This is a genomic window from Pseudothioclava alba (assembly GCF_033100795.1).
Lineage (GTDB): Bacteria > Pseudomonadota > Alphaproteobacteria > Rhodobacterales > Rhodobacteraceae > Pseudothioclava.
On sequence record NZ_JAWLVI010000011.1, the window covers coordinates 1 to 52,044 of the forward strand.

58 protein-coding genes, 1 tRNA gene, 1 pseudogene and 1 riboswitch are annotated in these 52,044 nt (G+C 61.4%); of the genes and pseudogenes, 27 read left to right on the forward strand and 33 right to left on the reverse strand.

Annotation, left to right across the window (positions count from 1 at the left end):
• Nucleotides 1–231 precede the first annotated feature (231 nt).
• Nucleotides 232–453 (reverse strand): transposase, encoded by a 222-nt coding sequence (locus RYZ20_RS15175; protein WP_317674968.1) that lies wholly within the window; start codon nucleotides 451–453, stop codon nucleotides 232–234.
• Between the two features lie 231 nt (nucleotides 454–684).
• Between RYZ20_RS15175 and leuA the strand changes: the two genes are divergently transcribed.
• Nucleotides 685–2,370 (forward strand): 2-isopropylmalate synthase, encoded by a 1,686-nt coding sequence (gene leuA / locus RYZ20_RS15180; protein ID WP_317674970.1) that lies wholly within the window; start codon nucleotides 685–687, stop codon nucleotides 2,368–2,370.
• 831 nt (nucleotides 2,371–3,201) lie between these two features.
• Here leuA and RYZ20_RS15185 read toward each other — a convergent pair.
• From RYZ20_RS15185 to RYZ20_RS15195, 3 genes are read right to left on the reverse strand one after another with little or no spacing between them, the layout of a single operon-like run.
• The gene (locus tag RYZ20_RS15185; RefSeq protein ID WP_317674972.1) at nucleotides 3,202–4,098 is read right to left on the reverse strand and encodes a plasmid partitioning protein RepB C-terminal domain-containing protein; all 897 of its coding nucleotides are present in this window, start codon (nucleotides 4,096–4,098) and stop codon (nucleotides 3,202–3,204) included.
• Nucleotides 4,095–5,009: a plasmid partitioning protein RepB C-terminal domain-containing protein gene (locus tag RYZ20_RS15190; RefSeq protein ID WP_317674974.1), complete on the reverse strand. Its 915-nt coding sequence runs from the start codon at nucleotides 5,007–5,009 to the stop codon at nucleotides 4,095–4,097. Before RYZ20_RS15190 ends, RYZ20_RS15185 begins: the two co-directional genes overlap by 4 nt.
• Nucleotides 5,006–6,580, reverse strand: a complete 1,575-nt coding sequence (locus tag RYZ20_RS15195; protein WP_317674976.1) for a recombinase family protein — start codon at nucleotides 6,578–6,580, stop codon at nucleotides 5,006–5,008. Before RYZ20_RS15195 ends, RYZ20_RS15190 begins: the two co-directional genes overlap by 4 nt.
• A 94-nt stretch (nucleotides 6,581–6,674) precedes the next feature.
• On the opposite strand from RYZ20_RS15195, the gene RYZ20_RS15200 reads away from it, so the two are divergent.
• The gene (locus tag RYZ20_RS15200; RefSeq protein WP_317674978.1) at nucleotides 6,675–7,100 is read left to right on the forward strand and encodes a hypothetical protein; all 426 of its coding nucleotides are present in this window, start codon (nucleotides 6,675–6,677) and stop codon (nucleotides 7,098–7,100) included.
• Between the two features lie 208 nt (nucleotides 7,101–7,308).
• Here RYZ20_RS15200 and RYZ20_RS15205 read toward each other — a convergent pair whose 3' ends face one another.
• The 3 genes from RYZ20_RS15205 to RYZ20_RS15215 form a co-directional block, all read right to left on the reverse strand.
• Nucleotides 7,309–8,961 carry a DUF4153 domain-containing protein gene (locus RYZ20_RS15205; protein ID WP_317674980.1) on the reverse strand — a complete coding sequence of 551 codons (1,653 nt, stop codon included), beginning with the start codon at nucleotides 8,959–8,961 and terminating at the stop codon, nucleotides 7,309–7,311.
• A 194-nt stretch (nucleotides 8,962–9,155) separates the two neighbouring features.
• Nucleotides 9,156–9,857, reverse strand: a complete 702-nt coding sequence (locus tag RYZ20_RS15210) for an HAD family hydrolase (RefSeq protein ID WP_317674982.1) — start codon at nucleotides 9,855–9,857, stop codon at nucleotides 9,156–9,158.
• 3 nt (nucleotides 9,858–9,860) lie between these two features.
• A complete protein-coding gene (locus RYZ20_RS15215; RefSeq protein WP_317674984.1) occupies nucleotides 9,861–10,142 on the reverse strand; it encodes a DUF3572 domain-containing protein in 282 nt (93 codons plus the stop codon).
• A 114-nt stretch (nucleotides 10,143–10,256) separates the two neighbouring features.
• Here RYZ20_RS15215 and RYZ20_RS15220 point away from each other — a divergent pair, with 114 nt between their 5' ends.
• A complete protein-coding gene (locus tag RYZ20_RS15220; protein ID WP_317674986.1) occupies nucleotides 10,257–11,681 on the forward strand; it encodes a diguanylate cyclase in 1,425 nt (474 codons plus the stop codon).
• Here RYZ20_RS15220 and RYZ20_RS15225 read toward each other — a convergent pair.
• The 4 genes from RYZ20_RS15225 to RYZ20_RS15240 all read right to left on the reverse strand — a co-directional run bounded on the left by RYZ20_RS15225 (nucleotide 11,678) and on the right by RYZ20_RS15240 (nucleotide 13,977).
• Complete coding sequence (locus tag RYZ20_RS15225) at nucleotides 11,678–12,184, reverse strand: periplasmic heavy metal sensor (protein ID WP_317674988.1); 507 nt, start codon at nucleotides 12,182–12,184, stop codon at nucleotides 11,678–11,680. The genes RYZ20_RS15220 and RYZ20_RS15225 overlap by 4 nt on opposite strands.
• Before the next feature lies 1 nt (nucleotide 12,185).
• The gene (locus tag RYZ20_RS15230; protein ID WP_317674990.1) at nucleotides 12,186–12,560 is read right to left on the reverse strand and encodes a dihydroorotate dehydrogenase; all 375 of its coding nucleotides are present in this window, start codon (nucleotides 12,558–12,560) and stop codon (nucleotides 12,186–12,188) included.
• On the reverse strand, nucleotides 12,553–13,137 hold the full coding sequence (locus tag RYZ20_RS15235) for an RNA polymerase sigma factor (RefSeq protein WP_317674992.1): 585 nt from the start codon (nucleotides 13,135–13,137) through the stop codon (nucleotides 12,553–12,555). The genes RYZ20_RS15230 and RYZ20_RS15235 overlap by 8 nt, the downstream gene beginning before the upstream one ends.
• A 90-nt stretch (nucleotides 13,138–13,227) precedes the next feature.
• A complete protein-coding gene (locus RYZ20_RS15240; RefSeq protein WP_317674994.1) occupies nucleotides 13,228–13,977 on the reverse strand; it encodes an EF-hand domain-containing protein in 750 nt (249 codons plus the stop codon).
• Nucleotides 13,978–14,150: 173 nt separating this feature from the next.
• On the opposite strand from RYZ20_RS15240, the gene RYZ20_RS15245 reads away from it, so the two are divergent.
• The gene (locus RYZ20_RS15245; RefSeq protein WP_317674996.1) at nucleotides 14,151–14,555 is read left to right on the forward strand and encodes a DUF983 domain-containing protein; all 405 of its coding nucleotides are present in this window, start codon (nucleotides 14,151–14,153) and stop codon (nucleotides 14,553–14,555) included.
• Nucleotides 14,548–15,249: an NUDIX hydrolase gene (locus RYZ20_RS15250; RefSeq protein ID WP_317674998.1), complete on the forward strand. Its 702-nt coding sequence runs from the start codon at nucleotides 14,548–14,550 to the stop codon at nucleotides 15,247–15,249. The genes RYZ20_RS15245 and RYZ20_RS15250 overlap by 8 nt, the downstream gene beginning before the upstream one ends.
• Here RYZ20_RS15250 and RYZ20_RS15255 read toward each other — a convergent pair.
• From RYZ20_RS15255 to msrB, 5 genes are all read right to left on the reverse strand, one after another.
• On the reverse strand, nucleotides 15,246–16,145 hold the full coding sequence (locus RYZ20_RS15255; protein WP_317675000.1) for a DMT family transporter: 900 nt from the start codon (nucleotides 16,143–16,145) through the stop codon (nucleotides 15,246–15,248). The two genes, RYZ20_RS15250 and RYZ20_RS15255, sit on opposite strands and share 4 nt — an antisense overlap.
• On the reverse strand, nucleotides 16,142–16,642 hold the full coding sequence (locus RYZ20_RS15260) for a lipocalin (RefSeq protein ID WP_317675002.1): 501 nt from the start codon (nucleotides 16,640–16,642) through the stop codon (nucleotides 16,142–16,144). The genes RYZ20_RS15255 and RYZ20_RS15260 overlap by 4 nt, the downstream gene beginning before the upstream one ends.
• Nucleotides 16,630–16,959 carry a hypothetical protein gene (locus tag RYZ20_RS15265; RefSeq protein WP_317675004.1) on the reverse strand — a complete coding sequence of 110 codons (330 nt, stop codon included), beginning with the start codon at nucleotides 16,957–16,959 and terminating at the stop codon, nucleotides 16,630–16,632. The genes RYZ20_RS15260 and RYZ20_RS15265 overlap by 13 nt, the downstream gene beginning before the upstream one ends.
• 9 nt (nucleotides 16,960–16,968) lie before the next feature.
• Nucleotides 16,969–18,012 carry an aldo/keto reductase gene (locus RYZ20_RS15270; protein WP_317675006.1) on the reverse strand — a complete coding sequence of 348 codons (1,044 nt, stop codon included), beginning with the start codon at nucleotides 18,010–18,012 and terminating at the stop codon, nucleotides 16,969–16,971.
• A 61-nt stretch (nucleotides 18,013–18,073) separates the two neighbouring features.
• Nucleotides 18,074–18,514, reverse strand: coding sequence for a peptide-methionine (R)-S-oxide reductase MsrB (msrB, locus tag RYZ20_RS15275; protein ID WP_317675008.1), 441 nt, complete (start codon nucleotides 18,512–18,514; stop codon nucleotides 18,074–18,076).
• A 336-nt stretch (nucleotides 18,515–18,850) separates the two neighbouring features.
• Between msrB and RYZ20_RS15280 the strand changes: the two genes are divergently transcribed.
• The 4 genes from RYZ20_RS15280 (at nucleotide 18,851) to RYZ20_RS15295 (ending at nucleotide 20,532) form a co-directional block, all read left to right on the forward strand.
• Entirely contained in the window at nucleotides 18,851–19,192 is a 342-nt protein-coding gene (locus tag RYZ20_RS15280) for a hypothetical protein (RefSeq protein WP_317675010.1), read from the forward strand.
• A 7-nt stretch (nucleotides 19,193–19,199) separates the two neighbouring features.
• A complete protein-coding gene (locus RYZ20_RS15285; protein WP_317675012.1) occupies nucleotides 19,200–19,712 on the forward strand; it encodes a hypothetical protein in 513 nt (170 codons plus the stop codon).
• A gap of 135 nt (nucleotides 19,713–19,847) precedes the next feature.
• Nucleotides 19,848–19,982: a hypothetical protein gene (locus RYZ20_RS15290; RefSeq protein WP_317675014.1), complete on the forward strand. Its 135-nt coding sequence runs from the start codon at nucleotides 19,848–19,850 to the stop codon at nucleotides 19,980–19,982.
• A 232-nt stretch (nucleotides 19,983–20,214) separates the two neighbouring features.
• Nucleotides 20,215–20,532, forward strand: coding sequence for a hypothetical protein (locus tag RYZ20_RS15295; RefSeq protein ID WP_317675016.1), 318 nt, complete (start codon nucleotides 20,215–20,217; stop codon nucleotides 20,530–20,532).
• Nucleotides 20,533–20,643: 111 nt separating this feature from the next.
• Here the strand turns inward: RYZ20_RS15295 and dnaJ are convergent, their stop codons facing one another.
• Nucleotides 20,644–21,789 carry a molecular chaperone DnaJ gene (gene dnaJ, locus RYZ20_RS15300; protein WP_317675018.1) on the reverse strand — a complete coding sequence of 382 codons (1,146 nt, stop codon included), beginning with the start codon at nucleotides 21,787–21,789 and terminating at the stop codon, nucleotides 20,644–20,646.
• Between the two features lie 70 nt (nucleotides 21,790–21,859).
• Nucleotides 21,860–23,779 (reverse strand): molecular chaperone DnaK, encoded by a 1,920-nt coding sequence (dnaK, locus tag RYZ20_RS15305; RefSeq protein ID WP_317675020.1) that lies wholly within the window; start codon nucleotides 23,777–23,779, stop codon nucleotides 21,860–21,862.
• A 182-nt stretch (nucleotides 23,780–23,961) separates the two neighbouring features.
• On the opposite strand from dnaK, the gene RYZ20_RS15310 reads away from it, so the two are divergent.
• Nucleotides 23,962–24,597, forward strand: a complete 636-nt coding sequence (locus RYZ20_RS15310) for an alpha-ketoglutarate-dependent dioxygenase AlkB family protein (protein WP_317675022.1) — start codon at nucleotides 23,962–23,964, stop codon at nucleotides 24,595–24,597.
• On the opposite strand, the gene mog is transcribed toward RYZ20_RS15310, so the two are convergent.
• Both mog and RYZ20_RS15320 read right to left on the reverse strand, forming a co-directional pair.
• Entirely contained in the window at nucleotides 24,598–25,125 is a 528-nt protein-coding gene (gene mog, locus RYZ20_RS15315) for a molybdopterin adenylyltransferase (protein ID WP_317675024.1), read from the reverse strand.
• Nucleotides 25,125–26,351: an argininosuccinate synthase gene (locus RYZ20_RS15320; RefSeq protein WP_317675074.1), complete on the reverse strand. Its 1,227-nt coding sequence runs from the start codon at nucleotides 26,349–26,351 to the stop codon at nucleotides 25,125–25,127. Before RYZ20_RS15320 ends, mog begins: the two co-directional genes overlap by 1 nt.
• 180 nt (nucleotides 26,352–26,531) lie before the next feature.
• Between RYZ20_RS15320 and RYZ20_RS15325 the strand changes: the two genes are divergently transcribed.
• Together RYZ20_RS15325 and ilvA are read left to right on the forward strand one after the other, a co-directional pair.
• Complete coding sequence (locus RYZ20_RS15325) at nucleotides 26,532–26,891, forward strand: hypothetical protein (RefSeq protein ID WP_317675026.1); 360 nt, start codon at nucleotides 26,532–26,534, stop codon at nucleotides 26,889–26,891.
• A 36-nt stretch (nucleotides 26,892–26,927) separates the two neighbouring features.
• Nucleotides 26,928–28,175, forward strand: coding sequence for a threonine ammonia-lyase IlvA (gene ilvA, locus RYZ20_RS15330; RefSeq protein ID WP_317675028.1), 1,248 nt, complete (start codon nucleotides 26,928–26,930; stop codon nucleotides 28,173–28,175).
• A 3-nt stretch (nucleotides 28,176–28,178) separates the two neighbouring features.
• Here the strand turns inward: ilvA and RYZ20_RS15335 are convergent, their stop codons facing one another.
• Nucleotides 28,179–28,508 (reverse strand): Hpt domain-containing protein, encoded by a 330-nt coding sequence (locus tag RYZ20_RS15335; RefSeq protein WP_317675030.1) that lies wholly within the window; start codon nucleotides 28,506–28,508, stop codon nucleotides 28,179–28,181.
• A 187-nt stretch (nucleotides 28,509–28,695) separates the two neighbouring features.
• On the opposite strand from RYZ20_RS15335, the gene RYZ20_RS15340 reads away from it, so the two are divergent.
• Together RYZ20_RS15340 and RYZ20_RS15345 are read left to right on the forward strand one after the other, a co-directional pair.
• Nucleotides 28,696–29,940, forward strand: a complete 1,245-nt coding sequence (locus tag RYZ20_RS15340) for a PP2C family protein-serine/threonine phosphatase (RefSeq protein WP_317675032.1) — start codon at nucleotides 28,696–28,698, stop codon at nucleotides 29,938–29,940.
• 57 nt (nucleotides 29,941–29,997) lie between these two features.
• A pseudogene (locus tag RYZ20_RS15345) lies at nucleotides 29,998–30,279 on the forward strand (IS481 family transposase); the annotation flags it as partial.
• Nucleotides 30,280–30,411: 132 nt separating this feature from the next.
• Here RYZ20_RS15345 and RYZ20_RS15350 read toward each other — a convergent pair.
• On the reverse strand, nucleotides 30,412–31,602 hold the full coding sequence (locus RYZ20_RS15350; RefSeq protein ID WP_317675034.1) for a BaiN/RdsA family NAD(P)/FAD-dependent oxidoreductase: 1,191 nt from the start codon (nucleotides 31,600–31,602) through the stop codon (nucleotides 30,412–30,414).
• Nucleotides 31,603–31,701: 99 nt separating this feature from the next.
• Between RYZ20_RS15350 and RYZ20_RS15355 the strand changes: the two genes are divergently transcribed.
• Nucleotides 31,702–31,776, forward strand: a tRNA-Gln gene (locus tag RYZ20_RS15355).
• Between the two features lie 209 nt (nucleotides 31,777–31,985).
• Nucleotides 31,986–32,765: a RadC family protein gene (radC, locus tag RYZ20_RS15360; RefSeq protein WP_317675036.1), complete on the forward strand. Its 780-nt coding sequence runs from the start codon at nucleotides 31,986–31,988 to the stop codon at nucleotides 32,763–32,765.
• Nucleotides 32,766–32,826: 61 nt separating this feature from the next.
• Here the strand turns inward: radC and galE are convergent, their stop codons facing one another.
• The 5 genes from galE to RYZ20_RS15385 are packed head-to-tail and all read right to left on the reverse strand — an operon-like array spanning nucleotide 32,827 to nucleotide 37,230.
• Entirely contained in the window at nucleotides 32,827–33,846 is a 1,020-nt protein-coding gene (gene galE, locus RYZ20_RS15365; RefSeq protein WP_317675038.1) for a UDP-glucose 4-epimerase GalE, read from the reverse strand.
• Entirely contained in the window at nucleotides 33,831–34,061 is a 231-nt protein-coding gene (locus tag RYZ20_RS15370) for a hypothetical protein (protein ID WP_317675040.1), read from the reverse strand. Before RYZ20_RS15370 ends, galE begins: the two co-directional genes overlap by 16 nt.
• Before the next feature lie 4 nt (nucleotides 34,062–34,065).
• Nucleotides 34,066–35,724, reverse strand: a complete 1,659-nt coding sequence (locus tag RYZ20_RS15375; RefSeq protein ID WP_317675042.1) for a PhnE/PtxC family ABC transporter permease — start codon at nucleotides 35,722–35,724, stop codon at nucleotides 34,066–34,068.
• Nucleotides 35,714–36,379, reverse strand: a complete 666-nt coding sequence (locus RYZ20_RS15380) for an ATP-binding cassette domain-containing protein (protein ID WP_317675044.1) — start codon at nucleotides 36,377–36,379, stop codon at nucleotides 35,714–35,716. Before RYZ20_RS15380 ends, RYZ20_RS15375 begins: the two co-directional genes overlap by 11 nt.
• Nucleotides 36,376–37,230, reverse strand: coding sequence for a putative selenate ABC transporter substrate-binding protein (locus RYZ20_RS15385; RefSeq protein WP_317675046.1), 855 nt, complete (start codon nucleotides 37,228–37,230; stop codon nucleotides 36,376–36,378). The genes RYZ20_RS15380 and RYZ20_RS15385 overlap by 4 nt, the downstream gene beginning before the upstream one ends.
• 288 nt (nucleotides 37,231–37,518) lie before the next feature.
• On the opposite strand from RYZ20_RS15385, the gene rlmF reads away from it, so the two are divergent.
• The 8 genes from rlmF to metK all read left to right on the forward strand — a co-directional run bounded on the left by rlmF (nucleotide 37,519) and on the right by metK (nucleotide 45,097).
• A complete protein-coding gene (rlmF, locus tag RYZ20_RS15390; RefSeq protein ID WP_317675048.1) occupies nucleotides 37,519–38,424 on the forward strand; it encodes a 23S rRNA (adenine(1618)-N(6))-methyltransferase RlmF in 906 nt (301 codons plus the stop codon).
• A 338-nt stretch (nucleotides 38,425–38,762) separates the two neighbouring features.
• The gene (locus RYZ20_RS15395; protein WP_317675050.1) at nucleotides 38,763–39,323 is read left to right on the forward strand and encodes an OmpA family protein; all 561 of its coding nucleotides are present in this window, start codon (nucleotides 38,763–38,765) and stop codon (nucleotides 39,321–39,323) included.
• 12 nt (nucleotides 39,324–39,335) lie between these two features.
• Entirely contained in the window at nucleotides 39,336–39,635 is a 300-nt protein-coding gene (locus tag RYZ20_RS15400) for a hypothetical protein (RefSeq protein ID WP_411572361.1), read from the forward strand.
• Nucleotides 39,636–39,799: 164 nt separating this feature from the next.
• Nucleotides 39,800–40,810, forward strand: a complete 1,011-nt coding sequence (locus tag RYZ20_RS15405; RefSeq protein ID WP_317675052.1) for a PhoH family protein — start codon at nucleotides 39,800–39,802, stop codon at nucleotides 40,808–40,810.
• 63 nt (nucleotides 40,811–40,873) lie between these two features.
• Nucleotides 40,874–41,371, forward strand: a complete 498-nt coding sequence (ybeY, locus tag RYZ20_RS15410; protein WP_317675076.1) for an rRNA maturation RNase YbeY — start codon at nucleotides 40,874–40,876, stop codon at nucleotides 41,369–41,371.
• Nucleotides 41,372–41,410: 39 nt separating this feature from the next.
• Nucleotides 41,411–42,310 carry a hemolysin family protein gene (locus RYZ20_RS15415; protein WP_317675054.1) on the forward strand — a complete coding sequence of 300 codons (900 nt, stop codon included), beginning with the start codon at nucleotides 41,411–41,413 and terminating at the stop codon, nucleotides 42,308–42,310.
• A 6-nt stretch (nucleotides 42,311–42,316) separates the two neighbouring features.
• Nucleotides 42,317–43,864, forward strand: a complete 1,548-nt coding sequence (gene lnt, locus RYZ20_RS15420; protein ID WP_317675056.1) for an apolipoprotein N-acyltransferase — start codon at nucleotides 42,317–42,319, stop codon at nucleotides 43,862–43,864.
• An 11-nt stretch (nucleotides 43,865–43,875) separates the two neighbouring features.
• Nucleotides 43,876–43,923, forward strand: a riboswitch (SAM-SAH riboswitch).
• A 7-nt stretch (nucleotides 43,924–43,930) separates the two neighbouring features.
• Nucleotides 43,931–45,097, forward strand: a complete 1,167-nt coding sequence (gene metK / locus RYZ20_RS15425) for a methionine adenosyltransferase (protein WP_317675058.1) — start codon at nucleotides 43,931–43,933, stop codon at nucleotides 45,095–45,097.
• A gap of 62 nt (nucleotides 45,098–45,159) precedes the next feature.
• On the opposite strand, the gene RYZ20_RS15430 is transcribed toward metK, so the two are convergent.
• Entirely contained in the window at nucleotides 45,160–46,254 is a 1,095-nt protein-coding gene (locus tag RYZ20_RS15430; RefSeq protein ID WP_317675060.1) for a PQQ-like beta-propeller repeat protein, read from the reverse strand.
• Nucleotides 46,245–47,105, reverse strand: a complete 861-nt coding sequence (locus RYZ20_RS15435; RefSeq protein WP_317675062.1) for a hypothetical protein — start codon at nucleotides 47,103–47,105, stop codon at nucleotides 46,245–46,247. Before RYZ20_RS15435 ends, RYZ20_RS15430 begins: the two co-directional genes overlap by 10 nt.
• 346 nt (nucleotides 47,106–47,451) lie before the next feature.
• Here RYZ20_RS15435 and RYZ20_RS15440 point away from each other — a divergent pair, with 346 nt between their 5' ends.
• A complete protein-coding gene (locus tag RYZ20_RS15440; protein ID WP_317675064.1) occupies nucleotides 47,452–48,006 on the forward strand; it encodes a helix-turn-helix transcriptional regulator in 555 nt (184 codons plus the stop codon).
• A 66-nt stretch (nucleotides 48,007–48,072) separates the two neighbouring features.
• Here RYZ20_RS15440 and RYZ20_RS15445 read toward each other — a convergent pair whose 3' ends face one another.
• Together RYZ20_RS15445 and RYZ20_RS15450 are read right to left on the reverse strand one after the other, a co-directional pair.
• On the reverse strand, nucleotides 48,073–48,666 hold the full coding sequence (locus tag RYZ20_RS15445; protein WP_317675066.1) for a NapC/NirT family cytochrome c: 594 nt from the start codon (nucleotides 48,664–48,666) through the stop codon (nucleotides 48,073–48,075).
• 83 nt (nucleotides 48,667–48,749) lie between these two features.
• Entirely contained in the window at nucleotides 48,750–49,460 is a 711-nt protein-coding gene (locus RYZ20_RS15450; protein ID WP_317675068.1) for a c-type cytochrome, read from the reverse strand.
• Between the two features lie 186 nt (nucleotides 49,461–49,646).
• Here RYZ20_RS15450 and RYZ20_RS15455 point away from each other — a divergent pair, with 186 nt between their 5' ends.
• Nucleotides 49,647–50,201 (forward strand): helix-turn-helix transcriptional regulator, encoded by a 555-nt coding sequence (locus RYZ20_RS15455; protein WP_317675070.1) that lies wholly within the window; start codon nucleotides 49,647–49,649, stop codon nucleotides 50,199–50,201.
• Between the two features lie 60 nt (nucleotides 50,202–50,261).
• Nucleotides 50,262–50,516 (forward strand): hypothetical protein, encoded by a 255-nt coding sequence (locus RYZ20_RS15460; protein WP_317675071.1) that lies wholly within the window; start codon nucleotides 50,262–50,264, stop codon nucleotides 50,514–50,516.
• 247 nt (nucleotides 50,517–50,763) lie between these two features.
• Here the strand turns inward: RYZ20_RS15460 and RYZ20_RS15465 are convergent, their stop codons facing one another.
• Both RYZ20_RS15465 and RYZ20_RS15470 read right to left on the reverse strand, forming a co-directional pair.
• Complete coding sequence (locus RYZ20_RS15465; RefSeq protein ID WP_317675072.1) at nucleotides 50,764–51,705, reverse strand: PHP domain-containing protein; 942 nt, start codon at nucleotides 51,703–51,705, stop codon at nucleotides 50,764–50,766.
• Nucleotides 51,702–51,917, reverse strand: coding sequence for a TOBE domain-containing protein (locus tag RYZ20_RS15470; protein WP_317675073.1), 216 nt, complete (start codon nucleotides 51,915–51,917; stop codon nucleotides 51,702–51,704). Before RYZ20_RS15470 ends, RYZ20_RS15465 begins: the two co-directional genes overlap by 4 nt.
• Between the last annotated feature and the right edge of the window lie 127 nt (nucleotides 51,918–52,044).

A 52,044-nucleotide genomic window follows, 5' to 3' on the forward strand; every position in this document is an offset into this window, starting at 1 on the left:
CACGCAATCTGGCAATTTCAGAAGCAGTGTCTGACATGGAAACCATTCACCACAAACGCCAATAATTACCCATAAAAACAGGTGCTTCAATGCATATTACCCAGCCGTTTCAGGCCTTTGCATCCAGCGTGGATTGCGCCAGTCAATATCAATCGTCAATACTGGCGCGGTCGATGCAGGTGCGTCATCGGAGCCGCCAGACGCATCCTCGAGCGGGAGAACGCGCGAAAACTACGGGGCAGAACCAAGCAGCCCATGCTTATGCCGATAGCGCCAATCGTAAAGCTGGGACCGCGAAACACTATGGCGGCGCGCCACTTCGGCCAACGTTACGCCGTCGCCATAGCTTTCCTCAACAATCCGAAGCTTCTCGTCATCCGTCCAGCGGCGGCGACGGCCGGTATCAATGACCGACAATACCTGAATGCGGGGGGTGTCCTCGTGTGCGTCCATAAGGACACTCGATAAACCTTCGCCAACAGCAGCCAGACGGCCTTCCGCGCAGGCTTACGGCTTTACAAACCAACCCCGCTTTTATCCGACACCTCTGGCAGGGGACCGGAATTTCTTTAAATGGATGCCATCAGGGTATAATTTGGCCCTAGATGCTTGCAGGTTCAGCCCATAAAAGGGACATAGAATTGCTTTGGCAGTAAACTGCGCACCGGCCATCCGGAGAGAAAAATGACGTCTGAGTTCACGCAAAAACACATGTTGGCGGCTTCCAAATACGAGCCTTTCGCGATCCTTGATCTGGCGGACCGGAGCTGGCCGTCAAAGCGGATCACGACGCCGCCGATCTGGTGCTCGGTCGATTTGCGCGATGGCAATCAGGCGCTGGTCAATCCGATGGGTCAGGACCGCAAAGAGCGCATGTTCCGGCTGCTGCTGGACATGGGGTTCAGCGATATTGAGGTGGGTTTCCCCTCGGCCTCGCAGACGGATTTCGACTTTACCCGCTGGGTCATCGAACAGGGCGACGTGCCTGCCGATGTCAGCTTGCAGGTGCTGGTCCAGTGCCGCCCCGAGCTGATCACCCGCACCTTTGAATCGCTTGAGGGCGCGCATCAGCCGATCGTGCATTTCTATAACTCTACCAGTGAGTTGCAGCGCCGCGTCGTGTTCGAGAAAGACGTGGCGGGGATCAAGCAAATCGCCACCGATGCGGCCAAGATGATTGCCGATATGGCGGCGAAAGCGGGCGGCGGCTATCGCTTCCAGTATTCCCCCGAGAGCTTTACCGGCACCGAACTGGGCGTTGCGCTGGAAATCTGCAACGCTGTGACCGAGATCATCCAGCCGACCCCCGAGAACAAGCTGATCCTGAACCTGCCCGCGACGGTCGAGATGTCGACGCCGAACCTTTACGCGGACGCGATCGAATGGATGTCGCGCAATCTGGACCGGCGCGACTCGATCATCCTGTCGCTGCACCCGCATAACGACCGCGGCACCGCGATTGCCGCGACCGAGCTTGGCCTGATGGCGGGCGCGGACCGGGTTGAGGGCACGCTCTTTGGCAATGGCGAGCGCACGGGCAACGTCGATGTGGTCACACTGGCGCTGAACATGATGACGCAGGGCGTGGACCCGCTTCTGGATTGCAGCGATGTGAACCGGATGAAGGATGTCTTCGAATATTCGAACCAGATGACCATCCCCGAGCGTCACCCCTATGTGGGCGAGCTGGTCTATACCGCCTTCTCCGGCTCGCATCAGGACGCGATCAACAAGGGGATGAAGGCGCGCCAGAAGGCGAACAAGCCGCAATGGGAAGTGCCTTATCTGCCGATCGACCCCGAGGATGTGGGCCGCTCTTACGAGGCGATCATCCGCATCAACTCGCAATCGGGCAAGGGCGGGATCGCCTATGTTCTGCAGCAGGATTACGGGCTGAACCTGCCGCGCGAATTGCAGGTGGAATTCTCGCGCAAGATCCAGCAGATCACCGACGCCGAAGGGACCGAGCTGTCCGCGCAGGCGATCCACGAGCAGTTCCTCAAGCAATATGTCGATCAGCCGACGGGGCGGATTTCCTTCGTCTCGCATGTCACCCTGCCCGACACCAAGACGCAAGGACTGCGCGTGGTCGAGGCGAAGATCCTTGATAACGGCAAGGAAGTGACGATCACCGGCACCGGCTCTGGCCCGATTGACGGGTTTGTCGATGCGCTGTCGCGATATCTTGGGGTCGAGTTCTCGGTCGAGAATTACTCGGAGCACTCCGTCTCGCGCGGGTCGAACTCTGTCGCCGTGTGCTACATGCATATCTCGCACGCAGACGGCTCCCTCTGGGGCGTCGGGCTGAATGCAAATATCGTGATCGCATCGCTTCAGGCGATTGTCTCGGGCGTCAACCGGATCAGCTAGCTCCGACACTGCCAACTCTGGATGCCGTGACGCGGGTCAATCCCGGGAATGTCGGTCCACAGGGCGCCCTCGCGCGGCCTGCGGGGGGTGCTCTCGCCAATGGCTGAAAGCTCAGTGGCAGGTCACAGTCACTGTCGTCCGCAGCAGATGCTTGACTGTCGCGCGATCCGCGGATTTCTGGAATTCGAGAGAGCAGGAAGTCTTTGACGTTTTCATCCGTCAGGCAAAAGAGCGCCTGTGCCAGCGGAAGCCGTCGAAGGCTATGGCGTGGGGTGCGATCCATCGCCAGCGTGGTTCCGGTTTCGACAGGGAGTGATATTTCACCTCGATCTCTTGGGCGCGACGAATGGTGCCGACGACAGAGCGGAGCGTTTCCGGGTTCACACCACGCACTGGCGTCGGAGCTGAGGCAAAAGACGGAAGGTTGGCTATCCAGGCGTCTTCGCGATTGAGGATCGCCGTCAGCCACGGATCGCAAGTTGGGCGAGGTAGCGGCTTGCGCCCGGTTCAAGAAAGTGGGGTTTGGCGATGTGAGCAGAGCGCTTTTGCGCGGGCAATCGAAAATGCACGCAAGGCGGGAAAGACCGCTCTTCTATGGGTTTGAATAAATTCAAGAATGCAGGCGTGCTGAGTATCCCCTTGCTCAGAACGGCTGCGAAAATCGCAGCAGTTTGAACTACCACGCGGCCGGCGAAACCTCAGCCAAACTGGTGGACCCCGACGGGTTCGCCGCCATCCCCACTGCCGCGATTGATCCGACCCTCCGTCCGGCGCCTCCTGCGGTCCCCGCGCCTGACTCGGGTCCGGGCCCCCATTGGTTCGGCCCGCTGGTTATTCAGCGTCGACCGGTATGACCGCGTCCATCTCGGCAAGGGTCTGAAACTCGGACAGGAACTCAGGGCGCGTCTGCATCAGATACCGAACCACGCGCGCGTTCCCGAGGAGCTTGGCGACGTAGCCGCGCAGCACCGTAAGCTGAAGGTGGTCCTGGCCGTAGGTGTCTTGGATCCGGGTGATCCCCTCCTGAAGCCGGGCAAGCTCCTTCTCCATACGGGCGACCGCCTGCGGTGTGACGCCCTTGATGCGTTTTGGCTTGTTCGCCTCGACCAGTTGCGCCTGCGGCGTCCCTGCGAGGATCGCCGAGATGTAAGCCACGGAGTAGTTGTTGGCGTTCACCATGAGCTCGGCGGCTTCGATCTGGCGCAAGGGGATCATCTTGCGCAGCGTAGTGAACACGGCCGCGGCGCAGGCCTTGTCCTTCAGGGTCGCCACGGCTTCCGGGCAAATGCCGTCGAGCAGCTTGACCTTGCGCTGGATGCTGCGCGGGTTAAGGTCCAGCGCCGCCGCGATCTTTTCCTCGGAGACACCGCGCTCGATCGCTTTCAGGATCATCCGGTGCTCCTGAATAGGCGCGATGCGGCTGATACGCTTGTTGTAGGTGAAGGCCTCGTCGTCGGTGGACACGAGGCATTCGACCTGTTCCTGCCCCAGATCCTTTAGCACTTCGATCCGGACATGTCCGTCGAGCAGCAGCCAGCAGCCGCTGGCATCCCCGTTTCGCACAACAACCGGTGGCTCGACCAAACCGATCTCGCGGATCGACGCTGTGATCTGGGTGTATTTCCGGCTGGACTTGATTGACTTGCTCAGAACCCTGACCGGCAGGATGTCAGCGACCGGAATCGTCACACAGTCGTTTTCGAAGCCGAGCTGAATCTTCTTGGTCATGGCGCGGCTCCCTCGGGGAGGGAACCCTGCAAATAGCCGGGTATGGTCTCCAGACCTTCCGCGGGCAGCAGCGTCACGAAATGGTCGTCCTCAAGGAGGGTTCGGAATGCCTGGCAGATGAACAGCAACCGCCCCTGCGTCAGTTCCGCTTTCTTGATCAGAAGCTTCTGGCGGTCCGCTTCCTTCTGGTAGGCCCGCACCAGTGCCTCGCTCGTCAGCGGCCTCCGATTACGGCCATCGCGCCCGTATGCTTTCGGGGGCATCTTTTTCCCGCGTGCCTCACGCTGTTCGATCAGGCGCCGGGCGGCCGCGAGTTTCTTCCCGCGCAGTTTCTTCTGCGTGTAGGCGTCCATCAGCGCACGCTGCGCGCCTTCGGCATTGGTCTTCGATATGTCGATGGCGAGGTTCAGGGGGAGCAGCCCGGTCTCGACGGCCGTGACCAGCCGCTCTTCGCCGCGCTCCAAGAGGCCAGCAATCATGCCGACATAGTCATGAGAGACGCCGATCTTGTCGCCAATCTGGCGGTCAGAGTAGCCACGTTCGCGGAGCGTGCCGATCTCTCGCATCAGATCAATCGGCCGATGCTGGCGACGCGCGCAATTCTCGACGAGGCTCATGACAAGGCAGTCGGCCTCATCGGCCTCGATGACAATGGCCGGGATGGCTTTCTGCTGCAGCTCGATGAAGGCCTCGAGCCGACCTTGGCCGCAGACGAGATCATACTCCTGCGGATCTGTGCCGACGCGACGGGTCACGGTGATTGGGCGCTTCAGACCGATCTTGGCGATGTTTTCCACCATGTCCGCAAACGCCCTGGGGTTTCGGACCCGCGGGTTGAGAACCCGAATACGGTCTGTCGGGATCAAGGTGACTTCTGTCGGGTGATCGTCTTCTTGTTCCTTTGCCATCATGCAGCTTCCGTCACCTTTTCCCGCCCGGCCAGCGCGTAGAAATCGTCAAGCGTTTCCGCTCGATAGGCATCGAGCCAAAGGCCGTTCTGTTCGGCCATCTTCAACCGCGCGTCGGTCATGTCGATGCTGGGAAGCAGGTAGAAATCGCGCGGCGTGTCATTGTTTTCGTTCATCCGCAGGGCAATCGTGATGTCCGGCACGAGGCCGGTGTCGAGCCGAATATGCCAGCGCAATGAGCCTGCTTCGGTTGCCTGGCAGCGGGCCAGAACAACCGACACCGTGAATTCGCCGTTCACGCGCAGCAGTTGCGTGTCGGGGTCCAGCACCACTTCACCACCTTGGGCAGCCACGCCCGCCGCGATTTCCTCAACGATCCGGGGGTGGGCCGCGCGCAGCGCCTTGTTGATCTCGATGTAGCGGTAGTCCCTCTCCGGTTCATAGCCGATGAGGCGATAAGCGCGCAGCAGGCTGCCAAAGCGGTTGCGATAGGCGCTGGACGAGGGCAGATCGTTCTCTTCGTCGATGATCAGGCCCGACAGGGTGCCCTGCCGTTTCAGGATCGCCCGCAGGGCATCAAGCAGCTCCTCGTCCGAGAAATGGCGGCTCCGGGCATCAACGATTTCCCGCGTGCGCAGGAACAGTGCCTTGGCTACAATGGCTGGATAGGCGCCCTCGGACCGGATCCACATATCCCGCGGATTCACAACACGGCGCTGCTTTAGCTTGAACGACACCTTGTTGAAGACGTTGTTTCCGATGTATTTTTCGCTGGTCAGCACCTGATGGACTGTCGCCCGTGTCCATGGTCTGTCGAGATCGGTGCGGTGACCTTCGGCGTTCAGGATCTCTGCGATCTCGCGTTCCGGCCGCTCCTCGTTGGCGAACATCTCATACATACGCTGGACAACGCGTTGTTCGTCCTCGGGGCCGGGCACCAAAATGACGCGGTCGGTTTGGAGGCTCTTCTGCTCGCCGCGCGACAACTCGCCTTTCGGGTTACCGTGCTCGTCGATCAACACGCGCCGCAGCCCGTAGCCGGCAGCGCCACCCTGACGGTAGCCCAGTTCCACGAGGCGACATTGCCCGGCAAAGACCTTGACCGATAACTCTCTGCTGTATTCGCCGGCCATCACGCGTTTGACGGTCTTCAGAAGGTTGGAGCCGATGCTGCCGTCATTTTCGAACTGCTCACCGCAATAGTGGACCCGGATCCCTGCGCGGGAGCAGACATGCTCGTGATAGGCACCTTCGTCTGCATCCTGAAACCGCCCCCAACGACTGACGTCATAGACAAGGATCGCCTTGAAGTCGGCATGACCGGAGTGAACCTCTGCCATCAGGTTTTGCAGTGCCTCGCGGCCGTCGAGCCGCAACCCGGACCGACCTGTGTCCTCAAAAACGCGCAGGATCTGCAAGCCTCGGGCGGTGGCATAGCTGCGAATGACATCGAGTTGGTTCTCGGTGGAGTACTTCTGGTGATCGGTCGACATTCGCACATAGGCGACGGCTGGCACATCCTTCTCAGGCGGCTCGTCGTTCTTGTTGAAATGTGCCGCCCATCGACCACTCACATTCGTATCCCCTCATTATTCTACGCAAATTCATCGCTCCCGTCGGAATCAACGGTTGAATTCTTCGTGTCCATGTAAAGCGAAGGAGTGTGGAATGTCGTTTCCGAAAAAGGGCAAGTTCTTTCCACGAGAAAGCCGATATAATGGAGAAGCAGGGCAGCCCGCGAATGGCGGTTTTGTTGAAGAAATCGCGGCGGCCTTAAAACGATCGCTTGGAGATAGCCGAGCCGGCGTGAAGACCGTGGCCGCCTGGACGGGGGCAAACGAGAAGACGGTGAAGAACTGGCTCTCGGGCACCTACGGTCCGAGCGGGGCGCACCTTGTCGCGCTGGCGCGCCACTCCGACGAGGTGCTCTTCACGTTCTTGGCCATGGCGGGGCGAGAGGATCTGATGGTTGCTATCAAGCTTGCCGTTGCCGAGCAGGCGGTCGAAGCGCTGCTGGAGGCGGTGCGACAATTGAGCCGCGAGGAACCCGCAGTATCATCATCTGAGCATTTGCTCGGTGGCCGAAAGTTCTGACCCTCAATTCCGGTCTTCGACAGTCTGTCGTTTGCTCCCCTTCGCTACCGTCTTGGGATTGATCGCGAGCTCTCCGCTCAGCGCCGCGATCACTGTATTACTGCCATGACAGCGTGCGTGGTCGTGGCGCTGTCATGACGAATTACGCCATAGTGCGTCCTTCCAGTCCAACGAAAGGATCGCACCATCAGACCGTGGGATCAAACACCTAGTTTTCAGGGGTGCCCGACAGACGCGGCTCGAACAGTGGTAATATCTCGTCCCGATAGGAAATCGCCTGCACATCCAGCGACACGACGGAAACCTCTCCCGCGCGCAAGGCCCGAGCCAGTTCATTCGCCCTCTGAGACAAAGCAAAAATTGCACCGCTCTGTTGCGTCCAGCCCCCCTCTTCGGATCGCGCATAAAGAGCGCCAACATCACGCAACGAGTAGGCTGAATCCATGAAGAACAGCGCCTCACTCCCAGCCACATCGGTAAGGAAATCGGCCACGAAAATCAGGCAAACGCCCGTTTCCCCCTGCCGACACTGCTCCATTAGCTGCCGGTCCGGCGGCAAGAACCCCCACATCTGATCCAGCAATGCCGGCTCCAGCACGGCCTCTTTTGGATAAACCTCCAGTGACGATTTCCAGCCGTCCGGACGCGGCCCCACAGTCTTTGCTTTTATTCGCTCGACCGAGGCAAAATCCCAGCGGTTTCGCGCGCTGTCCAGCGTGATAAGCCGCACCGCCAGATCAAGATTTTCCACCCGCCGCAGGTCGGCTATCCCTGCATCGCCCGCACGGCCCCAATCGAATTTCATCTCGGCAAGCGGCAGATCGTTTACCGCCACTTTCCCCGCCTCGAACCGCGCGATCTGCGAGCGCACGGCGATCTGCTCGGGCGACACCAGCGGCGTCAGCCAGAGCACCGAGACAAATATAATCGCCAGCGCGATCAATATATTGGATTGCCGGATACGCTCCATCCAGCCACCACCGCGCAGCACCGCCCAAGCATAGGCCAGCCCATAGATCAGAACAGCCGCGGCCCCGACGCTCCCCGCTACGCGCACGGGCGTCCAGCCATATTGCGCGACGCGCAGGACAAAAGCGTAAACCGCCAACCCGCCCAGGATCGGCAGGAACAGCGCCAGCGCCTTCACTGCACCTTGCATTAGACGCCCCTGCACCGCGTGATGGTCATCCTGATCAAGCGCGATCGACACAAGCGCGAGCACACCAAGCCCTGTCGCTATCAGCACGCCCCCGGTCGAGAACCCGAGAAACACCTGATCCATTGAGCGCATCAGCGCCGCCGCCACGAAGACGGCGACCACCACGACCACCGGCAGCACCAGAAGGCGCAGCAGGCGCAACACCAGAACCGGCGAGATCATCTCGGCGAAATCGTAGACCACCGCCAGCCCAAGCCCGAAGGCTCCGCCATAGACCGCAGCGACAACCGGCTCGTGGCGCAATAGATCCGAGAGAAACGACAAGCTGACGACCTCGAGCAACCGCCCCAGAATGAACAGCACCCCAAGCGCGATCCCTGCAAACAGCCCCGCTGCAGCGAACCGCACCACAAGGTTCCACGCATCGACAAAGAGGTCGGGGTAGTCATGCAATCCCGCCGAGCCGAACCGCATAAGCGACATCATAAACGGCACCGGCATCGTGCAAACCACCAATAATGCAAGGAAATTCGCCTCGGCATCCATGACGCGGGAAGGCGCGCCGAACTCCAGCCCGGCCCAATAAATCAGCCCGCTTGCCATAGCCGCAATCACAACCGCCCCCTTGAGCGCGCGTGCCGGCCCGAACTCTCCCAGCAGCGCCAGAGCAACGCCCCCCAAAGCCCCCCAGAATACCAGCAAAGCGGGCTGGACCGCAGCAGGCAGCAGGGTCANGGACCGCAGCAGGCAGCAGGGTCAGATCATTCGCGGCGATCGCCCATAGTCCCAAGCCCGTCAGAATGCCGAAAATCAGATGCAGCCAATGCGAACGGTTCATCTTGCCCTCCCGTTTGCGCCAGCTTACGCCCGAGGCAAGCCTTTGAACAAGCAAGAGTTCACAAGCGCGCGCGCTGCTCCAGCCAATCGGCCAGCCCGTCGATGGTCGGCAGCACAACATCCGCATGGGCGCGCAACTCGGTCTCGGTCGCCGGTCCCGTCAGCACGCCAACGGCAACCATTCCCGCCGCCCGCGCGGCCCGCAGATCGTGCAGACTGTCCCCGACCATCGCACAGGCTTCGGGCCTCACCCTTACCGCGCGCGCGAAGGCCAGCAGTTGCCCCGGCGCGGGCTTGGCGCCATATCCGCTGTCATAGCCCGCGATAAAGCTGAAAGCGTCTATCACGCCTGCCCCCTTAAGATGCGCCCGCGCCGAAAGCTCTGAGTCATTCGTCGCAACGCCAAGCGCATAGCCCCGGGCACGCAACTGCCCCAGGCACGCGTCCAGATCCACTGCCGCAATCATCTCGATGTCCGCCGCTGCCGCATCCAGCTCGTCGCGCAAGGCTGCGTGGGTGTAATCGGGCAGGAAGGGCAACATCAGACCGGTCGCCTCGTCCACGGTTCCCGCAATCACCGGCGAGGTCGGATGAAAACGGTTTTCATCAAGATCATAGCCGATCCCCGCTCCGATCCGGCGCGCCAACCCCTGATCGCCCTTGCTCAGGCGATCAAGCTGTTGACCGGCCCACGCGCCCCAGCTTTCGTCAAAACCGAAAAGCGTGCCGTCCTTATCGAATAGAATTGCCTGCAAATCCATCGGTCAGGTCCAGTGCATCTGATCGCCGCCACCCAGAACCGCGCGATCCTCGACCAGCGTCTGCGGCGGGCAGGACAATGCTTCGGCGCACGACAGCACCCAGTCGTCCTGCATCAGAACGAAGTCCAGCACCCCCGCCAGAAATGCCGGATCTCCTGCATTCCGGCGCACATCCTCAAGGCTTGCACCGCTGTTATTCAGGAACGCGTCGAGCAAGCCATCCTGTGCGGCCAGCCAGCCAAGAGCCTGCAAGGCGCGGGTCTGTGCAATATCTTGCCGATCCATTAGCTCCCCCGAAGTCTGGAAAGACTTTGTTAACCTCTTATGTCGCATAAATGAGCCAGAGTTAAAGGTGCCTTAGGGAGTTTGCGTCTAAAGATGTCAGGGAAAGTCCTCATAGTGGATGACGTTGCGACCAATCGCATCGTGTTGCGCGCCAAGCTGCGCGGGGCGCGTTACGATACGGTGCAGGCGGGCACCGCAGCCGAGGCGCTGGCGCGGATCGCAGATTCGCACCCGCAACTTGTCCTGCTTGACATCAACCTGCCCGATATGGACGGGATCGAACTCTGCCGGCGGATCAAAAACAATCCGGCAACCGCAGATATCGCGATTATCGTGCTGACATCCGCGTCGCGTTCCGGCTTGCGGATTGCAGCCCTGCGTGCTGGGGCGTCCGATTTTCTGAACAAGCCGGTCGACGAGCTGGTTCTGCTGGCACGGATGCGCTCGCTCTTGCGGGCGCGCGAAACCGACGAAGAGTTGCGCCAGCGCGAGACCGCCTGCCACGACCTCGGCTTCGAAGAGGCGGCACCCGCCAATATCTCTCCCGCGCGTATCGTGCTGATCCCTGACAGGCCGGAAACCGGCATCACATGGCGCACGACGCTCAAGGCACATCTGCCGGGCAATCGCATCCAGATGATCGACCGCGACGCGGTTCTGGCGGTGGCAGCCTCGGAACCGCCGCCGGACGCCTATGTGATTTCCGCCAATCTGGGCGCCACCGGTGACGGGCTGCGCCTGATGTCCGAACTGCGCTCGCGTCACCCCTCACGCCATGCGGCGATCTGCATCGCGGTCGAGCAGGGGGCGCGCGACACATCTGCCGTCGCACTTGATCTGGGCGCGAGCGACCTGTTGCCGCTGTCGCTCAACTCGATCGAGGCGGCGCAGGAAGCAGCGATCCGCCTGCAGGCGCAGATCGAACGCAAGCGCAAACAGGATCGCCAGCGCGCCCTTGTGACCGACGGGCTGCGCCTTGCCGCGACCGATCCGCTGACTGGGCTGTTTAATCGCCGCTACGCCATTCCGCAGCTTGAGCGGATAGCCGAAAACGCCGAAATCTCGGGGCGTTCCTTCGCGATCATGGCGCTGGATCTGGACCGTTTCAAATCCATCAACGACCGCTGGGGCCATGCGGCTGGCGATGACGTGCTGGTCGGCGTGGCCGAACGGTTGGGGGCGAATCTTCGCGGGATGGACATGATCGCGCGAATGGGGGGCGAGGAGTTCCTTGTCGCCATGCCCGACACCACCCTCGAAGAGGCACAACACGCCGCCCAACGCCTGTGCCGCCTGATCGAAGAAACCCCGTTCCGGCTGTCAAACGGTGGCTCGATTCCGGTTACTGTTTCGATAGGTCTCGCGATGGGCGGCACCGGCGGCGCCCAGCCTCCGGTCGAAGTTCTGATCGACGCGGCAGATCAGGCATTGCTCGGGTCGAAAGCGCATGGTCGCAATCAGGTGCAGCTCTACAACCCGATAAAGCACGGGCATCGCCGGAGTGGGTATCTGCCCCGGCGATCGGCGCTCGTATCTTAATTCCGGTTTGTCGGCGCGCCACCCGTGCGGCCTTCCGGCCCGAACCGGCGCGACCCTTCGCGCAAACGCTCGGCAAAGGCGCGACGGGCGGGCGCATCCATCTGCATGATCCGCTCACGCATCATTCCCGCGCCCATCGAAATCCGCTCAGACATGCGCGCGTGTTGCTGCGCCATCAGCCGGTCATAGGCGTCCGCGTCGAACGGCTCGGCCTGTAGCAGTGCGATCAACGCCTCGCGGTCGGCACGGTCCTGCGCACGAAAATCACGAAAGCTCGCGCCCCGCCGCTCGGCCATCCCGCGCAGCGCATCGCGGTCTGCCCGGTCCAGCGCGTAGCTCATATCGCCAAAGCTCACCTCGCCGATCCGTGGCGGATGCCCGTCATGGCGCAGGATACCGCCGACAACGACCCCCGCCACGATCAGGTTGAGCGTCACCGACCCGATCAGCAAAGCGCGCACCCAGCCGCGCAGTTTGGTTGGTGTTTGCGTGGTTCCGGCCATATCAATTCCCCTCCAGAGCGGCGCTCAGAAATGTGCCCGCAGGCATCAGATCAACCGAAGCGATGGTGGCCTCGGACGCCGCGCCTGGCCAATAGGCGTCGATCCCGCCGACACCGGCGAAACCGATCCAGACGCCCGCCAGAGCTGCCGTCGCCATGCCACCGACCCCGACGATCCCGCCAAACAACGCCGAGAGCGAGGCCCATAGCCCCGGAGCCTCGGTTTTTACCGGCGTGGTCCCGAAGCCCGCCTGCACCCCTTCGGCATCGGCCAGTATCCGCGCCATGAAATCGCCAGAGGGCATCGGCGGCTGGTTGCGGGCCGCATCGAAAAAGGCGTCCAGCCCGAAGTTTTTCTCTTTGCTGTGCTCAGTCATCGCCAAACCCCAATTCTTCCCGCTGGTCCGCCAAGAGCTTTGCCAGCCCCCGCTTTCCACGCGCCGTTAAACTTTCTACGGCCTCGACGCCAATTTCCATCGCTTCTGCGATCTGCGGATTCGATAATCCTTCGATATGGCGCAAAATAATCGCCTGCCGTTGCCGGTCGGGCAGAAGATCGAGCGCCTTTTGCAGCACCGCCGCACGATCCTCGGCAATCATCACCTCCAGCACCGAGGCTTTGCCGTCCTCGATCTCGGGCGCCTCGTCCAGCCCGACACCGCGCCTCTTGCGCAGCCGGTCGGTCGCAAGGTTCGTCACCACCCGATAAAGCCAGGTCGAGACCTTCGCCTCGCCGTTGCGCCACTCGGGGGCAATTTTCCATAGCCGAAGCATCGCCTCTTGCGCGACATCCTCGGCCTCGGCCCCGTCCGTCAGCATCCGGTAGGCAACCCGATAGGCCAAAGGCGCGAACCGCACCGTCAGCGCACGCGCCGCCGCCGGGTCTCCATTGCCATAGAGAACCAGAAGCGCCTCGTCCGAGACTTCCGATAACGCGTCGAATGCCATGCTCATCTTGCCCCTTGGCTAGCGCGAAATCAGGCCGTGCGCAATTCGGCCCGAGGTCGCGGGCGGCCCGTATCACGCCGGACCGCCCGCCCGTGGTCAGTTCCCTTGCGGGGCGTTGCGCTGGAAGAAGGGCATCCAGCCGTTGTCCATCTGCTGGCCCTGCATCATGCGCCCCTGCGGACCGCCGCGCTGGCCCCATTGGCCATCATGATGGCCGCCAAAGCCCTTGCCCTGCATACCGCCGCGCCCACCGTGATCGTGACCGCGCCCGCCCATTTGCCCGCGTGCGCCACCGCGTTGCATCATCTGGCGCATCGCATTGGCCTCGTCGGCACTGATAGCGCCGTCGTTATTGGCGTCCAGCCGGTCAAACAGCGCCTGCGGCGCAGCATGGGTCGCAAGCTCGGCCGCCGACAACAGCCCGTCACCATCAACATCCTGCGCCGCGATCCGCGCGGTCACACGCGCCTTGGCCCGCGCCTCGAAATCCTTGACCTCTTTGGCCAGCAGCTCATCCGCGCTGAGTTTCCCGTCGCCATTCGCATCAAGCCCCTCGACCGCAGCCTTGCGCGAGGCGGCAAATTCCTCGGCCGTGACCGAGCCGTTACCATCCGCATCAAAGCGGGCAAACATATCATTCTGCCCAGCCATCATCCCGAAAGCACCCGGCCCGCCAACCATCGGCACGCCCTGCGCACCCATCATCGGGCCATTGCCCATACCACTGCCATCGCGTGCCTGCATCTGCACGGGCTGCTGGTCCTGCGCGAAAACGGGGGCTGCCGCACCTACCGTGGTTCCCGCCATCAGCACCGCCAGCACAAGGGTTTTGCTCGTCAGTTTCATATCCCGATCTCCTCTTGGATCTTGGTTCCCGCCGGTTTCCCGACCGTTCATACCCCTAGATACGAGGGGGCCGCGCGCTTCCGTCGCGACACACGCATCCGTGAAAACCTGTGGCCGCCCCTTTCCAAACCCCCTGTTCAATGTCTAACTGCGCCCGAGGGAGAGGGAGACCCATGACGACAACCGACTACACAGACGAAGATGACCGCCCCTTTGGCCGCTCGATCCGCCGTGGCCTGATGTGCCGCTGCCCGAATTGCGGCAAAGGCCGGCTGTTGGAAAACTACGCCCGCGTGCGCGATGCCTGCCCCGCCTGCGGAGAGGAATTCCACCATCACCGCGCCGATGACGGCCCTGCCTATATGACGATCCTCGTCGTCGGGCACATTCTGGCGCCTGCGCTGATGGCGACCTATTTCGCCTATGAACCCTCGCCGATGACGATGATCACCATGTTCGGGATCGGCTGCGTCGCGCTCTCGCTGTTTTTGCTGCCGCGCTTCAAGGGGATGATCGTCGCTATCCAATGGTCGCGCCGGATGCACGGGTTCGGCGCAGGGGAAATCGCGCATGACTGAACCTGTGATCGACAAGACCCAGTTGCGCGATGCCTCCAGCCTGATCCTTGTGCGGCGCGACAACCCGAACGGCCCCAGCGTCCTGATGGGTCAGCGCGGCGCGGGTGCGGCCTTTATGCCGTCGAAATATGTGTTTCCGGGTGGCGCGCTGGACAAGGGCGACTGGTCGATCCCGCTGGCGGCCCCCCTGTCTGATACCTGCGCGCGCCGCCTTGCCGCCGAAGCGCCCGAGGGCATCGGTCCGGCGCTTGCGGCTGCGGCGGTGCGCGAGCTCTGGGAAGAAACCGGCCTTCTGTTCGGGCAAGAGGGCGTCTGGCCCGGCCCCGTGCCCGAAGACTGGCAAGGGATGGCGGCCTTCGGCTTTCGCCCCTCGGCGGCGCCCTTGCATTTCATGTTCCGCGCGATCACTCCGCGCGGCCGTCCGCGCCGGTTTGACGCGCGGTTCTTTCTGGCGGATGCAGCCGAGATCACCGGCGACCCCGAGGATTTCTCGCGCGCCTGTGACGAGCTTTCGCATCTGCACTGGGTGCCGATCTCCGAGGCGCGCCGCCTGAACCTGCCCTTTATCACCGAGGTCGTGCTGGCCGAAGTGCAGGCAATCCTGCACGCCTCGGGCGAACATATCGCCCTGCCCGACAGCCTGCCCTTCTTTGACAACGCGGGCGAGCGGGCAACCTTCCGGCGGATCGCCTAGGCGCTTCCCAGAACCAGAACAATCAACGAGCCAACCACCAGCGCGATGCCGAACCCCTCGCGCCGGTGCAGGCGTTCGTTGAAAAACAGGACCGAGGCGATCAGCGTGAACACCATCTCGACCTGACCAAACGCGCGCACATAGGCCGCGTTTTGCAGCGCAAAGGCGCAAAACCAGCCCGCCGAGCCGCCAACGCCTGTTACCCCCACCCAGATCGTGCGCCGCCAGGCGCGCACCACGCGGGTCAGTTCTCCGCGCTCAAAGACGCGCAGATAGAGCCCCATCCCAAGCGTCTGCGAGCACGTCGCGGCCGCCAGCGCCACCATCGCGCGCAGGACAAAGGGCAACGGCTCCAGCTCGACCGTGGCCCCGCGATAGCCGATGGCGGCCACTGCAAAGCCGGCGCCCGCCAGAACGCCAAGCCACGCGCTGCCCCCCAGCAGCCGCCCGCCTTCGGGAGGGCGCGACATCAGCAGCACACCGGCAAAGCCGATGACAATCCCAAGCCAGCCAAGGGTCGACACCGCCTCGCCCAGAATAAGCGCCGAAAACACCGCAACTTGCAGCGTCTCGGTCTTGGTGAAGGCCACCCCCACCGCGAAATTGCGCATCTGGAACAGCTTGACCGTCAGGAAGGTCGCGAAGACTTGCCCCGCACCGCCTGCAAGGACAAAGCCCCAGAACCGCGGCGAGAAATCGGGCAGCGTCTCTCCCGTGCCCGCCAGCAGGGCAATCGCCGCCGCGCTCGCAATCGGCGCACCAAACAGGAACCGCGAAAACGTGGCGCCTCCGGTCGAAAGCCCGCTCCCCGCCAGCACCTTTTGCAGCACAAAGCGCATCGTTTGCAGCGCCGAGGCCACAAGGACCAGCGCAGCCCACAAGAGGCCCGCGCTCATCGTCCGATCTTTCGCAAGTCGTAGCCGTTGAAATCCAGCACCTCGCGGGCTGCGCGGATCAGATCATCGCGCGAGGTTGCCCCTTCGCGCGCCAGCACCACGCCAAAGCTGCCATCCGGCGTGCCAAGCGCCGCCATGCGGTAATCCTGATCGACCCAAAGCACCCAGACCGGCAGTCTGCGATAGGCCTCACCGCTTGCCGCCATACGCCCCCCCGGCCCCGTCACGCGCATCTGACCGGACAGCGCCCGAGGCGCAGCGCCCGCACAATCCACGCCCGAAAGGCGATAGCCGCCCTGCCCGTCAAAGGCCCAGTTCTGCCGCGCCCTCGCGCAGCCCGCGACGCCGCTTTGCACGACGCGCCACTCCCCACCGAAGCGCGCGGGTTCAAACAAAGCAGCCGATGACATCCGGCCCTGTTCGTGCAGCAAGCTTTCAGGCGCAGACCCCACGCAGCCCGCAAGCACCAGCATCAGCGCAAAGCTCAATCGACGCATAATGTCGCCACCATCCCGTAATCGGTCAGCACTTCGTTACAGCCCAAAAGCGGCACCACCGGCGCGCAGGTGCGCGAACGGGCAAGGCAGACGCCCTCGCAATCGCTTTCCTTGCTGCATGATTTATTCGCATCCTTCGGGGTGCGCTCACACACAGCGCGGAACCCGCCCATGACCCAGCGACCGCCGTTTTCCTTGCAGGCCACCCGTTCCAGTTCGAGCCGCGCCTCGCCGACCGGCTCAAGCGTTTTCGGTTTGGGCGCATCGGGCTGACACGCGGCCAAAAACAGTGCCAAGGCTATCAGAATACCGCGCATCGCGCCCCCTTAGAACGGCATAGGCCAGTTACGATGTGCGGCCTCGATCCTGCCGCTCACCTCTTTGGACAGCTCCATATTCGCGGCATCCAGCGAGGCCGCAAGCTGTTTGCACGACACCGCCCCAATAATCGGAATGGTCGGCACGGGGCGCTCCATCGTCCAGCGCACCGCCATCGTCACAGGGTCCAGCCCCGCCTCGCGCGCGATCCCCACATAGACATCGGCCACATCGAAAGCCCGCGCAGAGGCACGCCCGCCCAAATCGGCCACCAGTGCGCGGCGCGAATGATCGGGCGTCACATCGCCTGAATATTTGCCGCTCAGTATCCCCGCAGCCAGAGGCGAATAGGCCAAGAGCGTGACGTCCTCGTGATGGCAGGTTTCGGCCAGGTCGGCATCGAAATAGCGGCACATCAGCGAATATTCATTCTGGATCGTCGCCATGCGCGGACCAAAACCAGCCTCGGCCAGACGCACCCATTGCGACACGCCCCAAGCCGTTTCGTTCGACAACCCGACATGGCGGATTTTCCCCGCTTTCACCAGCTCGTCCAGCGTGGCCAGAACCTCTTGCATATTCGCGAGCGCCGCAGCGGTATCCTGCTTTGACGGGTTGAACCGCCAGACCTGCCGGAAATGATACGAGCCACGGTTCGGCCAGTGCAGTTGATAGAGGTCGATATAATCCGTCTGAAGGCGCCTGAGCGAGCCCTCCACCGCATCGCGCACGCGTTCAGGCGTGATTGCAGGCCCACCTTTGACCGCGTTCGACCCCGCGCCGGTGATTTTGGTCGCAAGCGTCACATCCTGCCGCCGTCCGGTTTTTGCCAGCCAGCTTCCGATGATTTCCTCGGTCCGCCCCGCCGTTTCCAGCCGCACGGGGTTGACCGGATACATCTCGGCCGTGTCGATGAAATCGACCCCGCGATCGAGGGCCAGATCAATCTGCGCGTGACCTTCGCTCTCGGAATTCTGCGTCCCCCAGGTCATCGACCCGAGACAAATCTCCGAAACCTCCAGCCCTGTCCGGCCAAGCCCGATCTTGCGCATATGCCCCTCCTGTTCGCGGTATCGGGCGGACCTTCGCACAGGCAAAGGTGAAGGAAAAGGCCTAGCCCACCGCGTCGATCAGATCGCCATAGCCTTCGTCCTCCATCTCTTCGATCGGCACAAAGCGCAACGCCGCTGAGTTGATACAATAGCGCAAGCCGCCAGCCTCGCGCGGGCCATCAGGGAAGACATGGCCCAGATGGCTGTCACCGTGCTCCGATCTGACCTCGACGCGGGTCATACCGTGGCTTGTGTCTGTCAACTCGCGGATATTTCTTTCGACCAGGGGCCGCGTGAACGAGGGCCATCCGCAGCCGGATTCGTATTTCTCCGAGGAGGCGAACAGCGGCTCCCCCGAGACCACATCGACGTAAATTCCGCGCCGCTTGTTACCCAGATATTCGCCGGTATAGGGCCGCTCTGTCCCGCTTTGCTGCGTGACGCGGAACTGCTCGGGCGTCAGCCGCGCGATCGCTTGCGGGTCTTTTCTATAGCCTGTCATCCCACCCTCCTGTTTCCGCACAGCTAGCAGAGGGCGCCCGAAAGGAAAGGGATCCGCCCCCATTTTCGCAAATACCGAACCAAATCAGCACTCTATCAGAGGCGCATCGGTATGGGGCGACCCGTCAAAAGTATCCCGTGCATAGCCCGCGCCCTGCAATCGCCTGTAGCATGTCGCGGTTAACCAGGAGCCGGACAGATGTTGTCGCAGGGATTTTCCACACATAGCCTACTCTGGCTCGCAGCGATTATATGCGCCGCGGCCATCGGTGGGGCTTTGTCCCGCGCAGGGCAGATCCGCCTTTTTGCGGGCATTGCCGACCTTGTCCTGACCGCCATGATCGCAGCGCTGCCGCTTTCGGTCTTTGCGCTGATCGCCATGCTGGCTCCGGCGGCCCCCGAGGCGCTCCGCGCCTATCTTGGCACGCCTTCGGTCATCGGCCTGCAAATCACCGGCATTGCCCTCGGGCTGGCGATGGCAACGGCAAGCGCGATGATCGCCCTGCGTTCGAACGGGCTGGCGCGGGGAGTTGTGGCAATCGTGGTCAAATTCACCGCCGCGCCCGCATATTTTTTGGCTCTTCCTGTTTTCCTGATCGGCCAGATCACCCGCAACGGCCCCGTTGCGGGCCTCGCCCGTGCCTTGCGCAACGTGCTCGTCCCGAATTCGGCGCTCTGAGGTTTCCATGCAGCCCATTATCCATCAGGCCGAAGTCCTGCGCTCGGGCCAGCGCATCCCGGCCAGCCCCCTCAAAATGGACACCCCCCTACGCCTTGAACCCGACGCCACGGGGGGCATCAATGTCCTGGCCAAGATCGGAGCGGGACGGTTTCTGGCGCGGCGCGAAACCGAGACGCTGCTGGGAACGCTCGGTCCCTCGGCCTCGGACATCCTGCGCCCCGCCCTTCAGCGCGGTGTTCGCCTGCGCGTGCGCATCGTCAACCTGATGCCGGCCTGCCTGTCGGGCAATGGACACGAGCGCGTGTTTCTCTCAGTCTGGGGCGACGCCAAGGAATTCGGGATCATCCGGAACAACCGCAAGCAGATCCTGACGATCACCCTGCCCGAACTGCCCCCCGACGAAATTCTCTCGCCCGAGGCACCACCCATTGTGCCGGAACCGGAGGAACCTGCCCCGTTCCGCATCTTTTCGCGCGCCCGCATCCGTGACCTGCTGACCAGCGCCGATCCGAGCTGAGCGGCGCCTCCGCTTGATTTAAAACTTGCGCAATCACCGCCCGTTTTGCCTGTTTTTCGGGTAAATGCGATTTGATGGCGAGCCGACACGCGGCCTATCTTTACTTCGGCCCGCGCCCGTTCGCTTGCTGATGACATGCCCCAACCCCTCTCGATCACCATTGTCGAAACCGACCCCGCGCGTGCGGCGCTGATCGTCGCGAGCCTGTCCAGAGCGCCCTTGCCGCTGTCCGTGATCACGGTCTCTGGCTGCTGCCATTGCGCCGATTAAGGCACACGTACAGGCAAAGCTTGAAAGCTTTCGGCCCTATGAGCTGGTCACACGTTTTGGTGGCGGTGAGCCTCGATCCTACGTGGGTTGTTTCTGCGGATACTCGGCTGCGTCAGCTCGGTCGACGGTTGGTGGCGTTTTGCAGCCCTGAACTGCTGACAGCAGACGAGATGGCGCTCTTCAAAGCCTATCTGCGTGATAAGTGGTCGGCACCTGACGCCCCCGAAACCGAATGGATGTGCGGTCGGTGCGCCAGCTGCCCGGTTCCGCCGAGGTCGGTGGCAGAATGCGATGGCGGTTCGCCCAGTCCGAGACCGGCATCGGCGGTTCAGCGCTTGCGCATAGCACCGAGCTTGCAGGCTGGTTTCTTGATCAGGTGCGGAAGTTGGCCGGTGACAGCTACGATCTGATGACGAAGGCCCGGGATTTCGATGCCGTAGATCTGGCGGATCAACGCGGGGGTCAGGGTTTCCAGAGTTTGTCGAAAAACGCCTATCTTGGCGCTGCGCGCCAAGATAGAACGTTAACAATCATTCACTTTCGGCCCTGAGGCGACTTCACCAAATTGCGCAGCGGAGCCGATTTTCGGCAGGCGGCAGGATGACCCTGTCGGTGGGGATGCGAGCCGGCAAATTGGTGGTCTGGACCTTCAGGCGCTTTTTCAGTTCTTCATACCATCCCAGAACGTTTTGACCTTCTTGAAGAAGTTGGCGCCAACGGGGTTGTTTTCGGCCTCGATCTTTTCGAATTCGCGCAGGATTTCTTTCTGACGCGAGGTGAGGTTCACGGGGGTTTCCACCGCCAATTCGATCACCATGTCTCCGATGCCGCCGCCGCGAAGCGCAGGCATCCCCTTGCCGCGCAGGCGCATTTGGCGGCCGGACTGGCTTCCGACAGGGATTTTTACCCGCGACCGTCCGCCGTCGATTGTCGGCACCTCGACCTCGCCGCCAAGGGCAGCGGCGGCCATCGACACCGGCACGCGGCAGAAAAGGTTGATCCCGTCGCGCTGGAAGATCGGGTGCTCTTTGACCTCGATGAAGATGTAAAGGTCGCCCGAAGGCCCGCCGCGCAATCCGGCCTCGCCCTCGCCGGCGTGGCGAATGCGGGTTCCGGTTTCGACGCCCGGCGGAATTTTGACCGAAAGCTGGCGCTCGTTCTCGACGCGGCCTGCGCCGTGGCAGCTGCGGCAGGGGTTCTTGACCACCTGACCTTGGCCCGCGCAGGTCGGGCAGGTTCGCTCGACCGTGAAGAAGCCGTTTTGCGCGCGCACCTTGCCCATGCCGGAACAGGTCGGGCAGGTTTGCGGCTCGGCTCCGCCCTCGGCGCCCGTGCCATTGCAGGCCGAGCACGATTGCGAGCCGGGAACGGTGATCGATTTCTGCGTGCCCTTGAATGCCTCTTCCAGCGTCACGCGCATGTTGTAGCGCAGGTCGGCCCCGCGTTGCGCGCGCGAACGGGCACCGCCACCGCGGCCCCCCATGAAATCGCCAAAGAGGTCTTCGAACACATCCGAGAAGGCCGACGAGAAATCGCCCTGCCCGCCGTAGCCACCGCCACGCGGACCGCCGCCCATGCCGCCATCAAAGGCCGCATGGCCGTAGCGGTCATAGGCTGCCTTTTTCTCGGCATCCTTCAGGACGTCGTAAGCCTCGTTCACCTCTTTGAACTGGTTTTCCGCGTCCGGGTTGTCTTTGTTCCGGTCGGGGTGCAGCTCTTTGGCCTTGGACCGATAAGCCTTTTTCAGCTCTTCGGCCGAAGCGCCCTTTGAGACACCCAGAACATCATAATAATCGCGTTTAGACATTGGTCAGCACCCCCTCGGGGGAACGCCGGAGCGGGCCGTTTCGGCAGCCCGCCCCAAAGTTCCATTCACCTTAGCGGCGCTTGTCGTCGTCGCCCATGTCCTCGAAATCGGCATCGACGATATCGTCGTCAACGCCGCGCGGGCCATCCTCGGTATCTACATCATCGGCGTCGCCGGCTTTCGCCTGCTCTGCCTTGTAGATCGCCTCACCAAGCTTCATCGCAGCGTCGGTCAGGTTCTGGATGCCGCCCTTGATCTTGCCAGCGTCTTCGGACTTGAGGGTCTCCTCAAGCGCGTTTGCGGCCAGTTCGATCACTTCGACGGTCGAGCCATCCACCTTGTCGCCATGCTCTTCCAGCGATTTGCGGGTCGAGTGCAGCAGGCTTTCGGCCTGGTTCTTGGCTTCGACAAGCTCTTTGCGGGACTTGTCGGCCTCGGCGTTGGCTTCGGCATCCTTGACCATCTTCTCGATGTCCTCATCCGAGAGGCCACCCGAAGCCTGGATGGTGATGCGCTGCTCTTTGCCGGTGCCTTTGTCCTTGGCCTGAACCGAAACGATGCCGTTGGCGTCGATGTCGAAGGCCACCTCGATCTGCGGCATACCGCGCGGAGCGGGCGGGATGTCTTCGAGGTTGAACATGCCCAGAAGCTTGTTGTCCGCAGCCATCTCGCGCTCACCCTGGAACACGCGGATCGTCACGGCCGACTGGTTGTCCTCGGCGGTCGAGAAGACCTGCGATTTCTTGGTCGGGATCGTGGTGTTGCGGTCGATCAGGCGGGTGAACACGCCACCCAGCGTTTCTATCCCCAGCGAGAGCGGTGTCACGTCAAGAAGAACAACGTCCTTCACGTCGCCTTGCAGAACACCGGCCTGAATCGCGGCGCCAAGGGCCACAACCTCATCGGGGTTAACACCTTTATGCGGCTCTTTGCCGAAGAACTTGGTCACTTCCTCGACGACCTTGGGCATACGGGTCATACCGCCGACCAGAACCACCTCGTCGATCTCGTCCTTCGAGACGCCAGCGTCTTTCAGCGCGGCCTGACAGGGCTTGAGCGAGTTCTTGATCAGGTCGCCCACAAGGCTTTCCAGCTTGGCGCGGGTCAGCTTCATGACCATGTGCAAGGGCGTCCCATCCGTGCCCATGGAGATGAACGGCTGGTTGATCTCGGTCTGCTGCGAGGACGACAGCTCGATCTTCGCTTTTTCGGCGGCTTCCTTCAGACGCTGAAGCGCCATCTTGTCTTTGGTCAGGTCGGCGCCATGCTCTTTTTTGAACTCCTCGGCGAGATAGTTCACGATGCGCATGTCGAAGTCTTCGCCACCGAGGAAGGTGTCGCCGTTGGTCGATTTAACTTCGAACAGGCCATCGTCGATTTCGAGGATGGTAATATCGAAGGTGCCGCCGCCAAGGTCATACACGGCGATGGTCTTGGTTTCTTTCTTATCAAGGCCATAGGCCAGCGCCGCTGCGGTCGGCTCGTTGATGATGCGCAGCACTTCGAGGCCAGCGATCTTGCCCGCGTCTTTGGTGGCCTGACGTTGGGCGTCGTTGAAATAGGCCGGAACGGTGATGACGGCCTGCGTCACTTCCTCGCCCAGATAGGATTCAGCGGTTTCCTTCATCTTTTGCAGGATGACAGCCGAAACCTGTGCCGGAGAGAATTTGTCGCCGCGCACTTCGACCCATGCGTCACCGTTGCCGCCGTCGACGATCGCGTAGGGAACAAGTTTCTTGTCCTTCTCGACCTCGGCGTCAGTCGTGCGGCGACCGATCAGGCGCTTCACGGCGAAAACAGTGTTGGTCGGGTTGGTAACGGCCTGGCGTTTCGCCGGCTGGCCAACAAGGCGCTCGTTGTCGGTGTAGGCGACGATCGAGGGGGTCGTGCGCGCCCCTTCCGAGTTCTCGATCACGCGCGGCTGCGACCCATCCATGATGGCAACGCAGGAGTTGGTGGTCCCGAGGTCAATCCCGATGACTTTACCCATATCAATACCTCTTATTGCGGCGATATAGCGGAGCGCGGACCCGTTGTGGCCTCCGGCCCCTATCCCAGTGGTTTCAGTTCGTGGTCCCTGCACCGGAGGCTGTCCGGTCAAGGCTTCTGGGCGTATATAGGGAGGGGAAAAACGCGCTGCAAGAACCTGTGTCCCCAGAAGATCGCATCAATATGAATGAATCGGGTGATAATTCGGTAATAAGGCCCGCTCCGGTCGAAATCCGGGGCTTTCGCCATTATGCGGCGTGGTTAACGCGCGATGAACAGGCCGCGCTTCTGGCTGATTTGCGCGGGGTTCTGGCTGCTGCGCCGCTGTTCTCGCCAATCACGCCTTCTGGCAAGCCGATGTCGGTGCGGATGACCTCGGCGGGGCGGTTTGGCTGGTATTCCGACAGGCGCGGCTACCGCTATGTCGAGCAGCATCCCTCGGGCGTGGACTGGCCACCGATTCCAGACCGTATTCTGGGAATTTGGACCGCGGTTTCGGGGGTGGTGCGTGCGCCGGAATGCTGCCTGATCAACTATTATCCGCCCGATGCGAAAATGGGGATGCATCAGGACCGCGATGAGGCCGATTTCACGCAGCCGGTTGTTTCGATTTCGTTGGGCGATGACGGGCTGTTCCGCATCGGCAATGAAACGCGCGGCGGGTCAACCCAAAGCCTCTGGCTGCGCTCGGGCGATGTGATGGTGATGGGGGGCGCGGCGCGGCTGCGCTATCACGGGATCGACCGGATTGCGCCTGATACCTGCGCCTTGATGCCCAAGGGCGGGCGGATCAACCTGACGCTTCGGGTGGTGACGTGATTACTTGGCCTTCGGGCGGAAGGCTTTGATTTTCGCCGGATCGGTTTCGATCCAGCCCGCGCCGATCAGATCAAGGCAATAGGGCACTGCGGCGAACACCGCATTCAGGCAGGTTGCAATGGCCGAGGGCTTGCCGGGCAGCGTGATGATCAGCGACTTGCCCGCCGTGCCAGCCGATTGCCGCGACAGGATTGCGGTGGGCACCTCTAGCAGCGAGGCGCGGCGCATTTCCTCGCCAAATCCCGCCAGTTCCTTTTCGACAACGTCACTCACGCCTTCGGGCGTTTCGTCGCGCGGGGCCGGACCGGTGCCGCCCGTCACAAGGATCAGGTCGGCGCCATCGGCGACAAGCTCGCGCAGCTTGGAGGCCACGCTTTCACGCCCGTCGGGGATGATGTGGCGCTCGATGGCCAGCGGCGAGGTCACAACCTCGCGCAGCCAGTCTTCGCAGCCGGGGCCGCCCTTGTCCTCGTACTCGCCGCGGCTTGCGCGGTCGGAAACGGTAACAATAGCGGCCCGGGCGCTCATTACTTCACCCGTTCGTTGCGGGTTGCGATCAGCTTTAGGCGCAGCGCGTTCAGGCGGATGAAGCCTGCTGCGTCCTTCTGGTCATAGGCGCCTGCGTCTTCCTCGAAGGTCACATGCTTCTCGGAATAGAGCGAGTGCTCGGACCAGCGACCCACGCAAACCGCCGAGCCTTTGTAAAGCTTCAGACGGACAGTGCCGGTGACATGCTCTTGCGACTTGTCGATCAGCGCTTGCAGCATCTCGCGCTCGGGCGAGAACCAGAAGCCGTTGTAGATCAGCTCGGCATAGCGGGGCATCAGGCTGTCTTTCAGATGGCCTGCGCCGCTATCAAGCGTGATTTGCTCGATGCCGCGGTGAGCCTCCAGCAGAACGGTGCCGCCGGGGGTTTCGTAGATGCCGCGCGACTTCATGCCGACAAAGCGGTTTTCCACAAAGTCCAGACGACCAATGCCGTGCTTGCCGCCCAGTTCGTTGAGCTTGGTCAGGATCGTTGCCGGGCTCATCGCCTCGCCGTTGATCGCAACAGCATCGCCACGCTCGAAGGTAACTTCGATGTATTCCGGCTCGTTCGGGGCCTCTTCGGGGCTGACCGTACGCTGGTAGACGTATTCGGGGGCTTCAGCGGCCGGATCTTCCAGCGCCTTACCTTCCGACGAGGTGTGCAGCAGGTTCGCGTCGACCGAGAAGGGCGCCTCGCCGCGCTTGTCTTTCGCGATCGGAATCTGGTTCTGCTCGGCGAACTCGATCAGCTTGGTGCGCGAGGTCAGATCCCACTCACGCCACGGCGCGATCACCTTGATCGAGGGATCAAGCGCATAGGCCGACAGCTCGAAACGAACCTGGTCGTTGCCCTTGCCGGTTGCGCCATGCGCCACCGCATCGGCACCATGCTCATGCGCGATCTCGACCAGACGCTTCGAGATCAGCGGGCGCGCAATCGAGGTGCCCAGCAGATACAGCCCTTCATAGACCGCATTGGCGCGGAACATCGGGAACACGAAGTCGCGGACGAATTCTTCGCGCACGTCTTCGATGTGGATGTTCTCGGGCTTGATGCCCAGAAGCTCGGCCTTTTTGCGTGCCGGGTCCAGCTCTTCGCCCTGACCAAGGTCGGCGGTGAAGGTAATTACCTCACAGCCATATTCGGTTTGCAGCCATTTCAGGATGATCGAGGTATCAAGGCCGCCCGAATAGGCGAGCACAACTTTCTTGGGCGCGGACATCAGCATCTCCGGGATTCTTGTTCGGGCCTCGGGATAGTGCGTTTTGTCCTGTATCTCAAGGGCTGGCTTCGGATGTGGGCGGATCGAATTGTTCCCGATACATTGGTGCGGGGCGGTTGCATGACATTTCTTACCCTCTTGGAAAACTAGCGGCGTGTAACCAGTAACCTTTTTGAGGGCAAAATGACGTCTTGGAACCTGATAAAACATGCCTTTGGCATGCTATGGCTTGCGCTTCTGGTTTTCGCCCTTGCGGCCTATTGGCGGCTCAGCGCCAGCCTTCCGGGCGCGGCGCTTGAGAACGGCGCAGGCATCGGGGACACTTGGCGCGCGACCGAGGGCACGCTTGGCACCTTCCTGATGGCGACAGTGCTTCTGGTTGTTCTTGGTGTGCTTCTTGGGCTTCTGATGGGGGTTCTTATGCTGATCCCGGTCATCGGGTTCTTGATCTACATCGCGCTGCAATGGTTCCTGACTATGTTTACGCTGTCGCTCCTGACGACGGTTTACGGCCATTATATCGAGAAGCGCGAACTCGTCTGAGCTTGCCAAACGCGCGAGGGTGGGTCTAATCGGCGTATGACCGAATTTGCGCTCTCCACCCTCGCCGCCACCCGTGCCTTGCGCGCGCTTTTTGAACCAACGCCCTTGCAGCGCAACGACCACCTGTCCGCGCGCTACGGGGCCGATATATGGCTCAAGCGCGAAGACCTGACGCCGGTGCGCAGCTATAAAATCCGCGGTGCCTTTACCGCGATGCGCAAGCTGCGCGAGCGTGACCCGAATGCCGGTCATTTCGTCTGTGCAAGTGCTGGTAACCACGCGCAGGGGGTCGCCTTTGCCTGCCGTCATTTCGGTGTGAAGGGAACGATTTTCATGCCGGTGACGACGCCGCAGCAGAAGATTGCCAAGACCCGGACCTTCGGCGGCGACGCCATCGAAATCGTGCTGACGGGTGACTATTTCGACCAGACGCTGGCGGCCTCGCAAACGTTTTGTTCCGAGGCCGGGGCGCATTTTCTGGCACCCTTCGATGATGCCTCGGTGATTGAAGGGCAGGCGTCGGTTGGTGTGGAAATCCTCGATCAACTGGGGAAAGCGCCGGATGTTGTGATCCTGCCCGTTGGTGGCGGTGGTCTGGCCGCAGGCGTTACCGGCTATCTGCGCGCCACAGCACCCGAAACCGAATACCGCTTTGTCGAGCCCGTCGGTGGCGCAAGCCTGACGGCCGCGATTGCGGCGGGGCATCTGGTGACGCTGGATCAGGTCGACAGCTTTGTCGATGGTGCATCTGTCGCCCGCATAGGTGCGCTGCCCTATGAACGTCTCGACTGGATCGTGCCCGAGCAAATCCTGCGCGCGCCCGAAGACCGCATCTGCGTGACGATGCTTGAGATGTTGAATGTCGAGGGGATTGTGCTTGAACCCGCTGGCGCGCTTTCGGTCGATGTTCTGCCCGAGCTTGCAGATCAGATTCGCGGCAAGACCGTGGTCTGCGTGACCTCGGGCGGGAATTTCGATTTCGAGCGTCTGCCCGAGGTCAAGGAGCGCGCGCAGCGGTTCTCGGGGCTGAAGAAATACTTCATCCTGCGCCTGCCGCAACGCCCCGGTGCCTTGCGCGAATTCCTGACGATGCTTGGTCCTGACGACGATATTGCGCGCTTCGAATACCTCAAGAAATCGGCGCGGAACTTCGGCTCGGTCCTGATCGGGATCGAGACAAAGGCCGCCGAAAACTTCACTTTGCTGGAGACGAAGCTCGACGAGGCCGGATTCACCTATCGGGACATCAGCAGCGACCCGATCCTCGCCGAATTTCTGATCTGAGCGTTATGCCGCCTGACAGAACTCATCCGCACGCTGCATGAAGATGTCCTTCGACTGGCCATAGCATTCGATGATGGCGCGCACGTTGATCGCGGCAGAATCGCCTGCATTCGCGCGCCGCTCGCCGTCCTGGCACATGGCGCCAAAGGCGGCAAAGCCAAGGTTCCACGCAGACCCTTTCAGGAAGTGCAACTCGTCGCCCAGCTTTTCGGGTCGTGACCCGAGCCGCATGACAACGCCCTCGACCTCATCCAGAAACAGATCCAGCACCTCGGCAAAGCCGTCAGCGCCGATTTCCGATCGCAGTTCAGCGACCCGATCCCAATCAATCATCTCCACCTCCACACGGACGACGCGAGCCGCCCTGTTGTTCTTCACCGGATACGAGTCTTAGGGATGATTCCTTGCAGAAGGTTTAATCGCTCTTTCCGTTTAACCATTCACCGCTTTTTAAGACGGCCGTGCGAAGACTGCGGAGACTGAATTGAATGGATTTTTTGCCTTGTCCGAGCATGTAAACATGGCTGCGGAAAATCGAACAGAGCCAGCTTGCGCCGATCGGCGGCGCATTCTGGTCGTCGATGATTCCAGAATGCAGCGCCGCATTTTGACGGCGCAGCTTGCCCGTTCCGGATACGAAGTCATTGAGGCGGCCTGCGCCGAGGATGCGATCGAGCTGTGCCGGACCCATAACCCTGATATTGTGCTGTCCGACTGGATGATGCCGGGAATGACCGGTGTGGAATTTTGCCGCATTTTCCGTGAGATGAGCCGCGCCAGTTATGGCTACTTTGTTCTGCTCACCTCCAAGACAGAGAAGGACGAGGTCGCTATGGGCCTCGAGAGCGGCGCGGACGATTTCCTCTCCAAGCCGGTCAACGGGGACGAGCTTCGCGCACGGATCGCCGCCGGGGAGCGTATCTTGCGGATGGAACGTGAACTGCTTGAAAAGAAACGTCTCTTGCAAGTGGCGCAAGAGGCGATCGACCGGGATCTGGACGAGGCGCGAAAACTCCAGCAAAGCCTTATCAAAGAGAGATACCGTTCCTTTGGATCGGCGGAAGTAACGCTGATGCTGCGGCCCTCGGGGCATGTTGGCGGCGATCTGGTCGGATTTTTCCCGATAACCGCAACGCGGGTCGGACTGTTCGGCATTGATGTTTCGGGGCATGGCATCGCAAGTGCCCTGATGACGGCGCGGCTGGCCGCGTATCTGTCGGGCAGCGCGCCCGAGCAGAACGTCGCCCTGATCCTGACAGAATACGGGATTTATGACGGGCGACCGCCGGCGGATGTCGCCGCATATCTGAATGCCCTGATTCTGGATGAAATGGAGACCGAGGCCTATTTCACGCTAATTTACGCCGATGTCGATCTGATCTCGGGCGAGGTGAGCATGGTTCAGGCCGGGCACCCCTATCCGGCGGTGCAGCGTGCGGATGGATCGGTCGAATTTGTCGGTTCAGGTGGCCTGCCTGTCGGCCTGTTGCCCGGCGCAAAATACGAAGCTTTCAATACAACCCTGAAGCCCGGCGACCGGCTGCTCCTGATGTCGGACGGCATGACCGAAGCCTCTGATGGTAAACATGAAATGCTGGGAGACGAGGGGCTTGAGCGGCTGATGCAAAACTCTGCTGATCTGCGAGGCCAGAAATTTCTTGATGCGCTTTACTGGAGCATTGATGCTTTCGCCTGCGGCGCGCAAACCGATGATATTTCAGCAGTGTTTTTCGAGTTTCATGGGGCGAAAGAAAACGCCGACTAGGTGTTTAGTCCCAGTGTGTGATGGTCTGCTTATCTGTGACCATCCTAAGGACGCACTATGGGACAAATTCTTCACGGCAGCGCCACGACCACGCACGCAGTCAGAGCAGCAATACAGCGATCGTGCGCTTCGAACGCGGCGCTGAGTCGGGAACTTGGGATCAATGTCAAAACGGTAGCCAAGTGGCGCAAGCGGCAGACGGTTGAGGACGTGCGGATGGGTCCGAAGGACGCGCATTCGACTGTTCTCAGCGTCGAGGGGGAAGCCGTGATTGTCGCTTTCCGGCGCCACACGCTGCTGCCGCTCGATGGCTGTCTCTATGCCCTGCAGCCGAGCATCATCCTGCAGCCGCCCAAAAAAGAGCATCAAAAGCACCGCCAGATGGTTCACGGGTTCAGCGTCTTTTCCACCTGAAATCGCTCCTTGTTCATCTTCGCATCTGGCGAGGCTACACGGCAGTGCCCCTCTAGATCAGGCGACCTGCCCGGCAGCCCAGCCGGACGCCCAGGCCCATTGAAAGTTGTAGCCGCCCAGCCAGCCGGTGACGTCCACAACTTCACCCACGAAATAAAGCCCCGGCACGGTCCGGGCCTCCATCGTTTTTGCATCCAGCGCATCGGTCGAAACCCCGCCGAGCGTGACTTCGGCTGTGCGATACCCCTCCGACCCCACAGGCTTGATCTGCCAGTTGTGAAGCCTTTCCCCGATCCGCGCGAGCGATTTGTTCGAATGATCAGCCAGGCGTCCCTGAATATCCAGCTCTGCACATATCGCCTGTGCAAGCTTTGCGGGCAGCAGTCGCGCCAGCGCATTATGAGGCGCCAGCTTGCCACCCTCTTGCCGAATCTCCGCCATTTCGGCCGCAATATCGCGCCCGGGGGCAAGGTCGACGCGTAGCGCATCCCCCTCGCGCCAATAGCTTGAAATCTGGAGAATAGCAGGACCAGAGAGGCCGCGATGCGTGAATAGCAAATCTTCGTCAAAAGCCACCTTGCCATGCGAAACGCGTGCCTTCAGCGCAATCCCCGAAAGCGGGGCGGTCCGCGCCAGTTCTTGCTCGGCAAAGGTCAGCGGCACCAGTGCGGGCCGCGTCTCGACAATTGGCAGGCCGAACTCTTCGGCGACCCGGTACCCGATCCCCGTCGCCCCCATCTTCGGGATAGACTTGCCCCCCGTCGCAACAATTACCGACGTTGCGCGCACCTCGCCCATGGAGGTCTGCGCAACAAACTCCTCGCCTCGACGCTCGATGCTCTCGATTGCGCAGCCTGTATGCAACGCGCCCCCAACCGCGCGCAGATCGTCTACCAGCATGTCGGTGATCTGGGTGGCCTTACCATCGCAGAACAACTGGCCCAGATGCTTTTCATGCCACGCGATCCCCGCCTGATCGACGCGAGCGATGAAATCGGCAGGCGTAAAACGCGACAAAGCCGAGAGTGCGAAGCGCGGATTTTGCGACAGAAAGCGGGCCGATGCGTTCTGACGGGTTAGTTCGCGGTTGGTAAAATTGCACCGCCCCCCGCCCGAGATACGGATCTTTTCGCCGGGGTGCCGCGCATGATCCAGAATCACCACATCGCGCCCGCGTCGCGCGGCTTCCGCGCCCGCCATCAATCCGGCAGCGCCCGCTCCAAGAACAAGAACATCAGCTTTTTTCATGCAGACAGCCTTTGCACCCTGCGTCTGGGGTTCGCAATGAATTTTGTATATTTTTCCTCTTGAAGCCCGCCGCAGCCTTAGCTAAACACCGCCCACCGTTGGGGCGTAGCCAAGTGGTAAGGCACCGGTTTTTGGTACCGCGCACCGTAGGTTCGAATCCTACCGCCCCAGCCATCCTTCCTTTCAGATCAAAGCGTCATGCCCCGTTGAGCAAGTGAATCTGCGCTTGCCCCGGTTAATGCCCCACGGCGGGGGAAAGAGCCTGGCGCCACCATCTTGTTGGGCGACTGGATCGCCTTGAAGTCGAAGCTATCTGGTCTCTTCGGACGCCTTTTTTATTTAAGTTAATTGAAAATTTACCATGCGGCGCCAAGCATCTCGGAATGAACCAGTCGCACCATTCCGATTTTTTTGAGCCACATCTGCCGCTGTTCGCGGAAAGTGACGAGGCCAGCGAAACACCCGCATTGCCCACCAAAGGGCAGCGCCTTCCGTCCTATCTGGGCGACCATCGCAAGCGTTTGCGCGAGCGGTTCATGAACGGCGGCGCGGATGCTCTGCCCGATTACGAACTTCTGGAACTGCTACTGTTTCGCGCGCTCCCGCGGCAGGATGTTAAACCCCTCGCGCGGCGCCTGATTGATGCGTTCGGCGATTTCGGGCGTGTTCTGGCCGCGCCGATCCCGCGTCTGACCGAGGTTTCAGGCGTTGGCGATGCGGTCATTCAAGAGCTTAAAATCGCCGAAGCAGCCGGACAGCGCAGCGCACGTTCGAAAGTCATCAACCGGCCCGTTCTGACCTCGTGGAGCGCCTTGATCGACTACTGCCACACCATCCTGAACCACTGCGAGGTTGAACAGTTCCGCGTTCTTTATCTTGACCGCAAAAACGTGCTGATTGCGGACGAACCGCAAGCCAAAGGCACGGTGGATCATGTGCCGGTCTATCCGCGCGAGGTTCTGAAACGCGCGCTGGAGCTGAACGCCTCGGCACTGATTCTGGTGCATAACCACCCGTCCGGCGACCCGACGCCCTCGGCACAGGATATTTCGATGACGCAGGTTATCGAAAGCGCGGGGCAGCCCCTTGGTATCACCCTGCACGACCACATCGTTATCGGCTGCGAGACCGAAGTGAGCTTTCGCGCTGACGGATACTTGTAATCAGGACATGAGGGACGCGCTACGCTCCGCCATTGTCGATGGATACAACCCGGCTGATACGTCAGCCCTCTTCGCGAAACCCGTTCGGGTTTTGTGACTGCCACGCCCATGTGCTTGCGCACATATCGTCCAGGGTTTTCTCGGCGTGCCAGTTCAGAAGCTTGTTTGCCTTATCGGGTGCGGCCAGCGAACGGGCGATATCGCCGGGGCGGCGAGCGACAATCTCGAAGGGTATGTCGCGCCCAGAGGCCCGCGCGAAAGCCTCCACCATTTCCAGAACAGAATAGCCCTGCCCTGTGCCAACATTGATCGCTTCCGCACCGATGGACCCGTTGGCAAACCGGAGCGCAGCCGTGTGCGCACGGGCAAGATCGCTCACATGGATATAGTCGCGCACGCCCGTTCCGTCTGGCGTATCGTAGTCATCGCCGAACACCGAAAGCTTTTCCCGCCGCCCGACAGCGACTTGTGCGACGAAGGGCATGAGGTTGTTCGGGATGTCGCTGGGGTCTTCTCCGAGACGCGCCGAAACATGCGCTCCGACCGGATTGAAATAGCGCAGCAGAACCGCCGATGCCTCTGGCGTTGCCGCAGCCCAGTCCCGCAAGACCTGCTCGGCCATATGCTTGGTCTGGCCGTAGACATTCGTCGGGGCGCAAGGGTGATCCTCATCGAAGGGCAGGTATTGCGGCAGGCCGTAAACGGTTGCAGAAGACGAAAACACGATCCGCTTGCAGCCGACCTTATCCATCGCATCAAGCAAGGAAAGCGTGCCCGAAATATTCACATCATAGTAGCGCAACGGAATAACCGACGATTCCCCCACCGCCTTGAGGCCGGCGAAATGGATTACTGCGTCGGGACGAAATGCGGCCATCACGTCGCCCAGCGCGGCACGATCGCGGATGTCGACCTCGGCGAAGGGGACGGTGGCCTGCGTCAGCTCGGACACGCGAGCAAGAACCTCCGGCGAGGAGTTGTCGAAACTGTCGACGACAAAGACCTCGTGCCCCTGCGCGCGGAGCTCAATCAGCGTATGGGAGCCGATATAGCCAGCCCCGCCCGTTACCAGAACACGCATTTTCTCGCTCCGTTTATTGCACCTTGCACTAGTTTCGCGGGCAGGTCTTTATCGACCCGCTCGGCCTTGGCTTCAAAACCTGCCCTCTGGACAGCGCTCATCTTCAGGATAGAGCCAAGGTGCTTTGCGTCGTTCACGGTGCGTATGACGATGCTGACAATCATTAAGCGCCTTTTCGGGTCGATGCCGTTATCTGCAGGCGGCGTTCCAAGCACATTTTCACCTACTTTGCCGCAAGAGGCTTTGCAACCCGAAACGCGTTTCCCGATCTGACAATGCGGATGTAAGGTGCTCCTGCATTTCCCGCGGCACGCACGCCCTAGCCTGGGTGTTGGCACCCATTTCCGTCACGGCCGGGCTGGTGGGGGCTACTCCGGAAATCCGCGTGTCGCTTCTGTTCTGAACGAGGCTGAGAGACGCGGCCCCCAAGCGCCCGCGTAATGCCTTTGAAAGCGCATCTATGGCCGCCGTCAATGCCGCGATGGCGAGGATCAGCATCAGGGCGCGGTCAAGCCGTAACGTGGCCAGCGCGCTATCGAGGTAAAAGCCGAGCGTTGCCACGCCGAGCAGCCCCATCACGGCGGTTTCGCGCAGGATCATCTCCCACCGATAAAGACTTAGCGCCAGAAAGCGACCAAAGAGGCGCGGCGCCAGCTCATAGCCCCACAGCGCGGCCCCGCGCGGCGCATCGGGGCGCAGGCCTGCCAGAATCCCCTCTGCCTCACGGCTTAGCAAATGGGCGATGATCGCGCCGTTGTGGATGGCAAGCGCCAGTATGACCGGCAGCATCGACGGGCCGAGGATTTGCAAAAAGAGATAGGCGAGCATGTATTCGGGTATGGTGCGCAAAACGATGGTGACAAAACGCGCGGGCCAAACCGCAAAGCCCGCCACCTGCCGCACCAGCACCGAAAAGCCGCCAAAGGCGAGCGCGCCCGTCGCCACCAGCGCGAGTTGCGCTACAATGAGCGTGATCAGCGTAGCGGGAAGGATTTGCCCGGTGACAATCGGCCCAAGCCAGTCGGGTAGATCGGCCCAGTGCCCCTCGCGCAGCGGAGCGGGCACGATGTCGACCGTGAAAAATCGCCATAGCGCGCCTGCACCCATCGGCGGCGTGCTCACCCCACCGAGCACCCAGAGCGAGGCCACCAGCCAAAGCGGCACCAGCGCAAGGCGCATCCAGTGCCGGATGGTCACGACGAGGGCTATGTAAATCATCAGCACCGCGCCCACTGCGCCGTAATTGCCGATGCGGAAAAAGGAATCGAGCTGGAATCCAAGCGTAGGCAGGCCGATGAAGCCAAGCACCGCGCTTGAGCGCAGCCCGCATTCCACCCGATAAAGTATGTAAGACCACATATCGGCCGCCACGAGCGGCGCACGGGCGAAGAGAAAGCGCGAGAACGCATCGACGCCGGGGGGCAGCACGCGGGCGGGGGCCGGGTCGGCCTCTTCGATCAGCTCGGCAAAGACCTTGGCAAACACCCCCGCATAGGGCAGCGCGATGGCCAAAACGCCTGTAGTGGGCGAAAGGCCCGTGACCTGCATGAGTAAAAGCGCCCAGAAAAGCTCGTGCACCGAGCGCAGGCCGATCAGCACCGCGCGCAGCGGACGAAAGGCGTAAAACGGCGCGCAGATGAGGCCCGCCACCGCGCCAACAGCAACCCCCGCCAGCGCGAATGCCAGCGTGCGCGCCGTAGCCGCGCCAAGATCTTCGATGGCGGCAAAATCGGGGTGCAAAAGCCCCTGCCCCATGCGTGCAAGCGCCGCCCAGGGGGCATGCGCCGAAACCGCCAGATCGGCAAAGGGCAGCGCCAGCACCGCCAGCGCGAGCATGGCCAGCACAAGGGCGCGCCGCGAGAGAGGCTCAGGCCGCATAGAGGCTCTCGAACTGGGCGGGCGTTACCTGCGCCGGAGGGGCATCGAACACCAGCGCACCCTTGCGCACGCCGATGATCCGGCTCGCAAAGCTGCGCGCAAGCGTGAGGTCGTGGAGCGACAAAACAGAGGTTTCAAAATGCCGCGCCACCACCGCCAAAAGCGCCTCGGCCTGCGTTTCATCCACGGCGGAAACCGGCTCATCGCCCAAAAATACCTGACCGCCCCGATAAAGCGCGCGGGCGAGCGACACCCGCTGCCTTTGCCCGCCCGAAAGCCCCTCTACCGCGCGCTGCGCCTGTTCGGCCAACCCAAGCTCTGCCAGAAGCGCCAGAATTTCGGCCCGCGCGGGTTTGGGCGTGTGGAGCAGGCTGGCCAGATTGTGCAGCGCGCCGTGATCGTCAAGCCGCCCCATCAGCGTGTTTTTGACCACGCTCAACTGCGGCACCAGCCCCGCCTCTTGTGGGGCGAGCGCCACGCGCAGTCCATCCGCCACCATCCGCGCGTGAAGCGCCATCAGCAGCGTGGTCTTGCCCGCGCCGCTCGGGCCGACAAGCACCACACGCTCGCCCGCACGAATGTCGAGCGACACCCCGTCAAAGACGGTGGCGCCGCCATAGGCGAGCCGTTCGGCACTGAGCCGCGCCAGTGTCATTCCAGCAAGCCGAGCGCGCGCGCGGTTTCGGCGATGGGGATGAAATCCTCGCTTTTCGCGGCGATGAACGCCTGACGCGGGAAGCTGGCAAGCAAATCCGGGTCATCCATGCCGATCAGCGCCTCTTGCACACGGTCGGCAAAACCCTCGCCAAAGCGGGCGTCAACATCGCCGCGAATGGTCCAGTTGTAATCGGGGTAAGGCGGGGTCTGCCAGATCACATGCGCGGTTTCGGTCTCGGGCAGGGCGTCGGCCGCAGCCTTGTCGTAAACCGCATAATTCAGCGCGCCCACCTGCCACGCCCCCGAGGCCACGAGCCGCAGGGTTTGCGAGTGATCGCCCGAAAAACCCACGCGCGAGAAGAACTCTTCCGGCGCCGCGCCGGTTTCGGCGCGGATATGATACTCGGGCATCAGCCGCCCCGAGGTCGAGCTTTTGGAGCCGAAGGTGAAGGTCATGCCTTTGGCGTCAAGCGGAAAGCTCTCCTGCCGCGTAAGTCCCGTGGAACTATGCGCAATGAAATAGGTGACAAACTGCGGGTCTTCGGCCCCTTGCGCAATGGCCTGCGCGCCCGGCACCAGTTGCCGTGCCTGCACACCGGTCAGGCCGCCAAACCACGCAAGCTGGATCTGGTCGTTGCGAAAGGCCGTGACCGAGGCGCCGTAGTCTTTCACCGGCACAAATTCGACATCAACGCCCAGTTCCCCCGCAAGATAGTCGGCAACCTTGGTAAACCGCGCAACCAACGCCGTCTGGTCTTCGTCTGGAATCGCCGAAAAGTAGAAAGTTTCGGCGAAGATCATGGTCGGAATGATCGTGAAGAGTGTGGCCAGCAGGCAACCTTGGCGCATGAGGCGTCCTTTCGCATTTATTGTGATCGCCTCATAGCGCCAGCCTCCATCCTCGCGCAACATCAGTTGGCGAAATAAGTCATTGCGAGCCTGGAGGGGTTTCTACATATGCGGGGGCTGTAGAATTCAAGATGAGCCGAAAGTCGGTTTTCCAATCCTGCGCGGCAGCACTGGCCTTTTGCACGAGCGGGGGTTGCGGGTCGTTCTGCTATTTCGCAAGCCGCCACAACGCACTAAGCTGGCCCCCTCGTCAGGTAATCTGCCTGACCATCCGGCGAGAAGGTTTCTATGTCTGTCAAACCCATGTTGCACCCGCGCAACCAGCATCGGGAGGGGTATGACTTTGATCGCCTGATCGAGGCATCGCCTGAACTTGCGGCCTTCACCACCAAAAACCCGCGCGGTCAGGTCACGATCAATTTTCAGGATGCGGTCGCAGTCCGTATGCTCAACCGCGCGCTCTTGCGGGCGTATTATGGCATTGATTTCTGGGATATTCCGGCCACTTTCCTGTGCCCGCCCATTCCGGGCCGGGTCGATTACATCCACTATCTGGCCGATCTTCTGGCCGAGAGTAATGGCCAGAAAATCCCGCGCGGGCCCGACATCAAGGCGTTGGACATCGGCACCGGCGCGAGCCTTGTCTATCCGCTGACCGGCCAGAATGAATACGGCTGGGAGTTTACCGGCGTTGATATCGACCCCGCCTCGATCAGGTCAGCGCGCGAGATCTGCCAGCGCAACGGGCTGAATATCCGGCTCAGGCGTCAGATAAACCCTGAGGATATTTTTAAAGGCGTTATCGGTCCCGACGATATTTTCCACGTCACGCTTTGCAATCCGCCGTTTCATGCCTCGCTTGCGCAGGCCGAAGCGGGCACCCGCCGCAAGTGGCGCAACCTGGGCAAGGGGCACTCGGCCGCGCTCAATTTTGGCGGCCAGAATGCAGAGCTTTGGTGCCCCGGCGGGGAAATCGGCTTCATCGCCAGAATGATCGAGCAAAGCGTGGTTTTCGCCGAGCAATGTCTGTGGTTCACCTGTCTGGTGTCGAAGAAAGACAACCTCAAGCCGCTTTCCAGACTGCTGAAAAAGGCGCGGGTGGCCGAGTCCAGGGTCGTCGAGATGGCGCAGGGGCAAAAGACCAGCCGGTTCATGGCCTGGACTTTCTATCCTGAACGGCAGCGTTCCCTATAGCTGGAGCTGGGGCAACGACAGGGTAGCGCCAGCACCAACGCTTCTTATCAGGGGTTGCCTCGGTGCAACCCGTCCGCATCTGTTCCCCTTTTCAGAATATTTGTGCTTACCTCTTAAATTCGGGCGATTTCGCTAAGGTTTTTTTTACCGGTTTGCGGGAGTTTGTTTCTATGTGCGGTGAAAAGTTCGGATGGGGGCGGGATTGTCTTTCTTTGGTATACATCATTTTGATTAATTTCCTTTCCTTGCCCCCAAATTTTGCTAATCTTGGCGTAATATTCTGATCGTCAGGTGGGGCCTGCCGGTCCTCGACTACCCGCAAGGAGGCGTAGGCAGTAATGATTGTGACATCCCGTATTTTGCGGCCCGCTGTGGCGGCGCTGGCCGCTGTATCGCTTGTGCTGGGGGCTGCATCGCTTCCGGCTGTGGCCCAGTCGTCCAAGATGGAGGGCTATGTGCCCACGATCTGGATCGACCCCGACGGGTGCGAGCACTGGGCGATGGACGATGGCGCCGAAGGCTATATGGACATCCGCAAGACACGCGATGGCCGCCCGGTCTGTCACCGCAACGTCTGCGGCATCGTGCCGACGGACCAGCTTTTTGCGACCGATAAATCGGCGATCTCTGCCTCGGGGCGGAAGTATCTGGAAAACTTCTTCCGCACCGCTCAGGCGCGCGCCTTTATTATTTCGGGTCATACCGACAGCCGCGCATCGGACGAATATAACATGGGTCTGTCCAAGCGCCGCGCGAACGCGGTCGCATCGGTCGCCCAGACGACGGGCGCAAATGTTCTGGCGGTGAACTGGTATGGCGAGCGTCAACCGCGCGCTACCAATTCGACCTCTGCTGGCATGGCGCAGAATCGCCGCGTCGAAATTATCTGTGTGAAGTAAGGGGCCAGTAGGATGAAGTTTGTGACTGTAGCCATGCTGTTCGGGGCGGTCTCGACCATCGCGGCCTGCGATGTGAAGGGTATTGATAAGACCTACGACGGGGGCACCGACAAAAAGCACCTGAGCCAGCTTCAGGCGGGTGTCTGGATCGACCCGGAGGGGTGTGATCACTGGATCATCGACGATGGCATCGAAGGCTATCTGAGTGCGCGTCTGGACGATTACGGCAAGCCGATCTGCTCGGGCGCGGGGCCGAAATCGACGGCGGTCGGCCCGTTCAAATCCGGTTCGCCGATCGCAGACCCGCTCTGATTTCATCGAAGCATCAGTTTTGGGCCGTGCGGTTTCCGCGCGGCTTTTTTCATTGCCGTTTTATGAAATTTTGGCGCAGCGACCTTTTCGGGCGAAACAACTGCTTGCGTTAGAGGGAGGCAAGAGGCACCATATCTTTATCAACCTCTGCCAGGGAGACGGTATTGGGCTTCAGCGCGATCTCACCCCCGACCAACGCTCAAGACGCACATGAAACGCTGCTTGAGTTTCCTGATAACCGGCTGTTGATCGACCTTTGCGGCGAGTTCGACCGTAACCTCGCCCAGATCGAGCACAAGCTTGGGGTTCACATCCTGCGACGCGGCAACCAGCTTGCCGTTGTGGGGGCGCCCGAGGCGCAGTTGCAGGCGGCGGGCATTTTGCATCACCTCTATCAACGGCTTGAGCAGGGCAAGCCTCTGGATGCCGAAGAGATTGACGCCGCACTGCGGATGGCCGATTTCGGGTCCACGGGCGCGACGATGGACGAGCAGCTTGAGATGTTCGAGGCCGGCAAGTTTGAAATCCGCACCCGTAAAAAGCAGGTGGAACCCCGCACCGACGCGCAAAAAGCCTATGTCCGCAGTCTGTTCGAACATGAGCTGGCCTTCGGGATCGGTCCGGCGGGCACTGGCAAGACCTATCTGGCCGTCGCTGTGGGCGTGACCATGCTGATCGGCGGGCATGTGGACAAGATTATCCTCTCGCGCCCGGCGGTCGAGGCGGGCGAGCGCTTGGGCTTTTTACCCGGCGACATGAAGGATAAGGTCGATCCCTACATGCAGCCGCTTTACGATGCGCTGAACGATTTTCTGCCCTCGAAGCAGCTTGCCAAGCTGATGGAAGAAAAGCGGATCGAAATTGCGCCTTTGGCCTTTATGCGCGGTCGGACGCTGTCGAGCGCCTTTGTCGTGCTGGACGAGGCGCAGAACGCGACGACGATGCAGATGAAGATGTTCCTGACGCGCTTGGGGCAGGGCTCGCGGATGGTGATTACCGGCGACCGCTCGCAGGTGGATTTGCCGCGCGGGATGCCCTCGGGGCTGGCCGATGCCGAGCGGATTCTTGACGGTGTAAAGGGCGTGGCCTTCAATTACTTCACCGCCAAGGATGTGGTGCGTCACCCGCTGGTCGCGCGGATCATCGAGGCCTATGACAAGGCCGACGAAGCGTGAGAAAAGGGGGCGCTGTCCCCCTTTCCTTTGCTCCGGCAAGGGAGTATCGCGCGGCCTATGACCATGCAGATCGACATTGATATAGAAGACGCCCGATGGGAGGCGCTTGGGCTTGAGGCTTTGGCCGAACGGGCCGCGGCGGCGGTGGCGCAAGAGTTCGGGCTGGCCCCCGAGATGTGTGAACTGTCGCTTCTGGGGTGCTCCGATGCCCGCATCGCCGAACTGAACGACGAATTTCGCGATAAGCCACGCCCCACGAATGTTCTAAGCTGGCCTGCCGAAGAACGCGGCACCGAAAAGGCGGGCGCTGCGCCCGAGGCGCCGCAACCCGACATATTCGGCGCGATCACGCTTGGCGATATTGCGATTGCCGTCGAGACCTGCGAGCGTGAAGCGGCGGAGCAGGGTAAACCTGTTGCCGATCATGTGACGCATCTTCTGGTGCATGGGCTACTGCATCTCATGGGATATGACCATATTCGTGACGAAGATGCCGCGCTGATGGAAGGAATCGAGATCCGCATCCTTGAACAGATGGGGATTGTTAACCCATATGAGTAAATCTGAGGCACGACATGCCGTTTGATTTGGAAAGGACCGATGGGACAAGTCGCTGACGGGGGATCCTCCGCCAACGCGCCCGCGTCGAGTGACGACGCCGGCGAGAGTTCGCCCGAAGCCGCCTCGCGCGGATTTTTCGGCAGGATATTCGAAGCATTGGGGGGCGCCGAGCCCGAGGCCGAGCCTGTTGCCGTGAGCGCCTCGCCCGAGGCCGCGCCACCGCCAGGGCTTGGGAATTTGCGCAAGATGCGTGTGGGACAGGTCGCCATTCCCAAGGTCGAGATCGTGGCTGTGCCCGCCGACATCACCCGCGATGCGCTGGTCGACGTGTTCCGCGAGCATGGCTATTCGCGCCTGCCGGTCTTCAAGGAAACGCTGGATACGCCTTTGGGGCTGGTGCACCTAAAAGATCTCGCGCTGGAACACGGGTTCGGAAAATCCGGCTCGGGCCGGTTTTCGGTGAAGAAACTCGTCCGGCCGCTGCTGTATGTGCCGCCCTCGATGCCGATAGGTGTGCTTCTGCAGAAGATGCAGGTTCAGCGCATTCATATGGCGCTGGTGATCGACGAATACGGTGGCGTGGACGGGCTGGTGACGCTGGAGGATCTGATTGAGCAGGTCATCGGCGAGATCGAGGACGAACACGACGAGGCCGAGGGCCGCTTCTGGACACAGGAAAAGCCCGGACAGTGGGCCGTGCAGGCCCGCGCCCCCTTGGGCGAGTTTGAGACCGAGATCGGTATAAAGCTAGCCCGCCCCGAAGAGGATGACGAGGTCGACTCACTCGGGGGGCTGGTGTTCATGCAGATCGGACGGGTTCCGGCGCGCGGCGAAGTGATCGTCGCCGAAAACGGCGTGGAATACGAAATCGTTGATGCCGACCCGCGCCGGATCAAGCGTTTGCGCGTGCGCCTGCCGGGCGTGGCGCCTGCGGAGTAAGCGCGGGTGGCGCTCTGGTTTGGCGCGCGTCGTCACCCCGAATGGCGGGTGCTCGGCCTTGCCCTGACTGGCGGCGCAGTTGCTGGGTTTGGGCAGGCGCCCTTCGGATTTTGGCTGCTGACGCTGGCCGCGCTTGCGGGGCTGATCGCACTCGCCGCACGCGAAATGCCGTCTGCGCATCGCGCGTGGATCGGCTTTGCGGCAGGGTTCGGCTATGCACTTGTCACGATGAACTGGATCGTCGAGCCGTTCTTTGTGGAGGCCGAGGTCTACGCGTGGATGGCCCCGTTTGCCCTTGTGCTGATGTGCGCGGGAATGGGTGTTTTCTGGGGCTTGGCGCTTTGGCTGGGGGGTATGTCACGCGCGGGCCGTGGGTCGCGCGCTTTCGGCGTGGCTATCGGGCTTGCGGCTTCGGATGCGCTGCGCAGCTATGTTTTTACCGGCTTCCCTTGGGTGTTGCTGGGGCATATCTGGATCGACACGCCCCTGGCACAGGCGGCGGCACTGATCGGGCCGATCGGGCTAAGCCTGCTGACGGTTCTGCTTGCCGCCCTTCCGGCGCTGTTCCGGGCGCGGCCCGTGTCGGGAGGGGGGGCTGCTGCGGCTCTGCTCGCGGCGAGTGGCGCCCTTTGGCTGCAAGGACAATCCGCGCTGGACGCCCCCTTGCCCGAGAGCACCGACCCCGCCGTTATCCGCATCGTGCAGCCCAACGCGGCACAGCACCTGAAATGGCAGCCCGACTATGCGCGCGAGTTTTTCTACCGCCATCTCGATCTGACAGCGGCGCCACCCGAAGCTGGCAAACGCCCTGATCTGGTGATCTGGCCCGAGACCGCGGTTCCGTTTCTTCTGGACGACAGCCCCAGAGGGCTAGAGGTGATCGCTGAAGCTGCAGGCGGGGTGCCGGTTGCGCTTGGCATTCAACGCGCGGAGGGCGCGCGGTTCTTCAATTCGCTCGCGGTGATAGCCCCCGACGGCACGGTCAGCGCGCTTTATGACAAGACGCATCTGGTGCCGTTTGGCGAGTATATTCCCTTTGGCGATGCGCTGTCCGGCGTCGGGATCAGCGCCTTCGCCGCGCAGGCGGGGAATGGTTATTCCTCGGGCAGCGGTGAGGCGCTGCTTGATCTGGGGCCGCTGGGGCGTGTTGTGCCACTGATCTGCTACGAGGCGGTCTTCCCGCAAGACATCCGTGCGATCGCTGCGCGGGGTGACTGGCTCTTGCAGATCACCAATGACGCGTGGTTTGGCGACGGTGCGGGACCGGAGCAACATCTGGTCCAGGCACGGTTTCGGGCTATAGAGCAGGGGCTGCCGCTCATGCGCTCGGCCAATACCGGCATTTCCGCGGCGGTCGATCCGCGCGGGCGCGTGACGGCCTCGCTCGGGATGGGAGCGCAGGGCGTGATCGACGTGCCTTTGCCGGTCGCCTTGCCAAAGACCACCTATGCGCGACTTGGCGACTGGCCGGTGATCGGACTAATTGTCGCGATCTTGGTCTTTAATTCACTATTTTACTCAAGTTTGGTTGACCGCCGCCGCTTCCGGCATTAGGCAGGACCATCGAACCGTCACAACGGCTTCCTGGCGTGACGGGGATTAGTAATGGAGCACTTCCCAATGGCACGACAGAACTACATTTTTACTTCCGAGTCCGTCTCGGAAGGGCACCCCGACAAGGTCTGTGACCGGATCTCGGATGCGGTGCTTGACGCGTTTCTCGCCGAAGAGCCGAATGCGCGCGTCGCTTGCGAAACCTTTGCCACGACCAATCAGGTTGTCGTCGGCGGCGAGGTCGGCCTGTCCGATCAGGCGCGGCTGGCCGATTTCATGGGCCGGATCGATTCAATCGTGCGCGATTGCGTCAAGGACATCGGCTACGAGCAAGAGAAATTCCACTGGGCGACGCTCCAGTTCGCGAACTATCTGCACCCGCAATCGGCGCATATCAGCCAGGGCGTCGACAAAGACGGCGCAGGCGATCAGGGGATCATGTTCGGTTACGCGACCGATGAAACCCCCGAGCTGATGCCCGCCCCCATCCAGTATTCGCACGCGATCCTGCGCCGTCTGGCCGAGGCGCGCAAATCGGGCGCTGAACCCACGCTCGGCCCCGACGCGAAGTCGCAGCTTTCGGTGCGCTACGAGGGCGGTAAGCCTGTCGGCGTCAGCTCGATCGTGCTGTCGACGCAGCACGCCGATGAAAGCCAGACCTCGGATGACATCCGCGCGATTGTCGAACCATATATCCGCGAGGTTCTGCCCGCCGGCTGGATCACCGAAGAGACCGAATGGTGGGTCAACCCGACCGGAACCTTCGTGATCGGTGGTCCCGATGGCGACGCGGGCCTGACGGGGCGCAAGATCATCGTCGACACCTACGGCGGGGCCGCGCCCCACGGAGGTGGCGCGTTCTCGGGCAAAGACCCGACCAAGGTCGACCGCTCGGCCGCCTATGCCGCGCGCTATCTGGCGAAGAACGTGGTGGCTGCGGGGCTGGCACAGAAATGCCTGATCCAGGTGTCCTATGCGATCGGCGTGGCCAAGCCGCTGTCGATCTATGCAGATACCTACGGCACGGGCGAGGTTCCGGACGAAGAGATCGAGCGTATCGTCGCCCAGTGCATGGACCTGACGCCGCGCGGTATCCGCACGCATCTGGATCTGTGCAAACCGATTTACGCCCGCACCGCTGCCTATGGCCACTTCGGTCGCGCGCCCGAGGCCGATGGCGGTTTCTCGTGGGAGAAAACCGATCTGATCGAGGCGCTGAAAAAAGCCCTCTGACCCGACAAAGCCAAGGCCGGAGGGTGACCTCCGGCCTTTCTAATTCGGCCTCGTTCCGGGGCTTATATTCCCTCAGTCAGCAATATCTCCGCCGAGGTCGTCGGGAAGGCGATCCCCGCGCCACCCGCCAAGGGCAATACCGCGTGGCGGATTTTGGCAGGCACCTTGCGTGCGGCCAGTTCTTCGCCGTTTTTCATATCCAGCACATGCAGCACGTTATCCATCGAGAGGACAAAAAGCCGCCCGTCCTGCGAGGCGATCTCGGCCAGAACCGAGGCCCAGTTGTCCGCGCTGCCATTATAGTCCGTGGTGCGGTGACGCCAGCGCACCCGCCCCGAGGCGAGGCTGATGCAATAGACCCAGCCGGTTGGCGACCACAGAAAGGCCGCGCCATCCGCGACATGCTGCGAGTTGATGAAATTGCCCGCGTTAAAGCTCCAGAGCTTCGAGCCGTCTTCCAGCGAAAGGCCGGTCAGGAACTCTTTGTAGGTTCCGGCGACCAGAATCCCGTCGGCCACCGTGATCTGGCGCAGGTATTGCCAGCGGTCGCGGACGTCCTGCTGCCAGCGCAACGCGCCCGTAGCCTTGTCCAACGCATAGATGCGGCCATCGCCCGGACCGGCGATAATCATATCCTCTGACGCCGTCGGCGCATAGCTGGCCAGCGTGTCGGGGACACCCGCAAAGCGCCAGTGCTCGGCGCCGGTGGCGGCATCAAGGGTGACGATCTCGTGCCCGTCGCCAAAGCAGATTACCGCGCCGTCAATCAGCGGAACGCCGGTCTGGATGCGAGCAGCATAGCGCCAGACCTCGGCGCCGCTGGCCTGATCGTAGGCGGCCAGCCAACTGCGCCCGCCAACCACCATCAGCCCGCTATCGGTGAGGCGTGGGCGAAACACCGCCGGATCGGCGGCGCCGTGGGGCTGCGTCCAAAGCGGCTCGCCACTTGCCACCGAGACCGCGCCTAGCGTCCGGTCGCCCGCGTAGAACAGCCGCCCCGCCGCCTCGCTCAGTGGCGTGATCCGGCTGTTGTCGGTCGGGCACATCCAGCGCGCGCTCAGCGGGTCGTAGCTATCCGCAAAAGCTCTCACCGGCCCGAGCGTCAGGCCGGTGAGAAGGGATTGCACCACAGTGCGCCGCGTCAGCCTTAGCGGCATTGCGCGCCCTGCTTGATCCACGCGAACAGGATTTGCGTGTTGGGGTGGTCGCGGTCTTCGGACGGGTCGATGCCCGGCGGCATACGGTCCTCGGTGAGGTGCTGGAACACGCCGCTTTGCTCGGGGTGGCCCGGGATGATGACCTTGGTCGCCTTGTCGACGCCCTTAGCCACGGAATCCGCACCCAGCATGATGCCTTCGTACGAGGTCAGGTCCAGCTCGTGGAAGCTGGGAGGTTCTTCGTTCGACATGTGGCAATCAGAGCAGGCGGGCGTGTCGGGGCCGAAAACGCTCTCGGTGTTGAACAGCGGCAGAACAGCGGTTTTGAAGTTCTCGTCGTTCTGGGCGCCATCGGTGATCCAGACTTCGACCGTCTTGATTGCATCCGAGCCATGATCGACGTCGAAGGAGATTCCCAGCGGCATCCGGTTATTGCGCAGGCGGCGGCCAAGGATTTCGCGCTTGGGGTCTTGACCGGCTACGAATAGCGGGCGGGCCGGAGCCTCGGTCGAGCCGAGCTTGATGCCGTCGCAAGTGGACAGGTCAAGCCCGCGATAGCTTTGCGCCGGATCGTTCGACGAGTGGCAGACGATGCAGGCCGGGCCCGAACCGAAAGCGTTGGGCGAGGCCATCAGTTCCGAGATATAGCTGTAGGGGATCGGAATGTTGCGCTTGAGGATCAGCTCGGTGACCGCCGCATGATCGCCCTCGATCGAAATGCGCCCTGCGCGCACATCTTCCAGATATGCCTCGTTGATGGACTTGACGCCGTCGGCCTGAACGCCGGTTGAAAGCGTCAGGGCGGCGATCATCGCCAGACCCGTTTTTATGACTGTAGTCCTATGGTTCATGTTTTCTCTCTCCCTTCCCTGTTGTCGAAAGCGAATTGCTTTCGTCATGCGCGCCATTGTGGCAGCGGCGCGTGCGCTGATGCGAAGGGACGAACGGAGCAGGCACGAAACTAGTTGCCTATGCCGTTGCGAATACTGGTTAATTCAGAAAATTATACGATGCGAACAACGGGGACTGCCTCCCTGTGACTTCCCGGTTGCGCGCCCTTCGCATTATATGACTTCAGCGTAATGTCACACTGGCGTGATCGGGTTGTTGCAATCAAACGCTCAATTGCTGCAGTATGCCGCTGAATACCGGAAATAGATGAAAGTTGGGGCCACTACGACAAAGGTATGAATGCCTATGGACGCATTTTTCGCGAATAATACACCTAGAACGAGTATCTCCTCGTCGCTGATGGGGATAGGGGGGCTGGTTGCTCTCTCGGTGATCCATTTCGTTTGCGGGGTTATTCTGACTGTCGATGTCGTGCTCGAGATCCACACCAACCTGACGGACGATCAGGCCGAGCCGGAGCACGGTCTGTTCCACCTGATTACCGAGGCGTTCGCGACGGGGCTTTTGTTCTTTGCGTTCTTCCTGTCGTCCAAACACATACTGGTGCATCGCGCCGCCCTCCATCGGGCCAAGCAACGTCTGGACGGGGTGCGTCACGACTTCGCGGGGCTGGTGCAGCGCCGTTTCCATGAATGGGAGCTGTCGCCAGCCGAAACCGAGACCGCGATGCTGACGGTCAAGGGGCTGCGGATTGCCGAAATCGCAACCATGCGCGAGTGCAGCGAAGCCACGGTGAAATCGCATCTGACCAGCATTTTCCGCAAATCGGGCACACGGTCGCGACCAGAGCTACTGGCGCATTTTGTCGATGATTTTCTGGAGCTGTCGACGGATGAGTAAACGTCGACACACGACAAAAGCCCCGGCGGGAAAGCCGGGGCTTTTGTTTTTCAGAAGGCGTAGACCTTAGTCGTCGCGTTCGACCTTGGGTAGCTTATGCGCGATCCCCTTGTGGCAGTCGATGCAGGTGCTGCCCTCGGACAGATCGGTGCCCAAAGCGACCGGCTCCATCTTTTCACGAGCGCGGCGGGCCTGATGCTCAAAGTCCATCGCATCGAAGCTGTGGCAGTTACGGCACTCGCGCGAGTCGTTCGCCTTCATTGTCTCCCAGACGTGACCGGCAAGCTCGGCGCGTTTCGCCTCGAACTTCTCGGGCGTGTTGATCGTGCCAAGGAGCTTGTGCAGGATCTCGTTGGAGGCCTTGATCTTGCGGACAACCTTCGGGCCCCATTCATGCGGAACGTGGCAATCCGAGCAAACCGCGCGCACACCGGCGGGGTTCTTGTAGTGAACGGAAGTTTTGTATTCCTGATAGACCGTGTCCTCCATCTCGTGGCACGAGATGCAGAACTCCAGCGTATTGGTCGCCTCCATCGCGGTATTGAACCCGCCCCAGAGAACGATCCCTGCGCCGATCCCGATGGTCAGCAAAATGCCCTGCCCGATCTGCACGCTCGGCCTTAAATACCAGCGAAACAGCCGTCGAATGAACGAAAGCATTGAAGCCCCCTTTTCTTATGGAAAAGGCCGCCGGAGAGGGGTGCTGTCCGACGGCCGGTCAAGATAGGTCTAAGCCGCGGGTGTTATTCTTGCGGCAGCGTTGCGATATGCGCGAGGATGTCCGCAGCAACCTGATGGTCGATGGCGCGCAGTGCAGGCATCACCTCGGCGGGTTGGCCGTTCAGAACCTTTTGCATCACTTCCCACGGGTTCCCCATGAGCGAGCCAAGCGGCGGCATCTCTTTCGGCTCTTTGCCGTCTGCCCCGTGGCAGTTGGCGCAGATCGTGCCGTAAACTTGTGCGCCTTTGGCCGCGTCACCCTTCATCGACTTGTCTTCGTTGATATAGAGGCTCCAGTCGACCGAACCATAAGCCACGAAGTTGGCCAGATCGTTCAGGTTCTCTTCCGAAAGCTTGTCGCCAAAGCCGTGATCCGCTGAGGTCAGGACCGCGACGATTGCTGCCGGATCGGCGCCCGCCATGCCGTTGATGCCCTTGATGCCGGTCGCGTGGCTGCCCGACTTATAGGCGCCGTCCACACCCATGCCGTCCCAGCCGTGGCACTCTTTGCAGCGCCAGTTGCTTGCCGGGTCTTTGGCGTATTTCTCGTTGCTGGCCGGATAAAGCGGGTGCGACTCTGCCGGGACGTCCGCTTTCACGACCTTATACCACTTGTCGTAAAGTTTCCCGCCGCGTGCGATCGAACCCTGGTCCGGTTCTGCGAATGCTGCCGTTGCTACCGCGCCTACCGAAACTGCCGTCAGCACAGCGAATGCTCGATTTAGGATGGTCATGCTGTGTGTCCTTCTCTGATTTTGTTGGGTTCAACTGCTGGTGTTTGCGCGTTTCGATCGACTCCGATCGGCCTCACGTTGGCGTGATTGAATGGTTGCAATCAATGGGATAATTGCGGAAGGATGCCGCAACAGCGTGAAACAAGATCAAAGTTCAGGAGGACTAGACGAAAGTCTAGGGCGGTCATGGATGCTATTTTAGGCGTAAATACCTCGAAATCGGGCTTCTCGTTCTCATTCGCGGGAAAATTCGGGCTGATTGTCCTGTCGCTGATCCACTTTGTTTGCGCGGTCATCCTGACAATCGACATTTCGCTCGAGATTCACGCCTCGGTTTCTGAAGAGTCGCAAGAGGCCGAGCACGGGCCGGTTTTGCTGGTGTCCGAAATATTGGCGACGGCACTGCTGTATTTTGCCTTCTATCAGTCCTCGCGCCAGTTGTTGTTACAACGCGCAGCGATCCGGCGGATGAAAGAGCGTCTGGCCGGTGTGCGCAGCGAATTTGCTGGTCTGGTCGATCATCGCTTTCACGAATGGGGGCTGTCGCCTGCCGAGACCGAGATCGCGCTGATGACGGTCAAAGGGCTGCGCATCGCAGAAATCGCCGAAATGCGCGGCTGTTGCGAGGGGACAGTCAAATCGCACCTGACCTCGATCTTCAAGAAATCAGGAGTTTCCTCACGCCCCGAACTATTGGCGCATTTCGTCGATGATTTTCTTGATTTGTCAGCGGGTGACTGACACGGCCTGACCTGCGTCGGCGACGCGCATCAATGGCAATGGGCAGCTTTTGCAATATTGTTGCAACAGGGAGTTGCGCCCGATCACGGGGATACCTGCCGCGTCGCGCTCCGTCCCTTGTCAGGGAGGTCCAAGTGGGACGTCGCCTGCCACGCGGTGAGCGACCTGCCGCTTATCAAGTATCTGCCCGCGCTTATTGTGCGCGCCAGCGACCCGCTTCGCGTCCACGCGGGGTTGTGGCGCTGCACCTTCTGCTTCACGCGCGGCAAAACCTTGGCATCGCGGATCGTGTTGACGGGGTTTTCGCCAGTGTAGAAGCCCTTCGACTTTGCCACATCCAGCACGCCCCCGTGAGGGGACGACGCGATGTCACTGCGATCCTAGCCAGGAGGACGTTCGGGAGTTAGAACCAGCCCCAGCGGATGACCTTTAGATAAAGCGATAGCACCGCTCAGGCTGTCCCTTGCCAGCCTTCAGCACGAATGGGGCCATAAATTCGTCCCGGTCACACGTTCTCGCCACATTGATGCTTGCTCATCCATCGGAACGGACCTAGCCATACTCAGCGCGGCACATCATCTGGCGCAAGGTGGATCGGGTTTGTCCAGGCACGTTTTCCAGCACGGTCAATCACGCTCACCCGCAGCCAATCGGAGGCCACAAACCGTTCCAGCGTCATCTCGGCGCGGGTGAGAGACTGGCCATGCAGCGCCCGAGCGGCACTACCCGCCCCCTGCACGATGACCGAGGCCGCGGCCGAACATTCGACCACGATCCGATCACCTTTTAGCTCGACGTGGCGAATTTCCGGCCCCTGCGAAGAATAGAACGCCCCCGATTTAAGCGCCGTCAACAGGGCTTCAGGGGTGTTTTCCTCGGCCTTGACCATGACCCAGCCGCCAAAGTGATCGGGTTCGGTGAAATGCGCGTCATCGGTGGCGATCAGGGTAACATCACGCCCCTCGCTCAGAAGCAGATCGGCAATGTGAAAACCTTCGCCCCGATCGCAACCGGCAAAGCAGCCGTGGTTATAGACCTCGACCGCATGGGCGGCGTCGATGCTGCGGGCGTCCGCCAGCGTCAGCCCCGACCAGTGCGGATGAGCCACCGCCACGAAAGCCCCCGCCTCGCGGGCGCGGCGCGCAATTTCGGGGCCGGTTTCCTGTCCCTCCACGGGGGCGAAATCAGGCGCATGCGAGGGCGCAAAATCGGCGGGCAAGCCGACCGCGAGGATGTGCCACAGCTCTCCGTTTTCCATCGCGCCGGAATGCAGCTCCGCCCCTAAAAGGGTGGTGAAACCCTCGTGGCGACATCCGGTCGTGTCGACGATCGGATAACCATACAGACCGACAAAATGGTCGGTCAGCGCCAGAAAGTCATACCCCTCGGCAGCATAACGGCGGCAAACCTCTTCGGGCGACAGGCAGCCGTCCGAGAGGTGCGAATGGGTGTGCAGATTGCCGCGCCAGAAGCGGCCGGGGGCATCAAAGCCAGGGAAGATCATTTTGGAAGCACCAACAGGTCATCGGGAGAGAAGAATAGGTCCGCCGTAGCGCCGGGCTGAGGCAAGGTGAGGTCGTTTTGGTTGAACATGTCAATCGAGACCGGCTGCCCCTCGACATCTACCCGGGCGCGGATCACCGACCCCATGAAATCAGTATGCAGAACCCTGCCGCTGATCGACACATCGCGCGCGTCTCGCTTGCGCAAGGACATGGTCTCGGGTGACGTGCTCCCCTGAAAAGTCCTCGATTTGAGGTTAGGCTGTTCTCCAACTGAGGAGACAGACGATGAAGAGAAGCCGTTTCAGCGAAGTGCAAATCATTGGCATCCTGAAGGAGCA

What these genes read in the sequence shown, in the direction of transcription:
- RYZ20_RS15240 (WP_317674994.1), bottom strand. Translation starts at nt 13,977, where the DNA reads ATGAAACTGACGAGCAAAACCCTTGTGCTGGCGGTGCTGATGGCGGGA.
- RYZ20_RS15385 (WP_317675046.1), bottom strand. Translation starts at nt 37,230, where the DNA reads ATGCGCCAAGGTTGCCTGCTGGCCACACTCTTCACGATCATTCCGACC.
- RYZ20_RS15430 (WP_317675060.1), bottom strand. Translation starts at nt 46,254, where the DNA reads ATGCCGCTAAGGCTGACGCGGCGCACTGTGGTGCAATCCCTTCTCACC.
- RYZ20_RS15400 (WP_411572361.1), top strand. Translation starts at nt 39,336, where the DNA reads ATGAAGTTTGTGACTGTAGCCATGCTGTTCGGGGCGGTCTCGACCATC.
- RYZ20_RS15340 (WP_317675032.1), top strand. Translation starts at nt 28,696, where the DNA reads ATGGCTGCGGAAAATCGAACAGAGCCAGCTTGCGCCGATCGGCGGCGC.
- msrB (WP_317675008.1), bottom strand. Translation starts at nt 18,514, where the DNA reads ATGACAGGCTATAGAAAAGACCCGCAAGCGATCGCGCGGCTGACGCCC.
- RYZ20_RS15455 (WP_317675070.1), top strand. Translation starts at nt 49,647, where the DNA reads ATGGATGCTATTTTAGGCGTAAATACCTCGAAATCGGGCTTCTCGTTC.
- RYZ20_RS15395 (WP_317675050.1), top strand. Translation starts at nt 38,763, where the DNA reads ATGATTGTGACATCCCGTATTTTGCGGCCCGCTGTGGCGGCGCTGGCC.
- rlmF (WP_317675048.1), top strand. Translation starts at nt 37,519, where the DNA reads ATGTCTGTCAAACCCATGTTGCACCCGCGCAACCAGCATCGGGAGGGG.
- RYZ20_RS15265 (WP_317675004.1), bottom strand. Translation starts at nt 16,959, where the DNA reads ATGCGCGGTATTCTGATAGCCTTGGCACTGTTTTTGGCCGCGTGTCAG.
- leuA (WP_317674970.1), top strand. Translation starts at nt 685, where the DNA reads ATGACGTCTGAGTTCACGCAAAAACACATGTTGGCGGCTTCCAAATAC.
- RYZ20_RS15350 (WP_317675034.1), bottom strand. Translation starts at nt 31,602, where the DNA reads ATGAAAAAAGCTGATGTTCTTGTTCTTGGAGCGGGCGCTGCCGGATTG.
- RYZ20_RS15290 (WP_317675014.1), top strand. Translation starts at nt 19,848, where the DNA reads ATGCCCCAACCCCTCTCGATCACCATTGTCGAAACCGACCCCGCGCGT.
- dnaK (WP_317675020.1), bottom strand. Translation starts at nt 23,779, where the DNA reads ATGGGTAAAGTCATCGGGATTGACCTCGGGACCACCAACTCCTGCGTT.
- galE (WP_317675038.1), bottom strand. Translation starts at nt 33,846, where the DNA reads ATGCGTGTTCTGGTAACGGGCGGGGCTGGCTATATCGGCTCCCATACG.
- RYZ20_RS15185 (WP_317674972.1), bottom strand. Translation starts at nt 4,098, where the DNA reads ATGACCAAGAAGATTCAGCTCGGCTTCGAAAACGACTGTGTGACGATT.
- RYZ20_RS15175 (WP_317674968.1), bottom strand. Translation starts at nt 453, where the DNA reads ATGGACGCACACGAGGACACCCCCCGCATTCAGGTATTGTCGGTCATT.
- RYZ20_RS15335 (WP_317675030.1), bottom strand. Translation starts at nt 28,508, where the DNA reads ATGATTGATTGGGATCGGGTCGCTGAACTGCGATCGGAAATCGGCGCT.
- RYZ20_RS15215 (WP_317674984.1), bottom strand. Translation starts at nt 10,142, where the DNA reads ATGGATCGGCAAGATATTGCACAGACCCGCGCCTTGCAGGCTCTTGGC.
- RYZ20_RS15415 (WP_317675054.1), top strand. Translation starts at nt 41,411, where the DNA reads ATGGGACAAGTCGCTGACGGGGGATCCTCCGCCAACGCGCCCGCGTCG.
- mog (WP_317675024.1), bottom strand. Translation starts at nt 25,125, where the DNA reads ATGAGCGCCCGGGCCGCTATTGTTACCGTTTCCGACCGCGCAAGCCGC.
- RYZ20_RS15310 (WP_317675022.1), top strand. Translation starts at nt 23,962, where the DNA reads ATGAATGAATCGGGTGATAATTCGGTAATAAGGCCCGCTCCGGTCGAA.
- metK (WP_317675058.1), top strand. Translation starts at nt 43,931, where the DNA reads ATGGCACGACAGAACTACATTTTTACTTCCGAGTCCGTCTCGGAAGGG.
- RYZ20_RS15270 (WP_317675006.1), bottom strand. Translation starts at nt 18,012, where the DNA reads ATGCGCAAGATCGGGCTTGGCCGGACAGGGCTGGAGGTTTCGGAGATT.
- RYZ20_RS15470 (WP_317675073.1), bottom strand. Translation starts at nt 51,917, where the DNA reads ATGTCCTTGCGCAAGCGAGACGCGCGCGATGTGTCGATCAGCGGCAGG.
- RYZ20_RS15285 (WP_317675012.1), top strand. Translation starts at nt 19,200, where the DNA reads ATGCAGCCCATTATCCATCAGGCCGAAGTCCTGCGCTCGGGCCAGCGC.
- RYZ20_RS15250 (WP_317674998.1), top strand. Translation starts at nt 14,548, where the DNA reads ATGACTGAACCTGTGATCGACAAGACCCAGTTGCGCGATGCCTCCAGC.
- RYZ20_RS15200 (WP_317674978.1), top strand. Translation starts at nt 6,675, where the DNA reads ATGTCGTTTCCGAAAAAGGGCAAGTTCTTTCCACGAGAAAGCCGATAT.
- radC (WP_317675036.1), top strand. Translation starts at nt 31,986, where the DNA reads ATGAACCAGTCGCACCATTCCGATTTTTTTGAGCCACATCTGCCGCTG.
- RYZ20_RS15190 (WP_317674974.1), bottom strand. Translation starts at nt 5,009, where the DNA reads ATGATGGCAAAGGAACAAGAAGACGATCACCCGACAGAAGTCACCTTG.
- RYZ20_RS15375 (WP_317675042.1), bottom strand. Translation starts at nt 35,724, where the DNA reads ATGCGGCCTGAGCCTCTCTCGCGGCGCGCCCTTGTGCTGGCCATGCTC.
- ybeY (WP_317675076.1), top strand. Translation starts at nt 40,874, where the DNA reads ATGCAGATCGACATTGATATAGAAGACGCCCGATGGGAGGCGCTTGGG.
- dnaJ (WP_317675018.1), bottom strand. Translation starts at nt 21,789, where the DNA reads ATGTCTAAACGCGATTATTATGATGTTCTGGGTGTCTCAAAGGGCGCT.
- RYZ20_RS15450 (WP_317675068.1), bottom strand. Translation starts at nt 49,460, where the DNA reads ATGACCATCCTAAATCGAGCATTCGCTGTGCTGACGGCAGTTTCGGTA.
- RYZ20_RS15295 (WP_317675016.1), top strand. Translation starts at nt 20,215, where the DNA reads ATGGATGTGCGGTCGGTGCGCCAGCTGCCCGGTTCCGCCGAGGTCGGT.
- RYZ20_RS15245 (WP_317674996.1), top strand. Translation starts at nt 14,151, where the DNA reads ATGACGACAACCGACTACACAGACGAAGATGACCGCCCCTTTGGCCGC.
- RYZ20_RS15225 (WP_317674988.1), bottom strand. Translation starts at nt 12,184, where the DNA reads ATGGCCGGAACCACGCAAACACCAACCAAACTGCGCGGCTGGGTGCGC.
- RYZ20_RS15210 (WP_317674982.1), bottom strand. Translation starts at nt 9,857, where the DNA reads ATGGATTTGCAGGCAATTCTATTCGATAAGGACGGCACGCTTTTCGGT.
- RYZ20_RS15380 (WP_317675044.1), bottom strand. Translation starts at nt 36,379, where the DNA reads ATGACACTGGCGCGGCTCAGTGCCGAACGGCTCGCCTATGGCGGCGCC.
- ilvA (WP_317675028.1), top strand. Translation starts at nt 26,928, where the DNA reads ATGACCGAATTTGCGCTCTCCACCCTCGCCGCCACCCGTGCCTTGCGC.
- RYZ20_RS15255 (WP_317675000.1), bottom strand. Translation starts at nt 16,145, where the DNA reads ATGAGCGCGGGCCTCTTGTGGGCTGCGCTGGTCCTTGTGGCCTCGGCG.
- RYZ20_RS15435 (WP_317675062.1), bottom strand. Translation starts at nt 47,105, where the DNA reads ATGAACCATAGGACTACAGTCATAAAAACGGGTCTGGCGATGATCGCC.
- RYZ20_RS15235 (WP_317674992.1), bottom strand. Translation starts at nt 13,137, where the DNA reads ATGAGCATGGCATTCGACGCGTTATCGGAAGTCTCGGACGAGGCGCTT.
- RYZ20_RS15230 (WP_317674990.1), bottom strand. Translation starts at nt 12,560, where the DNA reads ATGACTGAGCACAGCAAAGAGAAAAACTTCGGGCTGGACGCCTTTTTC.
- RYZ20_RS15260 (WP_317675002.1), bottom strand. Translation starts at nt 16,642, where the DNA reads ATGCGTCGATTGAGCTTTGCGCTGATGCTGGTGCTTGCGGGCTGCGTG.
- RYZ20_RS15445 (WP_317675066.1), bottom strand. Translation starts at nt 48,666, where the DNA reads ATGCTTTCGTTCATTCGACGGCTGTTTCGCTGGTATTTAAGGCCGAGC.
- RYZ20_RS15325 (WP_317675026.1), top strand. Translation starts at nt 26,532, where the DNA reads ATGACGTCTTGGAACCTGATAAAACATGCCTTTGGCATGCTATGGCTT.
- RYZ20_RS15440 (WP_317675064.1), top strand. Translation starts at nt 47,452, where the DNA reads ATGGACGCATTTTTCGCGAATAATACACCTAGAACGAGTATCTCCTCG.
- RYZ20_RS15465 (WP_317675072.1), bottom strand. Translation starts at nt 51,705, where the DNA reads ATGATCTTCCCTGGCTTTGATGCCCCCGGCCGCTTCTGGCGCGGCAAT.
- RYZ20_RS15280 (WP_317675010.1), top strand. Translation starts at nt 18,851, where the DNA reads ATGATCGCAGCGCTGCCGCTTTCGGTCTTTGCGCTGATCGCCATGCTG.